Source organism: Streptomyces hyderabadensis (assembly GCF_020404845.1).
In the GTDB taxonomy this organism is placed as follows: domain Bacteria; phylum Actinomycetota; class Actinomycetes; order Streptomycetales; family Streptomycetaceae; genus Streptomyces; species Streptomyces hyderabadensis.
Genome location: NZ_JAIOJZ010000044.1, coordinates 1 through 56,018 on the forward strand (window position 1 = coordinate 1; position 56,018 = coordinate 56,018).

General features: G+C 72.2%; 50 protein-coding genes and 4 pseudogenes (1 of these 54 running past the window's edge). 26 read left to right on the forward strand and 28 right to left on the reverse strand.

Going from position 1 to position 56,018, the window contains the following annotated elements; all coding sequences use genetic code 11:
• The 3 genes from K7854_RS27685 to K7854_RS27695 all read left to right on the forward strand — a co-directional run.
• Window positions 1–519 (forward strand): LamG domain-containing protein (locus tag K7854_RS27685; protein WP_226029275.1); only part of this gene is annotated, 519 nt, incomplete at its 5' end.
• Window positions 520–596: 77 nt separating this feature from the next.
• The gene (locus K7854_RS27690) at window positions 597–3,992 is read left to right on the forward strand and encodes a glycosylhydrolase-like jelly roll fold domain-containing protein (RefSeq protein ID WP_226029276.1); all 3,396 of its coding nucleotides are present in this window, start codon (window positions 597–599) and stop codon (window positions 3,990–3,992) included.
• An 83-nt stretch (window positions 3,993–4,075) separates the two neighbouring features.
• On the forward strand, window positions 4,076–7,330 hold the full coding sequence (locus K7854_RS27695; protein ID WP_264087819.1) for a family 78 glycoside hydrolase catalytic domain: 3,255 nt from the start codon (window positions 4,076–4,078) through the stop codon (window positions 7,328–7,330).
• Between the two features lie 77 nt (window positions 7,331–7,407).
• Here the strand turns inward: K7854_RS27695 and K7854_RS37555 are convergent.
• Window positions 7,408–7,572 (reverse strand): annotated as a pseudogene (locus tag K7854_RS37555) (SDR family NAD(P)-dependent oxidoreductase); the annotation flags it as partial.
• Window positions 7,573–7,609: 37 nt separating this feature from the next.
• Window positions 7,610–8,140, reverse strand: coding sequence for an HIT family protein (locus K7854_RS27705; RefSeq protein ID WP_226029277.1), 531 nt, complete (start codon window positions 8,138–8,140; stop codon window positions 7,610–7,612).
• A 40-nt stretch (window positions 8,141–8,180) separates the two neighbouring features.
• On the opposite strand from K7854_RS27705, the gene K7854_RS27710 reads away from it, so the two are divergent.
• Window positions 8,181–8,777 carry a hypothetical protein gene (locus K7854_RS27710; RefSeq protein ID WP_226029278.1) on the forward strand — a complete coding sequence of 199 codons (597 nt, stop codon included), beginning with the start codon at window positions 8,181–8,183 and terminating at the stop codon, window positions 8,775–8,777.
• Between the two features lie 25 nt (window positions 8,778–8,802).
• Here K7854_RS27710 and K7854_RS27715 read toward each other — a convergent pair whose 3' ends face one another.
• Together K7854_RS27715 and K7854_RS27720 are read right to left on the reverse strand one after the other, a co-directional pair.
• Complete coding sequence (locus tag K7854_RS27715) at window positions 8,803–11,952, reverse strand: discoidin domain-containing protein (protein WP_226029279.1); 3,150 nt, start codon at window positions 11,950–11,952, stop codon at window positions 8,803–8,805.
• 254 nt (window positions 11,953–12,206) lie between these two features.
• Window positions 12,207–12,737: a GNAT family N-acetyltransferase gene (locus K7854_RS27720; protein ID WP_226029280.1), complete on the reverse strand. Its 531-nt coding sequence runs from the start codon at window positions 12,735–12,737 to the stop codon at window positions 12,207–12,209.
• Between the two features lie 143 nt (window positions 12,738–12,880).
• On the opposite strand from K7854_RS27720, the gene K7854_RS27725 reads away from it, so the two are divergent.
• The 4 genes from K7854_RS27725 to K7854_RS27740 all read left to right on the forward strand — a co-directional run bounded on the left by K7854_RS27725 (window position 12,881) and on the right by K7854_RS27740 (window position 15,733).
• Window positions 12,881–13,600 (forward strand): TetR/AcrR family transcriptional regulator, encoded by a 720-nt coding sequence (locus tag K7854_RS27725; RefSeq protein WP_226029281.1) that lies wholly within the window; start codon window positions 12,881–12,883, stop codon window positions 13,598–13,600.
• Between the two features lie 133 nt (window positions 13,601–13,733).
• The gene (locus K7854_RS27730) at window positions 13,734–14,879 is read left to right on the forward strand and encodes an FAD-dependent oxidoreductase (protein ID WP_226029282.1); all 1,146 of its coding nucleotides are present in this window, start codon (window positions 13,734–13,736) and stop codon (window positions 14,877–14,879) included.
• Window positions 14,880–14,984: 105 nt separating this feature from the next.
• Window positions 14,985–15,476: a DUF2975 domain-containing protein gene (locus K7854_RS27735; RefSeq protein ID WP_226029283.1), complete on the forward strand. Its 492-nt coding sequence runs from the start codon at window positions 14,985–14,987 to the stop codon at window positions 15,474–15,476.
• The gene (locus K7854_RS27740) at window positions 15,476–15,733 is read left to right on the forward strand and encodes a helix-turn-helix domain-containing protein (protein WP_226029284.1); all 258 of its coding nucleotides are present in this window, start codon (window positions 15,476–15,478) and stop codon (window positions 15,731–15,733) included. Before K7854_RS27735 ends, K7854_RS27740 begins: the two co-directional genes overlap by 1 nt.
• Before the next feature lie 115 nt (window positions 15,734–15,848).
• Here the strand turns inward: K7854_RS27740 and K7854_RS27745 are convergent, their stop codons facing one another.
• From K7854_RS27745 to K7854_RS27755, 3 genes and pseudogenes are all read right to left on the reverse strand, one after another.
• Entirely contained in the window at window positions 15,849–16,415 is a 567-nt protein-coding gene (locus K7854_RS27745; RefSeq protein ID WP_098027181.1) for a DUF4291 domain-containing protein, read from the reverse strand.
• 82 nt (window positions 16,416–16,497) lie between these two features.
• Window positions 16,498–16,677: pseudogene (locus K7854_RS27750) on the reverse strand (IS5 family transposase); the annotation flags it as partial.
• 260 nt (window positions 16,678–16,937) lie between these two features.
• Complete coding sequence (locus K7854_RS27755; protein ID WP_226029333.1) at window positions 16,938–17,786, reverse strand: helix-turn-helix transcriptional regulator; 849 nt, start codon at window positions 17,784–17,786, stop codon at window positions 16,938–16,940.
• A 140-nt stretch (window positions 17,787–17,926) separates the two neighbouring features.
• Here K7854_RS27755 and K7854_RS27760 point away from each other — a divergent pair, with 140 nt between their 5' ends.
• The 4 genes from K7854_RS27760 (at window position 17,927) to K7854_RS27775 (ending at window position 21,204) form a co-directional block, all read left to right on the forward strand.
• On the forward strand, window positions 17,927–18,205 hold the full coding sequence (locus K7854_RS27760) for an Atu4866 domain-containing protein (RefSeq protein WP_226029285.1): 279 nt from the start codon (window positions 17,927–17,929) through the stop codon (window positions 18,203–18,205).
• Complete coding sequence (locus K7854_RS27765; protein WP_226029286.1) at window positions 18,202–19,659, forward strand: MFS transporter; 1,458 nt, start codon at window positions 18,202–18,204, stop codon at window positions 19,657–19,659. Before K7854_RS27760 ends, K7854_RS27765 begins: the two co-directional genes overlap by 4 nt.
• Window positions 19,660–19,771: 112 nt before the next feature.
• The gene (locus K7854_RS27770; protein ID WP_226029287.1) at window positions 19,772–20,539 is read left to right on the forward strand and encodes an SDR family NAD(P)-dependent oxidoreductase; all 768 of its coding nucleotides are present in this window, start codon (window positions 19,772–19,774) and stop codon (window positions 20,537–20,539) included.
• Between the two features lie 233 nt (window positions 20,540–20,772).
• Entirely contained in the window at window positions 20,773–21,204 is a 432-nt protein-coding gene (locus tag K7854_RS27775; RefSeq protein ID WP_226029288.1) for a VOC family protein, read from the forward strand.
• Here K7854_RS27775 and K7854_RS27780 read toward each other — a convergent pair.
• Window positions 21,201–22,190 carry an SDR family NAD(P)-dependent oxidoreductase gene (locus K7854_RS27780; protein WP_226029289.1) on the reverse strand — a complete coding sequence of 330 codons (990 nt, stop codon included), beginning with the start codon at window positions 22,188–22,190 and terminating at the stop codon, window positions 21,201–21,203. The two genes, K7854_RS27775 and K7854_RS27780, sit on opposite strands and share 4 nt — an antisense overlap.
• Window positions 22,191–22,251: 61 nt before the next feature.
• On the opposite strand from K7854_RS27780, the gene K7854_RS27785 reads away from it, so the two are divergent.
• The gene (locus K7854_RS27785) at window positions 22,252–22,827 is read left to right on the forward strand and encodes a TetR/AcrR family transcriptional regulator (RefSeq protein ID WP_372481079.1); all 576 of its coding nucleotides are present in this window, start codon (window positions 22,252–22,254) and stop codon (window positions 22,825–22,827) included.
• Between the two features lie 60 nt (window positions 22,828–22,887).
• On the opposite strand, the gene K7854_RS27790 is transcribed toward K7854_RS27785, so the two are convergent.
• A complete protein-coding gene (locus K7854_RS27790) occupies window positions 22,888–23,481 on the reverse strand; it encodes a DUF3291 domain-containing protein (protein ID WP_226029290.1) in 594 nt (197 codons plus the stop codon).
• A 203-nt stretch (window positions 23,482–23,684) separates the two neighbouring features.
• Window positions 23,685–25,253 (reverse strand): MFS transporter, encoded by a 1,569-nt coding sequence (locus K7854_RS27795; protein ID WP_226029291.1) that lies wholly within the window; start codon window positions 25,251–25,253, stop codon window positions 23,685–23,687.
• Window positions 25,254–25,495: 242 nt separating this feature from the next.
• On the opposite strand from K7854_RS27795, the gene K7854_RS27800 reads away from it, so the two are divergent.
• The 7 genes and pseudogenes from K7854_RS27800 to K7854_RS27830 all read left to right on the forward strand — a co-directional run bounded on the left by K7854_RS27800 (window position 25,496) and on the right by K7854_RS27830 (window position 34,636).
• Entirely contained in the window at window positions 25,496–26,140 is a 645-nt protein-coding gene (locus K7854_RS27800; protein ID WP_226029292.1) for a TetR/AcrR family transcriptional regulator C-terminal domain-containing protein, read from the forward strand.
• 314 nt (window positions 26,141–26,454) lie between these two features.
• Window positions 26,455–28,155, forward strand: coding sequence for a subtype B tannase (locus K7854_RS27805; protein ID WP_226029293.1), 1,701 nt, complete (start codon window positions 26,455–26,457; stop codon window positions 28,153–28,155).
• A 201-nt stretch (window positions 28,156–28,356) separates the two neighbouring features.
• Window positions 28,357–29,195: pseudogene (locus tag K7854_RS27810) on the forward strand (helix-turn-helix domain-containing protein).
• A 165-nt stretch (window positions 29,196–29,360) separates the two neighbouring features.
• The gene (locus tag K7854_RS27815; protein WP_226029294.1) at window positions 29,361–30,224 is read left to right on the forward strand and encodes an ABC transporter ATP-binding protein; all 864 of its coding nucleotides are present in this window, start codon (window positions 29,361–29,363) and stop codon (window positions 30,222–30,224) included.
• Window positions 30,225–30,287: 63 nt separating this feature from the next.
• Window positions 30,288–31,355: an iron-siderophore ABC transporter substrate-binding protein gene (locus K7854_RS27820; RefSeq protein WP_226029295.1), complete on the forward strand. Its 1,068-nt coding sequence runs from the start codon at window positions 30,288–30,290 to the stop codon at window positions 31,353–31,355.
• A 14-nt stretch (window positions 31,356–31,369) separates the two neighbouring features.
• On the forward strand, window positions 31,370–33,472 hold the full coding sequence (locus K7854_RS27825) for an iron ABC transporter permease (protein ID WP_226029335.1): 2,103 nt from the start codon (window positions 31,370–31,372) through the stop codon (window positions 33,470–33,472).
• A gap of 69 nt (window positions 33,473–33,541) precedes the next feature.
• Entirely contained in the window at window positions 33,542–34,636 is a 1,095-nt protein-coding gene (locus K7854_RS27830; RefSeq protein ID WP_226029296.1) for a peptidase C39 family protein, read from the forward strand.
• Window positions 34,637–34,715: 79 nt separating this feature from the next.
• Here K7854_RS27830 and K7854_RS27835 read toward each other — a convergent pair whose 3' ends face one another.
• On the reverse strand, window positions 34,716–34,985 hold the full coding sequence (locus K7854_RS27835) for a TetR/AcrR family transcriptional regulator C-terminal domain-containing protein (RefSeq protein ID WP_308112573.1): 270 nt from the start codon (window positions 34,983–34,985) through the stop codon (window positions 34,716–34,718).
• A 101-nt stretch (window positions 34,986–35,086) separates the two neighbouring features.
• On the opposite strand from K7854_RS27835, the pseudogene K7854_RS37870 reads away from it, so the two are divergent.
• Window positions 35,087–35,278 (forward strand): annotated as a pseudogene (locus K7854_RS37870) (FAD-dependent monooxygenase); the annotation flags it as partial.
• A 77-nt stretch (window positions 35,279–35,355) separates the two neighbouring features.
• Here the strand turns inward: K7854_RS37870 and K7854_RS27845 are convergent.
• Window positions 35,356–36,309: an aldo/keto reductase gene (locus K7854_RS27845; RefSeq protein WP_226029297.1), complete on the reverse strand. Its 954-nt coding sequence runs from the start codon at window positions 36,307–36,309 to the stop codon at window positions 35,356–35,358.
• A 147-nt stretch (window positions 36,310–36,456) separates the two neighbouring features.
• Between K7854_RS27845 and K7854_RS27850 the strand changes: the two genes are divergently transcribed.
• Window positions 36,457–37,353 (forward strand): helix-turn-helix transcriptional regulator, encoded by an 897-nt coding sequence (locus K7854_RS27850; protein ID WP_226029298.1) that lies wholly within the window; start codon window positions 36,457–36,459, stop codon window positions 37,351–37,353.
• Here K7854_RS27850 and K7854_RS27855 read toward each other — a convergent pair.
• From K7854_RS27855 to K7854_RS27880, 6 genes are all read right to left on the reverse strand, one after another.
• Window positions 37,257–38,111 (reverse strand): alpha/beta fold hydrolase, encoded by an 855-nt coding sequence (locus K7854_RS27855; protein ID WP_226029299.1) that lies wholly within the window; start codon window positions 38,109–38,111, stop codon window positions 37,257–37,259. The two genes, K7854_RS27850 and K7854_RS27855, sit on opposite strands and share 97 nt — an antisense overlap.
• A gap of 64 nt (window positions 38,112–38,175) precedes the next feature.
• Window positions 38,176–39,738: a bifunctional 3-(3-hydroxy-phenyl)propionate/3-hydroxycinnamic acid hydroxylase MhpA gene (mhpA, locus tag K7854_RS27860; protein WP_226029300.1), complete on the reverse strand. Its 1,563-nt coding sequence runs from the start codon at window positions 39,736–39,738 to the stop codon at window positions 38,176–38,178.
• Between the two features lie 50 nt (window positions 39,739–39,788).
• Window positions 39,789–40,721, reverse strand: a complete 933-nt coding sequence (locus K7854_RS27865) for an NADP-dependent oxidoreductase (protein WP_226029301.1) — start codon at window positions 40,719–40,721, stop codon at window positions 39,789–39,791.
• Window positions 40,722–40,778: 57 nt separating this feature from the next.
• The gene (locus K7854_RS27870; protein WP_226029302.1) at window positions 40,779–41,861 is read right to left on the reverse strand and encodes an alpha/beta hydrolase family protein; all 1,083 of its coding nucleotides are present in this window, start codon (window positions 41,859–41,861) and stop codon (window positions 40,779–40,781) included.
• The gene (locus K7854_RS27875; protein ID WP_226029303.1) at window positions 41,861–42,814 is read right to left on the reverse strand and encodes a fumarylacetoacetate hydrolase family protein; all 954 of its coding nucleotides are present in this window, start codon (window positions 42,812–42,814) and stop codon (window positions 41,861–41,863) included. The genes K7854_RS27870 and K7854_RS27875 overlap by 1 nt, the downstream gene beginning before the upstream one ends.
• The gene (locus tag K7854_RS27880; protein ID WP_226029304.1) at window positions 42,811–43,389 is read right to left on the reverse strand and encodes a VOC family protein; all 579 of its coding nucleotides are present in this window, start codon (window positions 43,387–43,389) and stop codon (window positions 42,811–42,813) included. Before K7854_RS27880 ends, K7854_RS27875 begins: the two co-directional genes overlap by 4 nt.
• Window positions 43,390–43,633: 244 nt before the next feature.
• Between K7854_RS27880 and K7854_RS27885 the strand changes: the two genes are divergently transcribed.
• Window positions 43,634–44,392: an IclR family transcriptional regulator gene (locus tag K7854_RS27885; RefSeq protein ID WP_226029305.1), complete on the forward strand. Its 759-nt coding sequence runs from the start codon at window positions 43,634–43,636 to the stop codon at window positions 44,390–44,392.
• 40 nt (window positions 44,393–44,432) lie between these two features.
• On the opposite strand, the gene K7854_RS27890 is transcribed toward K7854_RS27885, so the two are convergent.
• The 7 genes from K7854_RS27890 to K7854_RS27920 all read right to left on the reverse strand — a co-directional run bounded on the left by K7854_RS27890 (window position 44,433) and on the right by K7854_RS27920 (window position 50,966).
• The gene (locus tag K7854_RS27890) at window positions 44,433–45,005 is read right to left on the reverse strand and encodes a helix-hairpin-helix domain-containing protein (RefSeq protein WP_226029306.1); all 573 of its coding nucleotides are present in this window, start codon (window positions 45,003–45,005) and stop codon (window positions 44,433–44,435) included.
• 71 nt (window positions 45,006–45,076) lie between these two features.
• Window positions 45,077–46,108: an LLM class F420-dependent oxidoreductase gene (locus tag K7854_RS27895; protein ID WP_226029307.1), complete on the reverse strand. Its 1,032-nt coding sequence runs from the start codon at window positions 46,106–46,108 to the stop codon at window positions 45,077–45,079.
• A gap of 22 nt (window positions 46,109–46,130) precedes the next feature.
• Window positions 46,131–46,931: an SDR family oxidoreductase gene (locus K7854_RS27900; RefSeq protein ID WP_226029308.1), complete on the reverse strand. Its 801-nt coding sequence runs from the start codon at window positions 46,929–46,931 to the stop codon at window positions 46,131–46,133.
• Window positions 46,931–47,815 (reverse strand): amidohydrolase family protein, encoded by an 885-nt coding sequence (locus tag K7854_RS27905; RefSeq protein WP_226029309.1) that lies wholly within the window; start codon window positions 47,813–47,815, stop codon window positions 46,931–46,933. The genes K7854_RS27900 and K7854_RS27905 overlap by 1 nt, the downstream gene beginning before the upstream one ends.
• Before the next feature lie 45 nt (window positions 47,816–47,860).
• Window positions 47,861–49,456, reverse strand: a complete 1,596-nt coding sequence (locus K7854_RS27910) for an AMP-binding protein (protein WP_226029310.1) — start codon at window positions 49,454–49,456, stop codon at window positions 47,861–47,863.
• Window positions 49,457–49,544: 88 nt separating this feature from the next.
• Entirely contained in the window at window positions 49,545–50,321 is a 777-nt protein-coding gene (locus tag K7854_RS27915; protein ID WP_226029311.1) for an AraC family transcriptional regulator, read from the reverse strand.
• A 90-nt stretch (window positions 50,322–50,411) separates the two neighbouring features.
• Window positions 50,412–50,966 carry a hypothetical protein gene (locus K7854_RS27920; RefSeq protein WP_226029312.1) on the reverse strand — a complete coding sequence of 185 codons (555 nt, stop codon included), beginning with the start codon at window positions 50,964–50,966 and terminating at the stop codon, window positions 50,412–50,414.
• Between the two features lie 301 nt (window positions 50,967–51,267).
• On the opposite strand from K7854_RS27920, the gene K7854_RS27925 reads away from it, so the two are divergent.
• Entirely contained in the window at window positions 51,268–53,112 is a 1,845-nt protein-coding gene (locus K7854_RS27925) for an APC family permease (RefSeq protein ID WP_226029313.1), read from the forward strand.
• Window positions 53,113–53,251: 139 nt separating this feature from the next.
• Complete coding sequence (locus tag K7854_RS27930; protein ID WP_226029314.1) at window positions 53,252–53,425, forward strand: hypothetical protein; 174 nt, start codon at window positions 53,252–53,254, stop codon at window positions 53,423–53,425.
• A 69-nt stretch (window positions 53,426–53,494) separates the two neighbouring features.
• On the opposite strand, the gene K7854_RS27935 is transcribed toward K7854_RS27930, so the two are convergent.
• Window positions 53,495–53,941, reverse strand: coding sequence for a MarR family winged helix-turn-helix transcriptional regulator (locus tag K7854_RS27935; protein WP_226029315.1), 447 nt, complete (start codon window positions 53,939–53,941; stop codon window positions 53,495–53,497).
• A gap of 87 nt (window positions 53,942–54,028) precedes the next feature.
• Between K7854_RS27935 and K7854_RS27940 the strand changes: the two genes are divergently transcribed.
• Window positions 54,029–54,670 (forward strand): MBL fold metallo-hydrolase, encoded by a 642-nt coding sequence (locus K7854_RS27940; protein WP_226029316.1) that lies wholly within the window; start codon window positions 54,029–54,031, stop codon window positions 54,668–54,670.
• 65 nt (window positions 54,671–54,735) lie between these two features.
• On the opposite strand, the gene K7854_RS27945 is transcribed toward K7854_RS27940, so the two are convergent.
• Window positions 54,736–55,389, reverse strand: a complete 654-nt coding sequence (locus tag K7854_RS27945) for a GNAT family N-acetyltransferase (protein ID WP_226029317.1) — start codon at window positions 55,387–55,389, stop codon at window positions 54,736–54,738.
• A 168-nt stretch (window positions 55,390–55,557) separates the two neighbouring features.
• On the reverse strand, window positions 55,558–56,018 hold the 3' portion of the coding sequence (locus K7854_RS27950; protein WP_226029318.1) for a helix-turn-helix transcriptional regulator. It continues 412 nt past the right edge of the window; only the last 461 of its 873 coding nucleotides appear in the window; its start codon lies off the right edge, out of view; the stop codon is at window positions 55,558–55,560.

Here is a 56,018-nt window from a genome sequence, read left to right on the forward strand (position 1 = left end):
GGGGGCGGCGCGACCGCGGTGACGCTCGACGGGCGCGACGGCCACGTCGTGCTGCCCGCCGGACTGCCGGCCGGACTGGCGGAGTTGACCGTGTCCGCGCGGGTCCGCGTCGACGCCCTCGCTCCCTCCGTCCGCGTCTTCGACCTGGGCTACAGCAAGGACACGTACCTCTTCCTCACCGCGACCACGGGTGCCGGACGGGCCCGCGCCGCCCTGAAGATCGCCGGAATGGAGGCCGAGGACTTCGTCGACGCCACCGGACCGCTTCCCCTCGGCCGATGGACCCACGTGGCGCTCACCCTCGGCGAGGGCACCGGTGTGCTCTACGTCGACGGCACCGAAGCCGGGCGGAACCCGGCCATGGTCGCCGGTCCGCTCCTGCTCGGCCGGACCAGCCGGAACTACCTGGGCCGGTCCCAGAACGGCACCCACCCCTACCTGCACGGCGCAGTCCGCGACTTCCGGCTGCACAACCGCGCCCTCACCGCCGACCAGGTACGGCACCTGGCCCAGGGCTGATCACCACCACCGCGGCCCGCCGCACCACACCACCACCGCGGCCCGGCCGCGCCACACCACCACCCGGGAGCCCAGCCATGCCCGAACACCCCCTGTCCAGACGCCGTTTCGTGGCCGCGGCCGGTGCCACCGGCGCCCTGGCCGCCGTCGGCCTGCCCGACGCCGCCCGTGCCGCCGGTCCGCCGGCCGGTCCGTCCCGCCACGAGCGCGACGCCTGGTCCGCCCGGCACTTCGCCGACCCGCGCCCCGACAGCCGCCCCACCGTCTACTGGTACTGGAACGGTCCCGTCACCCCCGAACTCGTGGACCGCCAGCTCGCGGACCTGAGGTCCAAGGGGATGTACGAAGTGATCCTCTTCTCCTTCGACAACGCCGAGATGACGCCGGTGTTCTTCACCGAGGAGTGGTTCGACATCGTCGGCCACGTCCTGCGCACCGCAGAACGCACCGGCATGCGCGTCTGGTTGTTCAACGACGACCACTTCCCGAGCGGCCGCGCGGGCGAGTTCATCGTCAAGGGCGGACAGGTCGGCTTCCGCACCTACGCCCCCCGGCCCGAGCTGCGCCTGAAGGCACTCGCCCGCTCCACCACCGTGGTGCGCGGGCCCGCGTCGATCGACCTCCGGCGCAGCACCGGCGTCGGCGTGGAGGCGGGGCGGCTGGTGGCGGACGCGGCGGTGCTCGACGGCGCCGCCGTCCTGAGGGACAGCACGGGGTGGGGCGAGAGCACCGTCACCGGCAGCGCGAAGGCCGAGCACGGCGCGGCCGGGCTCGTCGTACGGGCCTCGGCCGACGGGCGCACCGGGTACGCCGTCGCCTTCGACCAGACCGGCGTGGTCACCGTCGAGCGCCTGACCGACGGTGCGGAACCGGCCGAACTGCTGCGCAGCACCCGCACCGACGGCTTCAACAAGACCAAGTTCCACACCCTCCGGGTCACCCTCCGCGCGAACGGCCTCTCCGTCACCCTCGACGGCAAGGACAAGGGCACCCTGGAGGACCTGACCGAGCAGGCGGGCGGAGTCGGCGTGCGCGCCGTCGGCGACCAGCGCGCGGTGTGGGAGAGTCTCACCGTCGAGGCGGCCGACGGCACCCCCCTGTACACCGGCGCCTTCGACCGCTCCGCCGCCGCGGGCGACTTCCCCGAACGCGCGCTGCCGGCCGCGGGATTCACCGTCGCGGCCGCCGCCGCCCGGCCCGCGGCGGCCACCGCCGCCACCGACGTCGTGGACCTGACCGACCGCCTGACCGGCCGCCACACCTGGCAGGTCCCGGCGGGGGAGTGGCAGGTCGACCTCTTCGGCGGCGTGCTCCTCGTCGACGACAGCCAGGGCTACAGCCGCGCTTACGTCGACCTGCTCGACGACGAACCGGTCGAGCTGTTCCTGGACATCGTCCCCGGCGAGTACCACCGCCGGTTCGGGCGCTACTTCGGCACGGTCGTCCCCGGCTTCTGGGACGACGAGCCGTTCTTCGCCTCCGCCGAGGCCCACTTCAAGCGCCTGCCCTGGTCACCCGCCCTCGACCGGGCCCTGCGCACCGTCGGCGTCACCCCCGGCACCGCCTACGCCGCCGCCTTCGACGACCTCGGCCGCTCTGGCCGCATCGCCTGCGGCACCTACTGGCAGGCCGTCTCCGACCGCTTCGCCACCGCCTTCCGCAAGCAGTCCCAGTGGTACGAGAAGCGCGGTGTCGCCCTGATCACCAACCCGCTCTACGACGAGACCGCCCCCGCCAAACGCATCGCCTCCACCGGCGACCTGCACAAGGTCAACCAGTGGGCCCAGGTGCCCGGCGGCGACATCATCACCGCCGAGTACGTGGCCGGTGAGCCCACCATGATCCCGCGCAACCCGGTGTCCGTGGCCCACCAGATGGGCCGCGAGCGGGCTCTTCTGGAGATGTTCGGCAACATGGGCTGGCAGGTGACCCCCGGCTTCGTGCACGCCACCGTCGGCGCGCAGGCCGCCCGCGGCGTCAACCTGACGGTGCTGCACGCCCTGTGGACCGACGAGAGCCGCGTGTACTTCCCGCCGCCCTTCGGCCCGCGCGCCCCCTGGTGGTGGGCCATGCGGCCGCTCGCCGAGTGGATCGGCCGGGTGATGGAGGCCGGCCGCGGCACCTCCGCCGCCCGCACCGCGCTGCTGCAGCCGCAGCGGGCCGCCGAGCAGTGGGCCGGCACGGACCGCCAGCAGGACGTGGACGCCCCGCTCGCCGAGGCGGCCTACGCCCTGGAGCGCGCCCAGGTGGACTTCGACCTGCTGCACGAGGGCGCCCTCACCGGCGACCCCGCGCTGCTGGCGCACGCCGAGATCCGCACGGGACGCCTGGTCGTCGGGGCCGCCGCCTACGACCTCGTCGTGATCCCGCGGACACCGGTCCTGGACGCCGACGGCGTGGGCGTGCTGCGCGCGTTCGTCCGGGCCGGCGGCACCGTCGTCGCCGTGGGCCCGCTGGAGACCGAGGAGGCCGACGGCGGCGACCGCACCCTCGCCCACGCCCTCGCCGACCTGTTCGGCGACCGGGTACCCGCCCGCAGGTCGCTCGGCCGCGGACACGCCGTCCGGGTCGCGGACACCGACGCGCTCGGAGCCGCCGCCGCCGAGGCCGGCACCGCGGCCGCCGTCCTGGACCCGGCCCGGGACGCCGTCCGGGTGCTGCGGGTGCGCCGGGGCGCCGACACCGTCTTCCTGATCAACAACGAGAGCGGCGCGCGAGTGCGCACCGTCGCCGCGCTCCCGGCCACCGGCCTGCCCGAGACCTGGGACCCCGCGACCGGCACCGGCGGACCCGCCCCCGTGTACCGGGCCACCAAGGACGGCGTACGGGTGCCGCTGGACCTGGACCCCTACCGGACCGCCGTCGTCGTGGTCCGGGGCGGCCACCGCGAGCGGCCCCATCTCACCGAATCGACGGTGCCGGTCCTGTCCGTGGAACGCCACGGGCACGTCCTGCGCGCCACGGTGGAGGCCTCGGCGGCCGGAAGCCACCGGCTCGTCGGTGCCGACGGCGGCCACCGCTACCACGGCACCGTGCGCGTCGACGATCCGCTCGCGCCGCTCCCGGTGGACGGCGACTGGACCCTCACCTTCGAACGCGAGGGTGCCGAACCCGTCACCGGGCCCCTGGGGAGCTGGACGGAGCACGACGAGCTGTTCTCCGGCAGCGCCACGTACACCACCGACATCGATGTCGACGCCGCCCGGCTGCACGGCCGCCGCGTCCTGCTGGACCTCGGTGACGTCCGCGACGTCGCCGAGGTGTCCGTCAACGGCACCGCGCTGCCACCGCTGCTGTGGGCCCCGTTCGTGGCCGACGTCACCGGGCACCTCCGGGCCGGGCGCAACAGGCTGCGGGTCCGGGTCGCCAACACGCTGTCCAACGAGCGCAAGAAGCCCCTGCCGTCCGGCCTGCTCGGCCCCGTGAGCCTGCGCTTCCGGCGCCGGACCACCGTCGAGCTGCGCCGCGTCTGACACCGGATCCCGCCCCGTCCGAGACCACCCCGCCCCGTCCGCACCGCCACCGTCCGCATCAGCCCGCCCGGCAAGGAGCCGCCATGCCCAGCACGAACCCGTCCGGCAGACACCGAACCGCCGCCGCCCTCGCCGGTGTCACCGCCTTCGTCACCCTGCTGGCCGGCGCGGTCACCGCCGACGCCGCGGCCACCGGCACCATCGCCCCGACCGCCCTGCGCACCCAGCACCTGACCGAGGCCCTCGGCATCGACGACACCACCCCCGACCTCAGCTGGCAGACCACCGCCCGCGCCCGGAACACACGCCAGGCCGCCTACCGCGTCCAGGCGGCCACCTCCCTCCAGCGGCTCCGGGCCTCCCGCCCCGACCTCTGGGACTCCGGGAGGGTCGAGTCGCCGGTGCCGGGGACGACGTACGCCGGGAAGGACCCGGGCTCCCGGGCCAAGGTGTACTGGCGCGTCATGCTCTGGTCCGGCACCGGGAACCGGCACAGCGGCTGGAGCACCGCCGCCGTCTTCGAGACCGGCCTGACCCGCCAGTCGGACTGGGACGCGCAGTGGATCACCCACCCCGACTGGCGGCTGAGCGAGAGGGCCGTCGAACCGGTCGTCGTCCACCTGCCCCGCACCACCGCGCGCTACGTACGACTGGACGTCACCCGGCTCGGCCTGCCGCTCGCCGAGTCCTTCCCGGGCCGCACCTGGCGCCTCCAGCTCGGCGAGATCGACGTCCGCGACTCCGGCACCGCCACCACCGGCCTGGCCCGCGGCGCCGCGGTCACCGCGTCCGAGAGCAACACCGTGCGCAAGACCTGGGAACCCGCCCTGGCCGTCGACGGCCTGCCCAACAGCGCCCTGCAGACCGCGGCGGGCTACTCCAGCGCCGCGCACACCGGTCCGGACGTCGCCGACGCACCGATCACCCTCACCCTCGACCTGAAGACCGCGAAGACCTTCGACGAGGTGGCGCTCTACCCCCGCGCCGACGTCCTCACCGACGACGGCCGGATCCCCGGCCTCCCCGCCGACTACACCGTCTCCGCGGCAGACAGCGCCGAGGGGCCCGCCACCCGGCTCGCCGAAGTCACCGGCCAGCGGCAGCCCACCCCCTACCTGCCCGCCGGACTTCCGCTGCTCACCGACGACTTCACCCTGCCCAAGCAGGTCCGCAGCGCCCGCCTCTACATGGCCGGACTGGGCGTCTACGAGGCGACCCTCAACGGCGAACCGGTGGGCGACGCGGTCCTGGAGCCGGCCAACACGGACTTCGCCGAACGCGTCCAGTACGCCACCTACGACGTCACCGGCCAACTGCGCACCGGCGCCAACACCCTGGGTGTCGCCCTCGGCAACGGCATGTCCAACGTGATCAGCACCGCCGACCGCTACCGCAAGCTGTACGGCAACCTCAGCGACCCCAAACTGATCGCCCGGCTCGAGGTGACCCTGGCCGACGGCCGGGTCCGCACGATCACCAGCGGCGACGACTGGCGCACCACGCTCGGCCCGACCACCGCCTCGAACTGGTACGGCGGCGAGGACTACGACGCCCGCCGGGAGATCCCGCGGTGGGACGAGCCGGCCGGCGACCGGCGCGCCTGGCGGCACGCGGTCGCGGTGGCGGGCCCCGGCACCGCCGACCGGCCCGCCCGGCTCAGCGCCCGGGAGACCGAGCCGATCCGCGTCGTCGAGACCCTGGAGGGCAAGGAGGTCGACGGTGCCGAGGGCAGCCGCGTCTTCGACCTGGGCCGCAACATCGCGGGCCGGCCGGAGCTCACCGTCAGCGCGCCGAAGGGCACCGCGATCCGTGTCTACCCGGCCGAGAGCCTCAAGGACGGCCACGCCTTCCAGTCCATCAGCAACGTCGGCGCTCCCCTCTGGGACAGCTACACCACCGGCGGCCGGAGCACCGAGACCTGGCATCCCCGTTTCAGCTACCACGGCTTCCGCTACCTGGAACTGCGCGGCGTGCCCGAGAACGCGAGGGTGAGCGTCCGAGGGCAAGTCCTGCGCACCGACAACACCTCGGCCGGCGACTTCACCAGCTCCGACCCGCTGATCAACGGCATCCACTCGCTGATCCGCCGCTCCATCGAGGGCAACATGATGAGCGTGCTCACCGACTGCCCGAGCCGCGAGAAGCTCGGCTGGCTCGAACAGAACCAGCTCGTCTTCCCCGCCCTCGCGGGCAACTACGACATGCGGTCCTACCTCCGCAAGATCGTCCGGGACATGGCCGACGCGCAGACCACCGACGGGCTGGTCCCGAGCACCGTCCCGGAGTACACCAGCCTCCCGGGCGCCTACCGCAACGACGCCAACTGGGGCGGCGCCTTCGTGCTCGTCCCCTGGCAGCTCTACCTCACCTACGGAGACCGCCAGACGCTCGAGACGTACTACCCGGACATGCGGCGCTACGCCGCCTTCCTGGAGACCCAGGTCGCCGACGGCATCCTCGACTACGGCCTGGGCGACTGGTTCACCCCCGACCGGACCTTCCCGCGCGCCGTGGCGGGCACCTACGGGTACTGGCGGGTGGTCGACACCCTCGGCCGCATCGCCTCGCTGCTCGGCGACACCGCTGCGGCCGACGCGTACCGCGACAAGGCCGCCGCGAGCGTGGCGGCGCTGACGGCGAAGTACTACGACGCCGCCACCGGCACCTTCGGCGGCGGCGGACACGGCGCCGAGGCACTCGCGCTCGACATGGGGGCCTACCCGGACGGACAGCGGGACCGGCTGCTCGCCCACTTCACCGGTGCGATCGCGGACGCCGGAAACCACCTGGTCCTGGGCGAGATCTCGCTGCCCGCCGCCTTCCGGGTGCTGAGCGGGGCGGACCGCGACGACCTCGTGCACGCCATCGCCACCCGGACGACCAGCCCCAGCTACGGCTACCAGGTACTCGCCGGCAACACCACCCTGGGCGAGTCCTGGGACGGCGGACCCGGCCAGTCCCAGAACCACTTCATGCTCGGTGCCATCGACTCCTGGTTCACCACCCGCGTCGCGGGCATCGCCCAGACCGAGGACTCCGTCGGCTACGCGGAACTCCTCGTGGACCCCGCGGTGGAGGGCGACATGACCTCCGCGTCGGGCTCGTACCGGACCCCGTACGGCGTCGCGCGCACTGACTGGGAACGCTCGGACGGCCGCTTCCGCCTCACCGTGGACGTCCCCGCGGGCAGCAGCGCGGAGGTGCACGTACCGGTCGACGGCGACCGTGCCGAGGCGCCCGACGGGGCACGGCTGCTGCACCTGACGGGAGGAGAGGCCGTGTACGAGGTCGGCTCGGGCCACTGGACCTTCCGGTCGGCCGTGACCCGCGACCGCTAGGACACGGAGCCGGCGGTCACTCCAGGCCCCCCGGAACGTGGTCGTGACTCCCGCTCCTCGCCGGGGGGCCAGGAAGGCCATGGTCCCGTCCTCCCGGACCCCGGCCCCGCCCTGCACCCGCGGATGCCCTCATGGATGTCGTCGCCGGCCATGGCGAGGGTCAGGGACTGCACGGCGCCCTTGCTCGCGCTGTACAGCGCCCGCTGGGGCAGGCCCGCGGTCGCCGTCACCGAGCAGGTGTTGCCCGGTGACCGCGTAACGGCGCCCACGGCGCACCCGTCACATCGTCACCGCGGTCGTCTCATCCGGAGGAAGCGACCGCGGTGGCGTCGACGGCGTTGGCGAGCCCCGGTCCAGTTCCGTGCCGATGGCCTCGCGCAGTGCGTCGTGCTGCGGGCCGAGCCTGAACTCTTCCGCACTCCAGCGTTCACGCGGATAGAGCCACACCGGAAGACCCACCACATCCGCAGGCTCCCACTCGAAGCGGGGCCAGACATGCGCGTGCAGAAAGGGATCCGTGTTCCCCAGGATCTCCAGATTGACCCGGCGGAAGGCAGGGTCAAGCCGCCGGCAGGCGCGCTCGACGGCTTCCCCGAGCCGGTCCATGTCCGACAGGAACGACAGGCGCCTGGCCCTCGGCAGGTCCGACAACCGTTGCACGCCTGGCTCGTCCACGAGCAGGACCGAGTAGCCCGGCAGGAACTGAACATCCCCGATCACCGCGAATCCGGCCGTCAACCGTCGCAGCACGGTGGGGTTCTCGCCCCTGAGCGCGGTCCCGATCCGATCCGTCCGCCAGTCACCCGTCACAGCTTCAACCTACAGCTGGCCGGGGGGGTTGGATGGAGCAATGAGTCAGACGACAGCTGCGCTGCGCCTGCGGCGGGCGATTGACCGGATCCGGCATGCCACTCGGGAGCGTGCTCCCGTCGGACGCCGCTCGGAGGAGGCCGACGACGTGCGGGGTACCTTCGCCACGGACGGGGCGCTGGGCTTCGACCCCTTTCCCCTCCTCCGGGCGCTGGACGACGCCGGATCGCACGCGGTGGTCGTCGGACAGGTCGCCGGCATCATGCACGGCTCCACCGAACTGACCGGAGACCTGGACCTGTTGTGGGACGGCACACCCGAGGAGGCGGACGCCCTGCGGGACGCCCTCGCCGCCTGCGGCTGCACCGAACTGCCGGATCTCGACCGCGAACAGGTGGGTTACCGGACCACCGGCGCCGAAGGGGACCTGTGCACCCCGGCCCTGCGCTGGGGCGACCTGGACGTGACGCCCTGCCTGACCCGGGCCGAGACCACCCGCGACCCGGCGGGCTTCACCATCCGCTACGCCGCGCTCGACGATCTGATCCGCATGCGGCGGTCCCTCGGCCGCCCGAAGGACCACCGCCGCGCGGACGAACTCGCACACCTGCGGCGGACTCGGCCGCCCTCCGGCTGAACGGCCGTCCGTCCCGGGCGAGGCATCAGCCCACGGAGAACCTGATCAGCCCTTCGTGCGCATGCGGAGCACCCTGCACCGTCACCGCGACGTACCGAACCGACCCCGCACGGGTGAGCCGGCGCACCCGGCCGTGGCCGTCCAGGGTCCCGGCACGTCGATAGCTCACCCCATCGGTGCTGAACTCCACCCGGGCCGCCGGGGCCGCCCCGGTCCGCCACTGCGCCTCCACCCACCGCACCTCGGTGCGGGCCCCGAGGTCGACGACCATGCGGCCGTCCCGGCCGGGGCGCCACGCCGTGTCCGGGTCGCCGTCCACCGCGGCGTCCGGACGGGACATCCCGGGCGGCAGCGGACTCGTCGGGAAGGTGTTCCGGCCCAGGGCGTGGTCGTGGAGCGGGAAGGCCCGCGCGCCGCGCAGCGTCACGCGGGTCTCGCCTCCGCCCCGCACCGTGACGTCGGTGCTGCGGCCCTGCGCCTCGATCCGCAGCCGGCAGCGCGCGCCGGACAGGTGCAGGGTCGCCCCGTCGGCCACCCGGACCCGCAGCCCGGACGGCAGCGTCCGGCCGGACAGCGCGGTGAGGGTGAAGCGCGGCGCGAGCAGCGCGGCAGTCGCCGGGTCCAGCCGCGCACGGTAGTCGACGCCCTCCCGGGTCACCGTCTGCTCGCCCTCGTAGACCTCCCGGCGTCCGCCCCGCTGGGGCACCGCGACCTGCGTCTCCACCTCCTCGGCCGAGAGGTTGAACAGGGACAGGTACCCGTCCGTCCGAGCCGCGCTGACCCGGCCGTCCGCGGCGGTGGGCGCGGCGCTCCCCGCCAGCGCACGCAGTTCGTCGGCGGACGCCCCGCAGTGGCCCTCGATCACGACGGGTTCCCGTGCCCCCTCGGCCGGGACGATCGTGTCGCCGTACACGGCCAGCGCGTGTTCGTCCCCGCCGCGAACCACCAGCCCCGCACGGCCGTCCACGTCGAGCCACCCGCCGCGGCTGCGCAGCGCGGGGGCCGGGCCGGTCGCCAGGTCGGTCCACCGCTCGCCGTCGGAGGAACCCTGGATCCGGTAGGAGCGGCCGGCCGCCGCCTCCCAGCGCAGCGTGACCCGGTCCAGCGCACGCTCGGCGCCCAGGTCCACGGCCCACCAGCTGTCCGCCCGCTTCCGGTCCTCGCGGGAGACCGCCCAGCGGGTCCCCGCATCGCCGTCCGCCGCCAGCCCCGGCGCCATGCCGGCCGACTGCGAGGAGGCCGTCGCGGTGCCCCCTCGTGCGAGGTCGGGCCCCTCGGCCCCGTCCCGCACCTCGACCGCGTACAGCGAGTACCCGTACGTCGGGTCGGGCTGGACGCCCAGCATGCGTATGTGCCGCACCGTCGTCCGGGTGAAGGCCAGTTCGTCGACCCGTCCCGCGGCCGAGTCCGTGGCGTCCTGCGCGCGCACCGTGGCCGAACCCTCCGCGAACCGGTAGGTGCGGCTGCCGTCGAGACCCGCCACACCGGGCATCGTGAGGTTGTGCACGTCGAGCCGCGAACCGCCCGCCACCGGCCCCTCGCAGGCGTAGACGACCCCGCCCGTCGGGAGCGTCGCGTACCCGGCGAAGCCCTCGCCCAGACGCAGCACCGTGGCGCTGCCGTCGAACCCGTCCCGCAGCGCCGTGTGCACGCGCACCGTCCTGCCGGACACCTCAACGGCGGTCGAGGGCAGGAACATCGGCGTGTCCCCGCCGAGCCGGAACAGCCAGTCGTCGTGCGCCGGCTGCCAGGCGAACTTCACGAACCCGGGCTTCGTCACCGCACCCGCCCAGGCCGCGGGGGACTGGTGCGACACCAGACCGGGACCGGTCCCGAAGTCGGTGACACCCGACGCGTACGCGAACAACTCCGCGCGCGACAGGGGACTCACCCGCGGCCCCGCGTCCGGCCACACGTGCAGCAGATAGCTGATGGCGAGTTCGGCGCGCGCCTCGGGCTCGTACTTCGGCTCACCCGAGAACTTCGCCAGCCGGTACTGAGGCGGATACGCCTGGTAGGCCTCCAGACGCGAGGCCAGCTCCGCCTCGGCGCGGGCCGCCGCCCGGTCTCCCGCGACCCGGGACAGGAAGGCCAGCGGTATGACGTCCCTGCCGTACAGGTGCTCGCGGTCGTCCACCATCGGCATCAGCGGCTCGCCCGCGTCCGACATCACGCCCAGCAGCGTCCGCCACAGCGGCTCCGCGTTGGGCTGCCGGGTCAGCACCTCGGGCAGCGGCCGGCCCGCGGCCAGGAAGTGCGCCGCGTTGCGCCCCGAGGTGCGCCACATCTCCTCCTGGTAGTGCGGCCCGAACGAGCCGTGGTTCTCCACGATGAAGGTGTCGTAGGCGTTGTGCGCGGTGTTGTGCGAGACCGGGACCCCGTCCACCCGGGCGGGGTTGGCCAGGTCGGCCGGTGGCAGGCCGCCCTCGTTGCGCGACCAGGTGCCGTAGTCGGTCGCCCACTCGGCACGGCGCCGGTCGTCCGGTGCCCAGGCCAGCGCCGGAGCGAGGGTCTGCGCGTACAGCCCCATCTCCTCCAGCTTGGTGTCGCCGACGTATCCGCCCTTGAGCCCGTTCGGGGTCCAGTCGCCGGAGTACGGGTCGTCGCCGGTGCCGAGGGAGTGCGTGTACGCCGCCTGTTCGCGGGTGATGGTGTCCACCGCGGCGCGGGTGTCGGCGTCGAGCTCGTCCCACAACAGGTGCGCCGCGAGGATGAAGTACGACTGGAAGGTGGTGTCGAAGAACAGCGTGCGGCCCCACTGGGTGCCGCCCGTGAGCCGGTTGGAGGCGGCGAAGTGGCGCAGGGTCGCCAGGGTGCGGCGCCTGAGCGTCTCCCGGTCGACGCCGGCCGCCTCCTCGTCGAAGGTCCCGTGGGTCAGCAGCACGGCATGCCCGAGGACGACGGCGAAGCCGAAGTACTGGTCGGTGTACGCCCCCTTGGCCTCGTCCCACTGCGTCTCGGACCAGCGGGTGTGCCGCAGCAGCACGCGGTGGTACGTGGCGGCGACGTCGTCCGGCGGGTCGACGCTCCGGGCGGAGCCGGAGGCGGCGTCAGAGGCTGTGGCGGCGGCGGCCGACGGGGACACCAGGCCCGGTTGGAGGGCGGCCGCGGCGCCGGTCACGCCGAACAGTCGCAGCAGGAGCCTGCGGCCGAGAGGGACGGAAATGGGGCCCATGTTGGTCCTCTTCACCAGGCGACAACGTTGTCAACGGGGGCCATCCTCGAATGCCCCGGAGCGGCGTGTCAATGGCACGGATCGAACAGATGCACCCGTCACGGACCGCGGTTCCAGCGGCCGGTACCTTCGACGCCTGTCAACTCATGGGCACAGCACGTCAGTTCTCGACCGCGCCCCCCGCCCGCGGACGTATCGGCCGCGGGCTCCTCGGGCCGTCGTCGCGCCCGGGGGTCGTTGCCCTGGGCAAAGCGTCACACAGGGCGGTCCCGCCGGCCCAGCCATTGCTCGGCGTCCCAGGCCCGGAACCGTTCGACCTCGGTGAATCCCAGCTTCGCCGCGAGGCGCATCGAGCGGGAGTTGGCGGTCTGGGTGGCGAGCACCACCGGCTCGCCGGGGAGGACGCCGTCGAGCCAGTCGAGCGCCGCCGCGCAGGCCTCGGCGGCGTATCCGTGCCCCCATGCCCGCGGCAGGAACAGATAGCCGAGATCGACCTTCCCCGCGGCGGCCGGGCGCAGATGCTCCGTCGCCCTCCTGAGCAGGACCTGACCGATCATCGCCCCGTCGAGATCGACGACGAAACTCCCCGGCCGGCGCCCGGGTGCCAGGGGCAGCTCGCGCTCGAGTTCGGCCCGCGGCCGGGGGCCGCCGAGATAGGTGTGCACCTCCGGCGACGCCAGCAGTTCGACGAACGCCGCGCGGTCCCGGTCCTCGGCCTCACGGAGCACGAGTCTGCCGGTCTCGATCGGTGCGGGCGGCCAGGCGATGGATCCCAGGTCTGACATGCGCGGAGAGTAACAGCCCGCCGCAGTCACCGAGCGCTTCGGTCAACCGAGCTGGCCCGGCAGCACCGCTGGGGCGCCGGCGAGGGGGCGTCGGCGGACCCGGTCCCGTCCGCCGGACGAACGTGTTCGTTACGATCGGGGTCATGTCAGCGAGAAGAGATCCGACAAGCCGCCGGGAGCGCCCGGCGAAGCCCGCTCTGTCCCGGCGGTGGATCGTCGACACGGCGGTGGCGATCATGCGTGCGGAGGGCCTGCAGAAGGTCACCATGCGCCGCCTGGCGCAGGAGCTGGACACCGGTCCCGCCTCCCTCTACGTCTACGTGGCCAACACCGCCGAACTGCACGCGGCCGTACTGGACGCGCTGCTGGGCGAGGTCGACCTCGGCGGGACGGATGCCGAGGGCGGCTGGCGCGAGCAGCTCCGCGCCGTGCTGACGTCGTACACCCTCGTCCTGTTCGCGCACCCCCAGCTCGCCCGGTCGGCCCTGGTCGCCCGCCCCAGCGGTGAGAACTACCTGCGGCTGGTGGAGCGCATCCTCGCACTGCTCTCCCGCAGCGGGGCGCCGCAGGCACAGGTCGCCTGGGGGGTGGACAAGCTCCTGCAGGTCGCCACCGCCACCGCCGCCGAACAGTCGGCCCGCGAGCAGGACCCGGCGTCCGTCGACGACTGGAACGCCACCGTCCGAGCCCTGCGCACCGCGGACGCGGCCACCCATCCCGCGATCACCTCTCACATGCCCGACCTGATCGGCGGCTCCGCCCACGACCGCATGCGCTGGACCTTCGACGTGCTGGTCAACGGCATCGTCCACACGCCCGTCCCGGGCCCCGTTCCCGGCCCGGCGCGGGGTGCGGCCGACTGAGAACGGCCGGGCACCAGGGCCTCCGCGATACGCGACCTGGAACGAACTTGTTCGCTACGAACATGTTCGTTATTCTCGAAGGGCAGTCCAGTCGTGGACCGCCCCCACCCGCCAGCGCACCCTGGAGGCCACCATGAGCACCGACCACCACCCCATCGCGATCATCGGCGGCGGCCTCGGCGGCCTCACCGCCGCCCGAGTCCTGCACGTCAACGGAATCGAGTCCGCGGTCTTCGACCTGGAGGCGGGCCCGCAGGCCCGCACGCAGGGCGGCATGCTCGACATTCACGAGGAGAACGGCCAGCAGGCGATCCGCGCCGCCGGTCTCCACGACGAGTTCCGGAAGATCATCCATCCGGGCGGTCAGGCGATGCGCCTGGTCGGCCCCGACGGCACCGTCCACCTCGCCATGGAGGACGAGGGTGACGGCGGCCGCCCCGAGGTCGATCGGGGCGAGCTGCGGGACCTGCTGCTGGACTCGCTGCCCGACGGCACGGTCCGCTGGGGCCGCAAGGCCGCCGGCGCCCGCCCGCTGGGCGACGGCCGGCACGAGGTCGCCTTCTCCGACGGCTCCGTCATCACCACCGACCTCCTCGTCGGCGCCGACGGGGCCTGGTCCCGCATCCGGCCGCTGCTCTCGGACGCCGAACCCGCCTACACGGGCATCTCCTTCGTGGAGACCGACCTGCACGAGGCCGACATCCGGCACCCGCGCAGTGCGGCCGTCGTCGGCGGTGGCTTCTTCATCTGCCTGGGCGACCGGCGCGGCCTCCTCGCGCACCGCGAGACCGACGGCAGCCTCCACGTCTACACCGCGCTCCGGGCGGACGAAGGCTGGATCGACACCATCGACTTCACCGACCACGCCGCCGCCAAGGCCGCGGTCCTCGCCCACTTCGACGGCTGGGACGAGGACCTGCGCGGCCTGGTGGCCCGTGCGGAGACCATCACCCCGCGCCGCATCCACGCCCTGCCCGTCGGCCACCGCTGGCAGCGGACGCCGGGCGTCACCCTGCTCGGCGACGCCGCCCACCTGATGTCCCCCTTCGCGGGCGAGGGTGCCAACCTCGCCATGTACGACGGCGCCGAACTCGCCCTCGCCCTCGCCGCCCACCGCGGCGACACGGAGGCCGCGCTCACCGCGTACGAACAAGCGCTCTTCCCGCGCAGCGAAGCCTCCGCCGTCGAGTCCGCGGGCAGCCTGGACAGCATGTTCGGCCCGGACGGCCTGAAGCGGATGGTCGACTTCTTCACCTCCGGCCCGGAGGAGACCGCCTGAAGGGGTGACCGCCTCAAGGGGTGACCGCGTGACGGGGTGGCCACGCCTTGCCTGACCTATCGAGAAACGATAGATTCCCATCGTGGTTCGATCGAAGGAGTGGCGATGGGAAAACTGACCGTGCTCGCGCTGCGCGCCGTGCTCGTGGCACTGCTCGCCGGCTCGGTGTTCGTGCAGACGGTGATGGCGGTCCTGCTGGCCGTCGACGTCCAGGACAGCGCCCTGTCCGGCCGGCTCGTCCCGATCCTCACGATCGTGGTCCTCGGCGTGGTGGCTGTCCAGGTGGTCCTGGTCTGTGTGTGGCGGCTGGTGACGATGGTGCGGCGCGGCACCGTGTTCTCCCTGGCCGCGTTCCGCCACGTGCACCGGATGATCGGCGCCTTCCTGGCCGCCTCCCTGCTCGTGTTCGCGCTCGGGGTCGTGCTGGCACCGGGGGAGGCCGTCGCCCCGGGCGTCGTGCTCCTGCTGGGCGGAGCCGCGCTGGCCGTCTTCGGAGTGGCACTCGTCGTGCTGGTGCTGCGGATGCTGCTCGCCCAGGCCGTCGCGCGGGACGTGGAGGCGTCGCGGATGCGGGCCGAGCTGGCCGAGGTGATCTGATGCCGATCGTCGTGGACATCGACGTGATGCTGGCCAGGCGGAAGATGTCCGTGGGCGAGCTCGCGGACCGGGTCGGCATCACCCCCGCCAACCTGGCCGTGCTCAAGAACGGCCGTGCCAAGGCGGTGCGGTTCACCACGCTCGCGGCGCTGTGCGAGGTACTGGAGTGCCAGCCCGGGGACCTGCTGCGCTGGGAGGCCGGAGAGGCGACGGAGGCCGTACCCTCCGGGACGGCGTCCACCGGTCCGGGCTCGTAGCCTCCGCGCACCTCGGCGCCGACTAGGGCGTGTATCGAAAGTGGTGGCAGGAACCGTTTCATCGGCGTCAGGTGTCAATCGGCGCGGTGTAACCCGGCTCCGTGGCAGTCGGCAGTCACCCACCTGAGGAAAGGCGGTTTTCCAGTGCCCGAGGCAGCGGGTAGGCGCGCTCTGCGGGGAACAGCCGCTGGGCTTTTGCGGCATGCCCAGTCTGTGTCAGGGAAGCGGCCTTGCGGACCTGCGGGGTGAGGTCGGTGAGACTCACAATCCAGTCGTCGGTGAACGTGCGAATCAGATGGCGGCCAATGCCGACCTGGATGCTGTAGTGGTTAAGCGCCGCCCCGCGCGGCGAGCGCTCCGGGTCCCACTGGACATGGACGGCCGCCTCGGCGACGGCCGCCGGGTCCGCGGTCGTGAGCACGGCCTGGGACAGAGCCTCCTCCCAGCCCTCCCGCGTTATTCGCACCGCGAGAACGCGCTCTTGACCGGGTTTGCGGGCCCAGTTGCTGCGGTGCATCAGCCACATGAACGACGGCTTGATCCACGTCATCCTGTGGAATGAGAACGGCGCAACGAAGCGGCCCGCCCGCAGTGCCGCGTCGGCGATGGCAGGCGTGTACGCCTGGTAGACCACGATCGTGCGAGCGTCGTAGTCGGCACGAATCTGATATTGGGGTGCCATGCGCCGCACCCTGCCATCCGTCCCATGAGCCTCGCGAACCGTTTTCTCGCACTTGCCGCGCAGCCGGTTGCGAAAGTGCTGGTCACAGCCACTCGTTGATGGCCGCGACGAGGACAGTCGCTTCGTAGCGGACGGCGAGTTTCTCGTAGCGGGTGGCCACCGCGCGGTGCCTCTTGAAGCGGTTGATCCCGCACTCCACTGCGTGGCGCTCGCGATAATCGGTCTTGTCGAACTTCGGCGGACGGCCGCCGTGCGAGCCCACCAGCACGCCGCCGGAGCAAGGAAAAGGGGAATCTTCTGCCGTCGATCAGCTGCCGCCGGGTCCACACCGGCGGGCGCCCCGGCTTCTTGCCCGCTGGCAACAGCGACTCCAGGCGAACCCACTGCGCATCCGTCAGATCACCACGTGCCACAAAGCGAGATCATCTCACCTCAAGATCCACTTTCGATACACGCCCTAGGGGCGTGCGTTCCCGGGGCGTACGTCCCCGGCCGGAGCGGTGCGGGGCCGGGGGCTCACCGTCAGGCGTTGCCGGGCGCGGTCTGCCGCTCGCCGGCGTGCAGGGAGCCGAGGAGGGTCAGGGCGTGGGCCGACGGGCTGCCCGGCTCGGCGTGGTAGATGACGAGCTGCTGCCCCGGCGCGTCGCGGACGTCGAAGGACTGGTACGTCAGCGAGAGAGGGCCCACGTCCGGGTGGAGCAACTGCTTGGCGTCCCGTGTCTTGCCGCGCACGGAGTGCTCCGCCCACAGGCGCCGGAACACGGCACTGTGCCCGGTGAGCGTGTCCACCAGGTCGGCCAGACGCGGGTGTTCGGGATCGAAGCCCGCCGCCTGGCGCAGGTTGGCGACGGCGGCCTGGGCGGCCCGGTCCCAGTCCCGGTAGAACTGCCTGCCCGCCGGGTCCAGGAAGGTCATGCGGGCCAGGTTGTCCGCGGGCGTGAACGGGGCGTAGAGCGCGTCGGCCAGGGCGTTGGCGGCCAGGAGGTCCAGGGTGCGGCTCATGACGAAGGCCGGGGTGTGGGCGTAACCGTCCATCAGCTGACGCAGCTCCGGACTGACCCGTTCGGCGACGTGCAGCGAGTCCCGGCCGCCGACGGGTGAGAACCCCGCCAGGCGGTGCAGGTGCAGGCGGGCGTCCGTGTCGAGGAGCAGCGCGCGGCCGAGAGCGTCCAGCACCTGCGGTGAGGGATGGCGCTCGCGTCCCTGCTCAAGGCGGGTGTAGTAGTCGGCGTTGACCCCGGCCAGGACGGCGACCTCCTCACGGCGCAGACCGGCGACCCGGCGCACGCCATGGCTCGCCATGCCGACGTCCCGCGGCCGCAGTCCGGCGCGGCGGGCGCGCAGGAACTCCCCGAGTTGGTTGTCGTCGATGCCCATGCTCCCAAGGCTAGGCGGTGCTCCGGTGTGCTTCCTGGGTGTGCCGCACCCAGGCAGAGAGCGCCCTGGTAGCACCAGGCTGACCTGCGCAGACTCGGTCGGGCACACACCGCTCACCGAGAAGGGGAATCCCGATGACAGCGAACGCGCGGGGCGACCGAAGCCCCGGGAACGCCGACGTGGTCGGCATGTGGGTCACCGCGGACGGCCACATCCGTCAGGAACTGCTGCCGGACGGGCGCTACGACGAGGCCCGGGGGGACCGGCGCAGCGCGTACACCGGCCGGTACACGGTGACCGGCAACCACATCGACTACGTCGACGACACCGGCTTCACCGCCACCGGAGACCTGCGGGACGGCGTGCTCCACCACGAGCACCTCGTGCTGTACCGCGAGGAGGAGCCCTCGTGAGGAAGGACGGAGGCCCCGCCGCCGCAGGCGTCCGTGATACCGCAGGCGCCCCCGGCACCGAGGCGGCTCACGAGGCGTCCCCGACGCCCGGTACCTGGGCCCTGCTGGTCCTGTGCGCGGCTCATTTCATGGACACCGTCGACCTCTCGGACGTGGGCGTGGCCCTGCCGGCCATTCAGCGCGACCTCGGCATGACGTCGGGCTCCCTGCAGTGGGTCGTCTCCGCGTACGCCCTCGGCTACGGCGGCTTCCTCCTCCTCGGCGGCAGGGTCGCCGACCTGTTCGGACGGCGACGGGTCTTCCTCACCGCGGTCGCCGTCTTCGGGGCGGTGAGCGTACTCGGAGCGCTCGCTCCCACCGGGGGCCTGCTGATCGCGGCGAGGCTGGCGAAGGGGGTCGCCGCGGGATTCCTCGCCCCGGCGGCGCTCTCCCTGATCACCACCGGCTGGCCCGAGGGCCCGCGCCGCGGCCGTGCCCTCGGGTGGTACGCCACCGCGGGCGCCTGCGGCTTCGTCGGAGGACTCGTCCTCGGCGGCGTACTCACCGAACTCTCCTGGCGCCTGGTCTTCGCCCTCCCCGTGCCGCTCGCCGTGGGGGCACTGTTCGCCGGGCGCCGCCTCCTTCCGGCGGACCCCCGGGGCGGCACCCGCGACAAGATCGACGTGCCCGGCGCGCTGACGGCCACCGCGGGGCTGGTGCTGCTGGTCTACGCCCTCGCGCAGGCTCCGTCGCACGGCTGGCTCTCCGGCCGTACCCTCGTCCTGTTCGCCGCCGCGGTCGGCCTGCTCGTCCTGTTCCTGCGGGTCGAGTCCCGCGCGCGCCGGCCGTTGGTCCCGCTGTCCTTCCTCACCCGCCGGGCGACCGCCGGCACCAACCTGACGATCTTCGCCATGTGGGGCGCCTACACGTCCTTCGCGTTCCTCGCCACGCTGCACCTGCAGAACGTGCTGGGCTGGACACCGCTGCAGACCGCCGGCGCCTTCGTCCCGCTCGGCCTCGCCAACGGCGCGCTGGCGCCGTTCGCGGGACGGCTCGCCGCCCGGTTCGGCGTGCCCAGGACGATCGCCGCCGGGATGCTGCTCCTCGCGCTGTCCTACGCCCTGTTCTTCCGCCTCGGCCCCGACAGTTCCTTCCTCACCGTGGTCCTGCCGGTCATGGTCGTCAACGGGATCGGAACGGCGGCCACGTTCCCCGCGCTGAACATGAGCGCGGTGTCCGGAGTGCCCGACCGGGACCAGGGACTGGCAGGAGCCCTGCTCAACACCTTCATGCAGATCGGCGGCGCCGTCGTGCTGGCTCTCGTCACCGCGGTCGTCGAGGCCGGACAGCAGGCGGACCCGGCCGACCCGCTGGCGGGCTACGGCGCCGGTACCGCCGTCATCGTCGCCACCGTGCTCGCCGGCCTGGGCGCCACCCTGCTCGTCCGGTCCGGGCCGGACCGCCGAGATCCCTGACGACGTGGCCCCCATGGCCCCCGGCTCCACCCCCTGCCGAGCCAACCGTCACCGCGTACCCCGCCCCCGACCACCGGCCGCCCCGACCACCGACGTACTGGAGAACTCCCTCATGACATCCGCCACCCACCCCACCGAAACCGCCGAGTTCGGCGGACGGACGGCTCTCGTGACCGGCGCCGCGCGTGGCGTCGGCAAGGAGACCGTGGCCCTGCTCCACGCCCGTGGCGCCCGCGTGGTCGCCCTCGACATACGCACCGAACTCGCCTCGCTGCCCGAGGAGTTCCCCGGAGTCGTCACGGCGACCGGCGACGTCACCTCGGAAGAGACCGCCACCCGCGCGGTGGCGACCGCCGTCGACGCCTTCGGCGGGCTGGACATCCTGGTCAACAACGCCGGACGCACCCTGAACAAGCCGGTCACGCACACCACCGCCCAGGACTGGGACGACGTGATGGACGTCAACGCCCGCGGCGCCTTCCTCTTCGCCCGCGAAGCCTTCCGGGCCATGGCGGAGCGCGGCGGCGGCGCCATCGTCAGCACCGGTTCCTACGCGTCCACCGTCGGGCTGCCCGAGGGTGCCGCCTACAGCGCCTCGAAGGGCGCTCTGGCCCAGTTGACCAAGGTGCTGGCCCTGGAGGGCGGTCCGCTGGGCATCCGTGCCAACCTCGTGGCCGCGGGTGTCATCGAGACCGACTTCCTGGACACCTTCCGCCCCGACAGCCGTGCTTACCTCGCTTCCTTCGCGGACGTCCACCCCCTGGGCAGGGTGGCACAGCCCCGCGAGGTCGCGGAGGTCCTGTGCTTCCTGGCCTCGCCGCGGTCCTCCTTCGTCACCGGCGCCGTGCTCGCCGCGGACGGCGGCTTCACCGCGGCCTGAGCGGGCCACCGAGCGTGGCGCCGGCGGTTGCGGTGTTGCCCGCGCCCGTCACGGTCACTAAGGTCGGCCGGGTGACTGCCGGGTCGGCCATGGGCCACGCACGAGTGAGGTTCCCGGCCTCGGCGTGAGCGCGAGGCGGGCGAGAGCCCCGCCCCCTTTCTCCGCGTCCGAGTTCCCGCGCCCACAAGGGGCGCCTCGTTCCAGCGACTCCCGAGACCGGAGACACCTCACCGATGTCCACTGATCAGCAGTACCCGCCGTCCGCGTCCGAACTTCCGGCGACCGGCGTGCAGTTGAACCACACCGCCGTGTACGCCAGTGACCGGCACCTGTCCGCCGAGTTCCTCGCCGCGGTCCTGGGCCTGCGGGTGGGTGCGCCGTTCGGGCCGTTCCTGCCCGTCGACCTCGGCAACGGCGTGACGCTCGACTTCTACGAGATGAGGGAGGAGCCGATCCAGTCGCAGCACTACGCCTTCCTCGTCCCGGACGAGCGGTTCGACGCCGTCATCTCCCGTCTGGAGACGCTCGACGTCACCTACTACGCCGACCCCGGCCACACCGACCCCGGCCGGATCAACCGTCTGTTCGGCGGCCGCGGCGCCTACTTCGACGACCCGGACGGTCACAACATGGAGGTCATGACCCGGCCCTACGCCCGACCCTAGGGCGCGACGGAGCCGCCGGAGGCGAGCAAACCGCTGGAGACGGTCCACAGACGCTCGGCGGTGGCGGGGTCGAGCGCCCATTCCTTGACACCGTGCGGGTGCTGCGCGAGGTCGGCGTCGTCCGGCACCGTGTAGGCCTCCTGCCCGTCGTCGAGGTAGTGGCCCCCGGAGTGCGCGAACTCGGGCGAGACGGCGGCGACCACGGTGGTCGCCGCCCCCTGCTCGACCGTCTTGTAGGTGAAGACCCCGGCGGCCTCCGCCGCGTCGAGCGACGCCTTCTGTTCCGGCGTGAAGTTGCGCTGCAGCCCCGTCGCGACACCGCCGGGGTTCACCGTGTTGGCGACGATTCCGTCGCACGCCCACCGGCGGGTCGCCGCCACGGAGAAGAGGGAGTTGGCGGTCTTCGACTGCGCGTAGGCGATCTGCGGGTGGTAGGCGCGGCGCTCGAAGTGGAGATCGTCGAAGTCGATGCCGGACCGCATGTGGGCCGTCGAGCCGACCGAGACGATCCGTGCTCCGTCGCGGTCGCCCGCGCCCCGGGCCAGGGCGCGGTGCAGTCCGGTGGCCAGGGCGAAGTGACCGAGATGGTTCGTCGCGAACTGCAGCTCCCAGCCCTCGGGCGTCCGTTCCAGGCCGCCCGTGACCAGGCCTGCGTTGTTGACGAGCAGGTGCAGCGGGCCGCCCCACGCGTCGACGAACCGGCCGACGGAACGCCGGTCGGCGAGGTCGAGCCGGCCGACACGCGGCCGGGCCCGACCGGTCGACTCCGCGATCGCCCCGGCGACGGTGTCGCCCGCGCTCGTGTTCCGGACGGCGAGCGTGACGTCCGCCCCGGCGGCGGTCAGCGCCCGAGCCGTCTCGGCGCCGAGCCCGGAGGAAGCTCCCGTGACGATCGCGCGGACACCGGTGAGGTCGATGCCCTCCAGCACCTCGTCCGCCGTACTGGAGGAGGTGAAGGGCGTGGAGATGAGCTGACGAGGGTCCATGTCGCCACTATACGAACTGGACAGGATTTGTATAGTGCGGTCGGTCTCGTATGCTCGCCCCATGAGCAGTCCCGACGCCGGCCCTCCGCCCTCGACAGGTCCTGACGTCGAGCGTCGGACCGTGGTCCTGGAGTCCGCCATGGCCACCTTCGCGCGATTCGGCTACCGGAAGACATCGATGGAGGAGGTGGCGCGGGCGGCGCACATCTCCCGGCCGGGCCTCTACTTCCTCTTCGCCTCGAAGCAGACCCTGTTCCGTGCCGCGGTCACCCAGGCCCTGGACCGCGACCTCACCGCCGTCGAACAGGCCCTGGCCGACCGCGACCGCCCCCTGCCGGAGCGCCTCGTCGCAGCGTTCGACCAGTGGGCGGGCCGCTACATCGGCGGCCCGCTCGGCCAGGACGTCACGACGGTCGTCGAGGACAACCCCGACATCCTCGGGGACATCGTCTCGACCGCGCCGCGACGCTTCGAGCAACTGATCACGGAGGCGATCGCCGCCGAGACGGGACGAGAGGCGGCCCGCCCCGTCGCACAGACCCTGATCAGCACATCGATCGGCCTCAAACACCAGGTCCGGTCACGGGACATGTATCTCGAGCGGCTGGCGATCGCCATCGGCCTGCTGGCGCCCTGAGTCCGGGCTTCTCGGGGCCGACGGCGGTGATCACGCCGAGGCCCGGCCGAACCCCGTGCGTCACGCCCTCGTCCTCGGATTCGCCCTGCGACCGGGGCGGACCTGGTCGCCGCTGCGCGGTCCGACGCCCCCGGACGCGGCCGGAGTTCCGTCCGGGGCGAACGAGTGGCGGAAGGTGAAGGCGTGCGGCGCGGAGCCGTGACCGTGGAGGTGCTCCAGCCGGGAGACCCCTTCCCGCCAGGTGGGTGTCGTGCCCTCGTGGACCCACCAGAACACGTGAGTGGGGTGTCCCGCCCGCTCGAACCAGTCGTAGCGCCTGTTCAGTGCCTCACGGTGCAGACCGGTGTAGACGGCGTCGAAGGCCGACCGCAGGTCGGTCCAGAGCGAGAGGGTCGTCGCCAGGGCGGCGGTTTCCGGGGTGCGGCCCTTGCCGTACCAAGTGGGTACGGCGAACTCTCCCCAGGCGCCCCAGTCGGCCTCGAAGAGCGCGCCCCGGTCGGCGTCTGCCGGTTCGGCGCGCGCCAGGTATCCGGGGTGTCGGCCGATCCTCCGGTAGACGGCCTCGCCGAGGGCGTAGAACTCGTGGGTGAGCGGTGCCGGATCGGCGAGCGGCGCTTTGAGGACGCCGAATGTGTACAGAGCAAGATGGGGCATGTGTCTCTCCCTGGTCGGGGGTGCCTGGTGGGGACCCGGTCCGGGATCCCGGCACCGGTGCGGCCCCGAGGACCGCTGGGCGACCGCTCGCGATCGCCGAGGACCAGGTGAAGGTAGCCACCTTCGCGAGCCATGTCGAAGTTGCGCTTTCTCCGTCCAAGTGGCCTCCTCCATGGGGAATATGCGGCCCCGGATCAGAGCTGTCACGCACCGCGGTCGGCAGGTGCGGGCAGAGGATCCGGCGTGCGCCCGCCGGCGGCGACCGTCCTGCGACTGGACGTGCGCGTGCAGACCGTCACGAGCAGGGCGAGCGCGCTCACCCCCGCCGCGGCGAGTCCCGTGGTGTGCATGGCATCGAGAAACGCCGGCCCGGCGGCGTGCGCAGCCGCGGGGTCGCCCGTGTCCAGTGCGGAGGCCAGGGACTCCGACGCCGTGCGGCGCAGGGCCTCCGGCGCACCGCTGAGCCGTTCCTGGATCAGGGCCGAGTAGCGGGCCCAGAGCAGGGAGCCGAGGACCGCGACGCCGAGCGCGCTGCCCAGTTGGCGCAGCGTGTTCAGCAGTGCCGAACCCGCGCCCGCCCGTTCCGCGGGCACCGCGGCGGAGGCCAGGGTCGTGCCGGGCGCGAGGACGAGCGCGAAGCCCAGTTGCAGTGCGAAGGCGTCCACGGCGAACCAGCCGGGCCAGGTGCCCAGACCCAGCGCGCTCACCCCGGCGAACGCCACGGTCATCAGGGCGGTACCGGCGGCAATGGTCTTCCTGGCCCCGAACCGTTCCGCCGCCACCCGGGACAGGGGCGCACCGGCCACCAGTCCGGCCGACAGGGGGATGAGCAGCAGTCCGGTGCGGAACGGCGAGTATCCGCGCAGGATCTGCAGGTAGAACGTGGTGAAGTACAGGTATCCGAAGACGACGAACGAGCCCAGCGTCAGCGCCACCGCGGCGACGGTGAACGAGGCGTTCTTGAACAGGCGTACGTCCAGGAGCGCGTCGCGATGCCGGGACTCGGCGTAGGTGAGTCCGGCCAGCACCACGGCACCGGCCAGCACGGGCAGCCACGTGCCGGGGTAGGCCCAGCCGTCGTCCGTCGCGTGGACCACGCCGAACACGAGCAGTCCGATGCCCGCCAGCGAGGCGACGACGGGCAGGACGCGCAGCCCGCCACCGCCGCCGCTCGCCGGGATGCCGGGTACCCAGACCAGCGTCGCCGAGAGCCCGGCCAGCGCGACCAGGGCGACGAGTTCGAGCACGGAGCCCCACCACAGGCCCGCACTCAGCAGGGCTCCGCCCAGCAGCGGGCCGAGCGAGATGGACAGGCCCGACGCGGCCGCCCAGGTGGCGATGGCGCGGGCGCGTTTCCCGGCCGGGAAGAGCCGCAGGATCACGGCGAGGGTGGTGGGCATGATGGTGGCGGCCGCCACGCCCATGAGCGCGCGCAGGACGACGACCCACAGCGGTGAACCGAGGAATCCGGCCAGCGACGTCGTCACGGTGAAGGCCGCCGTCCCCCAGACCAGGAGCCGCTTCAGGCCGAACCGGTCGGCCGCGGCGCCTGCCACCAGGAGGAAGCCCGCGAAGGTGAGGGTGTAGGAGTTCAGGATCCACTGCTGCTCGGTGTTGCTCGCCCCCAGGGTGTTCCGCATCGTGGGGAGTGCCACGTTGAGGATGGTGCTGCCCAGGAGTACCGCGGAAACCGTCAGTGTGAGGGCGGCCAGCGCCAGGGCGGGCCGGACGGCCGTCCGGCGCGGGTGCGTGGTCGTGGAGCTGTCGGTCACCGGAGCGTCCCCTGCCCGGAGCCGGCCGGGGCGGTGCTGACGCCGGCCCAGGCTTGGCGGGTGTGTTCGGCCGGCCGATCGGCCGCCGGATCATGTTCCGGTACGGCCGTGGGCACCCCGGCCACCCGCGGTTCGCAGTCCGGCCACAACCCCGTCGGTCCGGCACCGGTGACGGCAACGTGCTCTGTCACAAACCCTCCTCTATCACTGACCAAGAAGCTGTTCTCAGATATACTCGATCAGTGAACAAGAAACAAGTTGGTGGCCGCGCGAGGGTCGGGATCACGTTCGGCCAGGTGGTCGGCACGGCGTTCGAGGTGCTCGACAGGGGTGGCATCGACAAGCTCTCCACCAGGGCGATCGCCGGCGAACTCGGCGTCAGCATGAACACCGTCATGTGGCACATCCGCACCAAGGACCGACTCCTGGACGCCATGGCCGAAGCCGTCCTCGGCGAGGTCGACCTGGACGGCCTGCCCGAGCCGTGGGATGAGCAGGCGGCCGAACTCCTCGCCCGCCTGCGCCGGGTCATGCTCGGGCACCGGGACGGCGGCCGGCTGGTCGCGGGCACGTTCCCGGCCGAACCGCGCACCCTCGCCTACACGGACCGGCTGATCGGCGCCCTTCTGCGGGGCTGCCCCACGGCCAGGACGGCCGCCTGGACGGCGTGGAACCTCTTCTACTTCACCATCGGTCTCGTCCAGGAGGAGCAGGCCGAGCCCGCGGACGCCCGTGACCGACTGCGCGCCCATGCGGACCCCCGGCGCTTCCCGGGCCTCGGCGCCGCCCTCGTGGACTTCACGTCCGTCGACTACGACGAGCGCTTCCGGTACGGGATCGGGCAGATGCTGCACTCCTGCGCGACCGTCGCGGCTCCCGAGGGCTGAAGCCGCGCGGCGCCGCGACCGGCCCACCGTGGTGCGGGCGTTGATGCTTCCGACGGCGGATGCGTGACCGTTGAGCGCCAGGTACGCGGCTTGCTGAGCGCCCGGGAAAAATGTCTGCGAGATTGCTGGGCACATTGTCAACAATCTTGTAGCGTGCCTCACGCCCAGGTCCCGGGACCCGGGCGAAGCACTCGGTGCTCGATGAGGGGAGACCCATGCAGAGGCTCGCTGCGTCCGACGGACCTGACGCCTTCACTCACCCGGCAGGCAGGGGCGCGGGGCGGCCCTCGGCCCGCGGCCGCCTCCTGACAAGCGTGGCGCTCGCCGGTTCCCTGGTGCTCGCGACGCCGGCGGTGCCGGCCTTCGGCGCGCCGGCCTCGCCCTCCGCCGGCCGCGGCCACCCGGTCGACCCGGAGGACACCGCGCTGCGCTTCGACCCCGCCGCCTACACGACGATCACCGTCACGGTGGACGGCAGCCCGGTGCACGTGCGCTGGTACAAGGAGATCTGCTACGTCGCGAACCCGGTCGCGGCGGCGGCCCAGCAGCCCGGCGGGCCCGGCGGCGGCACCACCACGATCCCCGACCCCGCCTGCGGCTACCAGAGCATGAACGTCTTCGTCCCCGAGAGCGCCTTCGGCGACCGGCGCACGCCCGTCTACTTCGCGGTGAACAACGGCGGCTGGATGGCCAGTCACCTCAGGGCGAGCGTGACCGCCGGCGCCTCCTACGACAGCTCGACCAGCAACGTCGGCGCCGCCCTGAAGGCCGGCTACGTCTTCGTCGACGTCGCCAACCGCAGCCGCGGGCTGGCCGGCGCCGACGGATCGTCCCCCGGCAAGGCCCCCGCGGCCGTGGTCGACGCGAAGGCAGCCGTGCGCTACCTGCGCCTCAACGACGCCGCGATGCCCGGCAGCGCCGAGCGGATCGTCGTCAACGGCACCAGCGGCGGCGGGGCGCTGGCCTCGATCCTGGGCGCGTCCGGCAACAGCGCCGAGTACGACCCCTACCTCGCCGCGATCGGCGCCGCCGGCATCGACGCCAAGGGCCGCAGCACCCTGCGCGACGACGTCTTCGCCGTCAACGCGTACTGCCCCATCACCGACCTCGGCAACGCGGACATCGCCTACGAGTGGCTCTACAACGTCCTCGGCACGCGCGACGCCACCGGCTCCAACCCCTCGCCCGCCGACGCCGCGGCGATCGCGGAGCGCTTCGCGGGATACGAGAGGAGCCTCGGGCTGCGCAACCCCGACGGCACCCGGCTCACCGCCGCCACCATGCTCGACACCATCGAGCAGGAGGTCGTCCGCTCCGCCGAGACCTACCTGAAGGCCGACCCCGCGCACACGATCCCCCCGCTGGGCGGCGCCTTCGAGATCACCTCCGGCGGCCCCGGGGGTCCGCCGGTCACGAAGTCGTACGTCAACGACTGGATCGACGTCGACCCCGCCACCGGCGAGGTGCGCTCCGTCGACATGGCGAAGTACCTCGCCTTCGTCGCCACCCAGGCCACCCTCAAGACCACCCCCGCCTTCGACGCCGTGGGTGTCGACGGGAACACCACCAGCCGTACCGAGACCGACCTCTTCGGCCCGCCGTCCCAGAAGTACTCCAACTACACCGAGTACAGCTGGAACCACAACGACGTCGCGGGCGACGGCAGCGGCCTCGACGACACCGGGCTGACCTGGAAGCAGTACACCGCGAAGCGGAGCACCGTCGTCGACGACCAGGTCCACCTGATCAACCCGATGGACTTCGTCGGCACCGCCGCCGACACCGCGCCGAACTGGTACGTCCGCCACGGCACCCGCGACCGGGACACCGCGTTCAACGTCTCGGTCAACCTCGACCGGGCGCTCGCCGCCGACAAGCAGGTCGAGGACCTGAACTACCAGCTCGCCTGGAACCAGCCGCACGCCGGCAACTACGACGTGCCCGAGGCCATGGCCTGGATCGCCGAGGTCGTCCGCAAGGCCGGCGACCCGCTTGCCCCCGGGCACCGGGGGTAGGACGGCACCCGGGACCGCGCAGCAGGACGGCACGCCCGGGGAGCGGCTGGACGGACCGGTCGCCGCGGCCAGGTGACCGGGCTTGCCGGTGTGGTGGGCGGCGATGCCCACCACACCATGCGTTCGCCCGAGGACCACGGCGGCGCTCCGGATAGACTCGCCGGCATGGTCGGATCGTCCCGTGGTGAGGCGAGCCCCGGGATGTGGCGGCGGGAGACCGGCACCGTGGTGCGCCGGAGCGTGGCGCCGCCGGAACAGGCGGCGGCCCCGTTCGTCATCACCGCCGGGTTCAGGATTCCCCGCGTCCCGACCGAGTGGACGCCGCACGCGCACCCCTTGCACGAACTCGTCTGGGTACGTGGTGGGACCCTGACCTCACGCGTGGCGAACCAGGTCTTCACCGTGTCCAAGGGGCACGGGCTGTGGATGCCCGCCGGAGTGGTGCACGGGGGCCGGGCGACGGCGGGGGCCCTCTTCCACGACGCCTTCTTCGCCCCCGACCGCACGCCGTTCGCGTTCGGGGAGCCGAAGGCCATCGCGATGACACCGCTGCTCGAATCCCTGTTGACCCATCTGTCCCGTACGGATCTCGACGCGGCGGCCCGCGCCCGGGCCGAGGCGGTCGTGTTCGACGTACTGCGTCCCGCCGAGCGCCAGTTCGCGCTGCAGCTGCCCAACGACGCCCGGATCGACGCGATCGCCGAAGCCCTGCTGGACGACCCCGCCGACTCCCGGTCGCTGGAGGAGTGGGCCCTGCGACTGGGCGTCAGCGACCGCACGATCACCCGGGCGTTCCGGCAGGCCACGGGTCTCTCCTTCGCGCAGTGGCGACAGATGCTCCGGGTGCATCGGGCGCTGACGCTCCTCTCCGAGGGCTTCGACGTGGCGACGGCCTCCGAGACGCTCGGCTACGCACAGCCCAGCTCCTTCATCGCCGCCTTCCGACGGTCATGGGCACGACGCCCGGCGCCTTCTTCGACGTGGCCCAGGAGGGCCGGGGCGGTGTCCGGAATCCCGTATCGGGTGTCGGGAACTCCTGATTGTGGACACGACGAGCGGAATATAGCCTGCTCGGAGTTAGGTAACCCTTAGTTGTTCCCCTCCGTGCACGGTGCTGCCCATGCACGGGGGAGTGCGCTGCCCGCCCGATGACGGCGGACGGAGGGTGCCGCACTCGTCGCCCCTGCGAACACCCGGACTCAACGATGCTCACACGCCCTCAGCCGCAAGCGGGACGCCCGGCCGCCGACCCCGCCGCACCGCCCGCCGCCCTCAACGGGTACGACCTGGTGCTGCGGTACGACGGGAAACCGGTCGTCCACGGCGTCTCGATCGAGCTCACGGCCGGACACGTGACCGCCCTGGTGGGGCCGAACGGCAGCGGGAAGTCCACGCTCCTGCGCGCCCTGTCCCGACTGCACCGGGTGGACGGCGGCCGGGTGACGCTCGGCGCTCGCGACGGCCGGCCCGAACGCGACGCGGCTCTGCTCAGCGCCCGCCGGTTCGCCCGCGAGGTCACCCTGTTCTCCCAGTCGCGGCCTGCGCCCCAAGGGCTGACGGTCGCGGAGGTCGTGGCGTTCGGCCGCCACCCCTACCGCCGGGGCTTCGCGGGACCGACCGCGCAGGACCGCGCCGCCGTGGACCACGCCATGGGCATCACCGGCGTACGGGACATGGCCGGCCGTCTCGTCGGGGAACTCTCCGGCGGCGAACTGCAGCGCGTCTGGCTCGCCGCCTGCCTGGCCCAGGACACCGGCGTCGTACTGCTCGACGAACCGACCAACCACCTGGACCTGCGCTACCAGATCGAAACGCTCGACCTGGTGCGCGACCTCGCCGAGGAGCACGGCATCGCGGTCGGCCTCGTGCTGCACGACCTCGACCAGGCCTCCCGGGTCGCGGACACGCTGGTACTGATGCGCTCCGGCCGCGTGCACGCGACGGGTGCGCCCGCCGACGTCCTCACCGCCGAGAACATCCGCGAGGTGTACGACATCCGGGTCGAGGTCGGCGCGGACCCCCGTACCGGCCGTCTCCGTATCGACCCCATCGGCCGGCATCCCGCCTGAAGGCGATCCGCCCCGGCGCACCCCCGCATCCGCCCCGTCACACCACAAGAAAGAGGAAGCTTCATGAACCGTGTCCGTCGTCTGGCGGCGTCAGCCTCCACGGGGCTCGTCCTCCTCGCCGCAACGGCCTGCGGCACGACCGACGTCGACAAGGCCGAGGCCGGCAGCAGTGCCGATGCGTCGTCGCCCGCGTCGAAGGACTGCGCCTCGGACACCACGGCCACCTCGACCGGTCCGGTCTCCTTCAAGGACGGCGTGGGCCGGCAGGTGAAGCTCGACAAGCCCGCCCAGCGGATCGCGGTCCTGGAATGGCAGCAGGTCGAGGACGCGCTCACCCTGTGCGTCACGCCTACCGCGGTCTCCGACGCGAAGGGGTACAGCACCTGGGTCAGCGCCGAGAAGCTGCCCAGCGGGGTGACCGACATCGGCACCCGTGAGGAGCCCGACCTCGACACCCTGTACGCGGCCAAGCCGGACCTCGTCGTCGTGGAGGCGTTCGACGCCGACGACGAGACCGTCGCGAAGCTGGAGAAGCGGGGCGTTCCCGTGATGGCCACGCGGGGCGCGGACCCGGACGACCCGATCGGGAACATGCGGGAGGTGTTCAGCATGATCGGCAAGGCGACGGGCCGCACCGAGCGGGCCGACCAGGTGCTCAAGGAGTTCGACGAGCACCTCGCGAGCGCGAAGCAGCGGGTCGTCGACGCCGATCTCCCCACGAAGGACTTCCTGTTCTTCGACGGGTGGCTGCAGGGCGGCAACCTCACCGTCCGCCCCTACAGCGACGGCGCCCTGTTCACCGAGATAGGCAAGGAACTCGGCATGAACCCCGCGTGGACCGACGCCGTCAACAAGGACCACGGGGACGGGGGCGTCGACCCCTCCTACGGTCTCGCCCAGACCGACGTCGAAGGACTCACCGCGGTGGGCGACGCCAACCTCTTCTACGCCAACGATGAGGGGGCCGGCGGCTACGTCGAGGCGTTGCAGAAGAACCCGATCTGGAAGACCCTGCCCGCGGTGCGGGAGGGCCGTGCGCACTCGTTCCCGGCACGGGTGTGGGGCGCGGGCGGACCGCGCTCCTGCGAGCAGGCGATCGACGCGTACGTCGACGTGCTCGACAAGAAGTGAGCACGTCCCGAGAGCTGAACACGTCCCGGACACCGGCACCCGGCACGAGCGCACCGCCGCACGTCGAGTGCGGCGGCGGGCCCGGTGGCACCGCCGTCCTCGCCGGCCTCCTCGCCGCCATCGCGATCGTCGGCATGTGGCATCTGACGCAGGGGACTTCGGAAGTCGGCGTCGACGACCTGGCGCGCTACCTCGCCGGGGAACGGGAGCACGGCGACGGGGCCCCGGTCGGTGAGATCCTCATCGGGTCGCGGCTGCCGCGGCTGCTCGCCGGGGTGGCGGTCGGGTTCGCCCTCGGCGCGGCCGGTGCGCTGCTCCAGTCCGTCACGCGCAACGCACTCGCCTCGCCCGACACCCTCGCTGTCACGGCCGGGGCCTACTTCACCCTGACCCTCGTCGCGGCCTTCGGACTCGCCGTGCCCCTGTGGGCCTCGGGCGCCGTCGCCTTCGCCGGCGGCCTGGTCGCCGCGGCGCTCGTACTGCTGCTGGCGGGCCGGGCCGCGGGCACCACGGGCACCCGGCTGATCCTGGCCGGATCGGCGACGGCGATGGCCCTGGACGCGGCGACCGGGGCGCTCCTCATCCTGTTCGACCAGAACACGACCGGCCTCTTCGCCTGGGGGAGCGGCTCGCTCGCGCAGTTGAACATCGACGCCTCGGTCCGCGCCTGGCCCGTCCTCGCCGTGGTGCTGTGCCTCGCCCTGGCCCTGTCCCGGCGGCTGGACGTGATGCACCTCGGGGACGACACCGCGGCCGGTCTCGGCGTACCGATCCGGACCACCCGCGTCACCGCGGTGTTGTGCGCGGTACTGCTGACCAGCGCGGCGGTGACGCTGGCCGGTCCGATCTCGTTCGTCGGCCTGGGCGCCCCGGTCCTGGTCCGCCTGCTCGCGGGGCGGGTCCGGGCGTTGCGCCGGCACCTCTGCTCGGTCCCGGCGGCCGGGCTGCTCGGCGCGCTGCTCATCCTGCTCGCGGACACGGTCCTGCGCGCGGTGCAGGGCGCGGACGGGGCCGCCTCCATTCCGACCGGTGTGCCGACCGCCCTGCTCGGCTCCGTGGTGATCGTGGTCCTCGCGCTGCGTCTGCGTGACACGGGTCAGGCCCGGCGGCCACCGCACGCGCGGGTCGCCGTACGGTCGCGCGGTGCGTTCCTCCTCGTGGTGCTCGGCGCGGCGGCCCTCCTCGCCGTGGCCGCTGTCACGGCCGTGCTGGCGGGCAGCCTCTGGCTGCGAACGGGCGACGTCGTGCTGTGGGTACAGGGCACGGCGCCCGACCTGATCGGCCAGGCGCTCGACGACCGGGTCCCGCGGGTGACCGCGGCGGTGCTCGCCGGTGCGGCGCTCGGCCTGGCGGGATGCGTGGTGCAGGGCGCGGTGCGCAACCCGCTCGCGGAGCCCGGCGTCCTCGGCATCACGGCGGGCGCCGGCCTCGGTGCGGCGGGGGTGGTCACGGCGGGCATGCCGGGCGGACGCCCGGTCCTGGTCGCGGTGGCCGTCGCGGCGGGGCTCGCCACGTTCGCGGTGATCACTCTGCTGTCCTGGCGCGGCGGCTTCCTGCCGGACCGATTCGTCCTGATCGGCATCGGCTGCGGATACGGACTCAGCTCCGTCACCACCTTCCTCCTGCTGCGCGCCGACCCGTACAACACGCCCCGCATCTTCACCTGGCTGTCCGGCACGACCTACGGCCGCACCCTGCCCGACGTCGTACCGGTCGCGGTGGCCCTGGTACTCGCGCTGCCCGTGCTGCTCGCCCTGCGCGACCGGCTGGACCTGCTCGCCGTCGACGAGGACACCCCGCGCATCGTCGGCGTCAAGGTCGCCCGCACCCGGTTCCTCGCGCTCGGGATCGCCGCGGTGCTCGCGGCGCTCAGCGTGGTCGCCGTCGGTGTCGTCGGCTTCGTGGGACTCGTCGCCCCGCACCTTGCGCGGTCACTGGTGGGCGCCCGGCACGGCCGCGCCGTCCCGGTGGCGATGCTGCTCGGCGCGGTGCTGGTCTGCGTGGCCGACGCCCTGGGCCGCACCCTCGTCGCGCCCGCTCAGATTCCGGCCGGCCTCATGATCGCGCTGGTCGGCGCCCCCTACTTCGTCTGGGTGCTCCGGCGCTCCCGCGCATGACGGCGGGCCGCCGCCCGTCCGCACCGACCACCAGAGAAACGCTCGACCGCACCGCTGAGGAGTACCCGCATGGCGCGCCAGGAGGAATCGCCCGCGCAGGGCATCGTCGTCCCGTTCACCCCCGATGCGGCACCGGCCCCGCTGAAGCGGCTCGTCGGCCGCGGGGTGCCGGAGCGCTGGCAGGCGGTCGACCGCTCCGCCCACGCCCCCCGGATCGTGGCCGTGCCGGGTGGCGACGCCGGGCACTGGACCGCTGCCGCGCTCGTGTCGGCACGCCCGCACACGGCCTATCTGAAGATCGTCGACGCCGTCGGCGACGTGCCCGCGGCCGTCGCGGCCGTGGTCGCCCACGCCCGCAGCCTGGGGCTGGCCCAGGTCAAGTGGGAGGGCTGGACGGCGAGTCCCGAAGCCGCCGCCGCCCTCGGCTTCGCCCCGCTCACCCCGCCGCTCACGCCGGTGGGGGAGGAGGCCGGGCCCGCCGCCGGGTACGTGCGCTGGTTGCACGGCGACCGGGTGGCCGAACCCCCGTACTACGGGCAGAGCACGCACTTCACCTGCGGTGCCGTCACCGCCCTGATGGCGGCGGCGCACGCCGGGACGCTGCCGCGGCAGGCGCTCGACCGCCAGGCCGAGCTGACGCTGTGGCGCGACGCCACCAACTTCCCCGCGTGCGAGCCCGTCGGACTGGGCGTCGCCGCGCGCCGTGCCTGGCCCTCGTCCCCCGTCACGGTCCACCTCGACGTGGACCGGCCCGTCCTGCTCGACCACTACTCCGAGGACGAGCGGGAGTGGCGTGCCCTGCTCCAACGCGCGTCACGCACGCAGGCCGGACAGGTCGGTGTCCCGGTCGACCCGCGCCACCTCTCCATCACCGCGATCAGGAGCGCGATCGGCCGACGGGAGAACGTGCTGCTGCTGGTGTCGCTCGCCGGGATGCAGGGGTTCGACGTCCCGCACTGGGTGCTCTGCCACGGCACCGTGCCCGGCGCCGTCGTGATCGAGGACCCGTGGGCCAACGGGGCGACGGGTGACACCTGGGTCGACGCCCACCTGCTGCCCGTGCCCGACGCGTCGCTCGACACGATGGCCACGCTCTCGCCGGACCGCTTCCGAGGCGCCGTGACCATGGGCGGGCAGCCGGCCCGGGACGCCGTGCCCCACTGACGCCGAACTGCCGCAGCCGGCCGCACCGCTCCGTCCACGCTCAGGTGGTGAGCACCGGCAGGGTGGCGGCGAGGTGCGGCTACGCCCCTGCCGCCACCGCCTCGTCGTCACGGAAGCCCGCCGCGCGCAGTACACCGACGAGGCTGTCGGTGAGGCCCAGGGTGTGGGGACCGGTCGCGTGCGTGCCGGCGTAGACGCGTGCGCCGTCGCAATGGGCGAGCAGGGCCGCGCGCGGCGCGCGGGCGAGACGCGCCGTCCGCAGGCTCCATTCGCCGTCCCCGGTCGGCCCGGCGGCGTCGGCGACGCCCTCTCCACCCGGCTGGACTTCGATGCCCTCGACTCCCGGCACGGCTACACCCTCTTCCTGGCCCAGGCGCGCACCGGGGCGATCCTGGAGGCGCGGGCGCGCGAACTGGAAGTGGAGATCAGCCGGGGACACGAGGTACCCGGGTCGCCGAGCCCCGCTGGCTGTCGCGCTTCGGCAATGCCACCCGGCTCGCGGAGACGTACCGCTCGGGACGCGCGCTGCTGGCGGGCGACGCCGCCCACATCCACTTCCCCGCGGCGGGCCAGGGGCTCAACACCGGGCTCCAGGACGCCGTGAACCTGGGGTGGAAGCCGGCGGTCGTGGTGGCCGGCCGCACCACCGACACCGGCGCGCGCTGCGACGAACGGGCCCAGGCACTGACCGCCTGGGCGGGTCCGCCCTCCTGAAGGAGTTACATTTCGCGCTCCCACCAGCCGCGCGTGTCGACGTCCGCGGCGTCCCCCAGCGCCTCCAGTTCCGCGATCTCCTCCTCGGTGAGTTCCATGCCGCGAGCGCGGACCAGCCCGTCGAGGTAGCCCGCCTTCGTGACCCCGACGATCGGGGTGGCCCCCTTGGCGATGGCCCAGGCGGTGGCCACATCGGCGGCGGACGCGCCCCGGTCCGCGCCGATCGCTGCCATCCGGTCCGTCAGCGCCCGCAGCCGGGGCAGGATGCCGTTGTACACGGCCGCCCGGCTGCTTCCCTCCGGCAACGGATGCGCCGGTCCGTAGCGGCCGGTCAGCGCTCCCTGCTCGAGGACCATGTAGGCGAAGAACCGCACGTCGTTCTTGCGGCAGTGGTCGAGGATGCCGGCGCGCTCGGAGCCCCGGTACAGGAGGCTGTAGTGGTTCTGGACCGCCTCCACACGGAAACCGGCCTCGCCGAGGATCCGGTCGGCAAGAGCGATCTCCTCCAGGTTGTGGTTGGAGACGCCGACATGCTTGATCCTGCCGCTCTCGAGCAGCGGGATCAGGGACGGTGTCCACCGCGCCACGTCAGCGGGGTTGTGGATCCAGTAGAGATCCACATAGTCCGTACCCATGCGGTCGAGGCTCTGCCGCAGCATGTCCGCGACCGGATCGGGGCCGTCGCCCGCGAGCTGCGGGGTGAACTTCGTCGACAGCTGGTACTCGCTGCGGTCACGGCCGGACAGCGCCTGGGCGAGGACGGTCTCCGACCGGCCCATGCCGTACGCCACGGCGGTGTCCCACAAGGTGAACCCGTTCGGCTGCGCCTTCTCGACGACCTCCCGCAGGCCGGGCTCGCTCAGCCGGCTGCCGAAGTAGCCGTCTCCCGCCTCGCCGCTGTCTCCCCAGGCCCATGTGCCCAATGCCACCGCCGGCACGGTGAGTGCCTTGCTCGTCATGTCCTGCCTCCGTTGTCCGTGCTCGGGACGATGTCGGAACGATCGACACCTACGAGACCGCGCTCGGCGCCACCGGAGAAGGTCGCGTTCATGGGGGGTACAGGCTCGACCCCCCTCGCGCCGCGGCCGGCGGCTACGATCGACGACATGGACCAGCAGCCCGGAAACCGCGCCGAGATCCGGGACTTCCTCGTCGGCCGACGCGCCAGGATCACCCCGGCGCAGGCCGGACTGCCGACCAGCGCCCGGCGCCGAGTCGCCGGGCTGCGGCGCGAGGAGGTCGCCGTCCTCGCCGGTGTCAGCACGGAGTGGTACACGCGGCTGGAGAAGGGCCACATCGGCGGTGTGTCCGACGACGTCCTCGACGCGGTCGCCCGCGCCCTGCGACTGGACGAGGACGAACGCACCCACCTGTTCGACCTGGCCCGGGCGGCGCGGCCCGCGAGACGCACGCCGTCGCGTCGCCGGGACGTCGAGGTCCCGCCCAGGATCCAGTGGCTGCTCGACTCCATGACGATGTCCTCGGCGTTCGTACGCAACGGCCGGACGGACATCGTCGCCGGCAATCCCCTGGCCCGGGCCCTGCTCGCGCCGATGTTCGACAGCGCCACCACCGACCGGCGCGGCCGTCCGAATCTCGCCCGCTACATCTTCCTCGACCCCGGCGCACCCGACTTCTTCGTCGACTGGGAGGCCGCCGGCGTCGCCACCGCCGCCCTGCTGCGCGCCGAGGTCGGACGCGAGCCCCGGGACCGGGCACTGCGCGAACTCGTCGGCGAGCTGTCCACCCTGAGCCCGGAGTTCCGCGGTCAGTGGGCCGCGCACGACGTCCTGATGCGCCACGACGGCGTCAAACGGCTCCGGCACCCCGAGGCCGGCCACCTGGAACTGACCTTCCAGTCCCTCGACCTCCCCCTGCCGGGCCGAGCCGTGCACGACCTGGTCGTCTACACGGCCGAACCCGGCACCGCGTCCGAGGACCGGCTCCGACTCCTCGCCGTCTCGGCGGCCACGGACTCCCGGACCGACGGCGCGTTCGCGTAGCGGCCGACGAACTCGCGGATCTCCCGGGCGACGAGTTGGGGAGACTCGTACGGGGCGAGATGCCCCGCGTCGGACAGGAAGACCAGCCGGCCCCCGGGCATCGCACGGACGTCGGCGATCAACTTGTCCTGCGGCGCGATGGTGTCCCTGCCGCCGACGACGTAGCACGCCGGCACGGCCATCCCGGACAGCTCCCCGGACATGCTCGTATAGGCACCCCCGCCGCTTCCGAGCCAGCTGTGCCAGAACTGCTCGGTGACAGCAGTCGTCATCGTGCGCACGACGTCGGTGGTCCTGCTCGGGTCGAGCGACATGGCCCCGACCGCCTCCGTGATGGCCTCGACGTCACGGAACGACGCGGCGAACCGCTCGATGACTGGATCGCCCGCCTCGGTTCCGCCCGCGTTCCAGGGCATGAACGCCATGACGGCGAACACCTGGCCGGGCCGGTCGAGAGCGATCCGCACGCCGAGCGCACCACCGAAGGAGAGACCGACGAGGGCGAAGCGTTCCAGACCCAGCTCGTCGCAGGCGTCGGTCACGGTGCCGGCGATCCGTCCGAGGCTCGAACCGTCGGCAGGCGCACGGAGCGAGCCCGCGTGGCCAGGCAGGTCCATCAGAACGAGGCGGTAGCCGTCGAGCAGCGGTGCCGTCCCGGACCAGCAGGTGAGCGAGCACCCGAGTCCGGGCAGCAGAACGATCGAGTCCGGCCCGCTGCCCCGCACCTCGTAGTGGATACCGTTGGTCGTCCTGGGCATGAGATCCCTCCCGTGTGTCACGTGATCCGTTGTGTCGTCGGCCGCCGCCGAGCGGGTCATGCCGCTACACCAGCGACAGGCTCGTACGCAGTGAGGCGAGCAGACCCACCACCTCGGAGGGTTCGGCAGCGGTGCCGAAGACGTAGAAGTCCGGGCGCACCAGCACGGCCACGACGCCGGACTTCCTGAGCCAGTCGCTCAGCGCCGTGCCCTCTTCCCGCACCCCCTGGGCGCCGACCACCACGGACCGCAGCCCGATCAGGCGCTCGAGGTGCGAGACGGCCGCGGTCGTCGCCGCGTCCGGTTCGACCACGGTGAACAGCGTGAATCCGCGGCCGAGTACGTCGTCGGACCGCTCGGCCCGCCCACCGCTGGTACGCAGAAGGGGTTGTACGGCCAGGCGACCGGCCAGCGGTTGCCCGTCCCGGAAGCCCGCGCCGACAGGCGGCTCGAACGGGGGCGGAAGCTCGGTCGCCGACCGCATCTCCTCGCGACGTCGCGCGGCCCGGACGGGGTCCGTCTCGCAGACGACGGCCCCTACCCGCATCGACTCCTCGATGTACTCGACGACCTGCGGCCTCCTCGAGAGCGTGTACAGGTCCAGCAGCTCCGGGTCCGCGGCGCCGGCCAGCACGAGATCGAGCATCCAGCCGAGGGTCGCGGCGTCCCGGACACCGGAACTCATGCCCTGTCCGAGGAAGGGCGGCATGACATGGGCGGAGTCCCCGGCAAGCAGCACGGACCGGTGGCGGAACGTGTCGGCCACGACGGAGCGGAACCGGTAGACGGTCTGCCGGATCACCTCCCCCTCGTGCGGGCCGATCCAGGGCCCGAGCAACTCCCGGACGCGTTCCGGTTTCACCATCTCGGCGGGATCGTCGCCCTCGACGAGCATGAACTCCCAGCGGAAGTACCGCTGCGCCACCCGGCCCATGTGGTTCGGCCTCGCGGGGTCGAGGACCTGCCCCGTGTCCGGGATGTCCAGGGCCCGGGCGCCGGGCCGGGGACGGACGTCGACGACCAGCCAGTCGCCCCGGAAACCGAGATCCTTCGCCGGAATGCCGCAGAGCGTGCGTACCCTGCTGTTGGCGCCGTCCGCCCCGACCACATAGCGAGCGGTGACGACGCCGCCGTCCGCCAACGTGACCACCACGTGGTCGGCCTCCTGGCGCAGGTCGACCAGCTCCGCACCGAACCGGACGTCCACGGTGGCCGCCTTGCGGACTGCCGCGTCCAGGGCGTCCTCGAGTTCGGGCTGGTAGAAGTGGTACGACGCGTCCCAGCCGGAGGGGGCCGTCCCTCCCCTGGGCAGACGGGAGATCACGCTCCCGTCGGGATCGAGGAATTCATACACACGCGCCGGTTCGGCGATGCGGCGCACGTCGTCGGCAATGCCCAAGGACTGGAAGACGCGCATGATCTCGTGGTCGAAGTGTCCCGCCCGCGGCGTCTCGTAGCGCCCGACCCGCCGTTCGCACACCACGACGCGGTGTCCTGATGCCCCCAGCAGCGCGGCCAGGGTCTGACCGACCGGGCCGTACCCGACGATGACGACATCCGCATCCACGGCGTGCGGCGTGGTCGTGGTCGTGGACGTGGACCTGCGGGATTCATCGGGAAGCTTCATGTGTCCCAACCCTTCGCTTGCGCCGATGCGTGTGCATGCCGGAGATCACCTCAGGTGGCGTCGATGTCCAGTACGATCCGGCCGCGACCGCGGCCCTGCGCGTGGAGCAGCCGCCAGGCGTCGGCGGCCTGCTCCAGCGGGAAGGCCCGGTGCACCGGGACGGACAGCCTCCCGGACTCGGCGAGCCCGGCCACCTCCGTCAGCTCGTCGGCATTCGCGCGTGCCCACACCAATTGGCCGCCCTGTTCGGGCGCGGTGACGTCGGCCACGGAGGCGACCCGTGCGGGATCCTTCAGGACCTTCCGCGAGACGGCCACCGCCTCGCCGCCGAAGAAGTCGAGCGCCGCGTCGACGCCCTCGGGCGCCAGCTCGCGCACCCGGTCGGCCAGCCCGGGTCCGTAGGTGATCGGTGTGGCGCCGAGTCCCCGCAGGTAGTCGTGGTTGCGCTGGCTTGCGGTGCCGATGACGCGGGCACCCCGGTCGGCCGCGATCTGCACGCCGAGCGTGCCGACCCCACCGGCGGCACCGTGGATCAGGACGGTGTCGCCCGCGCCGACGCCGATGCGTTCGACGGCCTGGTAGGCCGTCAGCCCGTTCAGCGGCAGACACGCGGCATGCAGCCAGTCCCAGGACTTCGGTTTGCGTGCCAGCGCGCGGACCGGGGCCGAGACCAGCTCGGCGTAGGTGCCGTTCTGCGCCCAGTCCTTGAGGACGAAGCCGATCACCTCGTCGCCGATCTCGAACTCGGTGGCGCCGAATCCACGAGCCTCGATGACGCCGGCCACCTCGAACCCCGGGATCAGCGGAAAATGGGTCACCATGATGCCGTCGAGGTTGCCCGCGGCGATCTTTTCGTCGGCCGGGTTCACCCCGGCCGCCTTGACCCGGACCAGGAATTCCCCGGGTCCGACCGCCGGCGTCGGCAGCTCGGTGAGTTCCAGGGCGTCCGCGTCGCCGTAGTGCTGGAGTGCAATCGCTTTCATGGTCTCCTCGATGATTCCGAGAGCTGTGGGGAGGGAAAGGACGTGGGATCTTCTGGATCATTCAGGGCGGAGCCGGGCACGGAACCAGTCACAGACGAACTCCGTCCGCTCGGCCGCGTGGTTGTACAGGGTGTGCTCGCCGTCGTCCCAGACCCGCAGGGCGGAACGCGCCGACAGGCCGAGGAACACCTTCTGCTGGTCGAGGCTGACCAGGGGGTCGTTGCCGCCGTGCAGCACGAGCATCGCGGCACGCGTGCGGTCGACCGCCGGGTCGAGCCACAGGGTGCGGAAGACGGCCGCGGCTTCGTCGTCGGTGCCGACGCCCAGCAGCGCCCGCGACTGTTCGCGTGCGGTCCGGAACGGCAGCGGTTCCGGCCGCGCGTCGGCCCCGTTGACGCAGCATGCGCCGAAACGGCTGTCGTGCACGGCGGCACGGGCGGCGAGTAGCCCACCGAAGCTGTTCCCCCAGACCCCGTACCGGCCGTCGTGGCCGGTACGGGCACGCACGGCGTCGAGGGCGGCGCTGAAGGCCCGGTCGACGTCTGCGTCGAGGTGCAGTCCGCCGGTCATGCGCGTCTCACCCTGGCCCGGTGCCTCGAACAGGACGGCGGACAGTCCCCGCCGGGCCAGGGCTTCGGCCTGCCGGTGGAAGGCCGGACCCCAGCCGCTCTGCCCGCCGACGACGACCACGGTGGGACCGGGGGGAGCGCCGGACCGGCTCACGAACCAGGCGGTGCACCGGCTCTGCCGGAACGGGATCGAGAGCCGCTCCACGAGCAACTGGGTGTCCAGCTCGGCCGCCGCCTGGTAGGCCCGGGTGAGCCGGGCGTAGAGCGCGCGTTTCGTCGGGTGGTCGGTGTTGAAGGCCATCTGAGCGAAGATCAGGCAGGCCGTTGCCCGGCGGTGACAGGCGACCGCGGTTTCGGCGTCACCGCGGTCGGCGGCCGCCTCCGCGCGGGTCGACTGCGCTTCGGCCAGGCGGGTCGCGACGTCGTGCCACGGTTGCGAGACGGCCGCGCCGGCCAGCTGGACGGCGTCTCCGTGGTCCATGCCGTAATCGAGCATTCGGGACATCGGCATGGCACGCAGCAACGCGGCCCGGAGCTTGGCCGGGTCCTTGGCCGACACGGGAGCGTCCATCAGCGCGTGACTCCGTCGGTGGACCGACGCCGGGTTCGCAGCGGAATGACCGGCGCCGCCTCGGTGACGGTGTTGCGCAGCTCGCCGAGACCTTCGATCGCCGCGACGACCTCGTCGCCCGGCCGCAACCACGGGTAGGTCGCCGGATCGTGCGTGCGGGACAGCTCCAGGATGCAGCCGGTGCCGCAGGTGCCGGAACCGATCACATCGCCCGGCCGGACTTCGGCGCCCCGGGAGGCGTAGGCGATCATCTCGCCGAACGACCAGTGGATGTCCGACCACAGGGCGCGGGAGTAGGGGACACCGTTGACCGTGCAGGTCATGTCGAGCCGGTGTCCGTTGCCCTCGCGGAAGTCGGCGATCTCGTCCGGGGTCACGAAGTACGGGCCGAGGCTCGTCGCGGTGTCCTTGCCCTTCACCGGTCCCAACGACAGCTTCATCTCGCGCTGCTGTACGTCCCGGCCGCTCCAGTCGTTGAGCACGCAATAGCCGGCGACGGCGCGTTCCGCGTCCCGGACGGTCAGGTCGCGGCCGCCGTGCCCCACCACCGCGGCTACCTCCAGCTCGAAGTCGAATCGCTCCGCACCCGGAGTCATCGGCACCGGTCCGCAGCCCATCACGGCGTAGGGGTTGGAGAAGTAGAAGACCGGCAGCTCGTACCAGTCCGGTTCCATCTCCAGGCCCCGCCAGGCGCGCCCTGCCCGCACATGCTGTTCGAAGGCGTAGAAGTCGCGGACGGTCGGAGGCGTCGCGATCGGCGACAGGGGAACGATGTCCGGCAGGGGCACGGCCGCACCGCGCCGCAGCGCGGTCCGTCCGGCAGCGAGCAGCTCGGCCCGGCCGGCCTCGATGAGAGGCAGCAGGTCCTGCGGACCGTCGACGACCCGGACCAGGTCACCGTCCACCACACCGACGCGTGCGGACGGACCGTCCGCGTAGCGAACGAACTTCACCGCCCGGCCTCCTCTGCCGTGTCGGCATCGGCGGCCACCGCTTGTTCGCGCGTCCAGGCGCGGTAGCTCGCCTCGGTGAAGCCCGTGGCGCCGTGGCGCTCGACCGAGGCCCGGATGGCGTCCAGCAGTTCCTCGGGATCGGTCTCGATGTCGATGTGCTCGACGAAGGGCTGCCGGGCCACCAGCCCGGTCCGCCAGTAGACCTCGCACCGGTTGCCCTCCGGATCGAAGAAGTAGACGCCGACGGCGTTGCCGTGCGAGACGATCATGTCGAGCCGGACGTTGTGCTCCCGGAAGCGCCGGTGGAAGCCGAGGACGTCCTCGAAGCGGGCACACCGGAACGACACCTGCTGGATGAGCCTGCTTCCGGGTGGCGCGTCCCGGCCCTCGGCCAGGAGCAGTTCGTGGTGTTCGGTGTCCGGCCGGGCGGACAGGAACCAGATGCCGAGCCGTTCGTCGTGGTCGGTGACCGTCAGTCCGAGTACGTCGCTGTAGAACGCCAGCTGACGACTCACGTCGTGACAGCGCAGGCCCACGTGGCCGAGTTCCGCGACGGCCGGCGGGGGAGTCGTCATGCCGCTCGCCTCCGAGTGTGTTCCGCAGAGCAGATCATGTTCTGCAAAGTAGCTCGGCCCAAGCGCCCCGTCAATGGCAATGTGTTCTGTAGGAGGGCGTGCTATCTGCTCAGCAGAACACCTTGGCCGGGGCGGTGAACCCATGGCGAGGGTGGTGACGCTCGCCGGGGCGGACTATTCTGGGTGGCGAAATGTGGTTCACTCACCAGAACAACCGTGGTGACGACGGCGAGAAGGAGGGGTCGTGGCAGTGTCGGCCGCCTACCCGGTGGAATCGATCGACAACGCGGCGCGGATCCTGCTGATGCTGGTGGACAATCCGTCGCTGCGAGTCACCGACGTGTCCGCCGAGCTGGGGGTGGCCCGATCGACCGCTCACCGGATGCTGACCACCCTGCAGGCCCGCGACCTGCTCCGCCAGGACGCCCGGACCAAGGGCTACGGACCCGGGCCCGCCCTGGCCAGGCTCGGCATCGCCGTGATGGGGGCGGTCTCCCTCCGCGACGAAGCCCGGCTCCTGCTGGAACGGCTCGTCGAGGACACCTCCGAGACAGCGCATCTGCTCGTCCTGGAAGGCACGGAGACCGTCTTCATCGAAGGCGTGGAGAGCCAACAGGTGATCCGTGCCGGGCTGCGTACCGGGCAGCGGGGCCCGGCGCACGCCTCTGCCGCGGGCAAGGCCCTGCTCGCCGAGCTGTCCCGCGAGGAGCTGCGGCGCCGCTATCCGGGCGCGCGACTGCGCGGCGGAACCGAGCGGGCGGTCGGCACCCGCCGTGCGCTCGAGGCCGAGCTGGAGAAGGTGCGGGAAGCCGGCTACGCCACCAACGTGGAGGAAAGCGAATGGGACCTCTGCGCGGTGGCCGCCCCGGTGCGGAACCGGCAGGGCGTGGCCTGCGGCGCGCTGTCCGTGTCCGGCCCGGCGAGGCGGACCGACGCCAAGCTCGCCCTCCTCGGTGACGCCGTCGTCGCCGCCGCCGCCGAACTGGGCGCGCGGCTCGGTTAGGGCCCGGACCGAGCCAGCCGCCCCGGCGCGTCACTGATCGTCAGCCGTGGTCCCACCGGGCGTCCCGGGGTTCGGCGGGGGCGATGTCCAACCCCTTCTCCGCCAGGGTGGCGGCGAGGACGCGTACCGCCTTGGGCCCGACTCCGTGCAGTGCGAGCAGGTCCGCCGCGGTACGAGTCGCGACCTGGTCGAGTGTGGTCAGTCCCGCATTGACCAGCGCACGAGTCGCGGCCCTGCCGATCCCGGTCGGCAGGTCGCTTCCCGGTGGGACGGGTGACTCCACGACGGCGGTCAAGGACGCCGCCAGACGCCGCGGCGCGCGGTGTTTCCACGCGGTCATCACCAGGGACCACAGGTGCTGGCCGTCGATGTCCGCCAAGGGCGCTTGGAACCCCACCCGTCTGCCCGCACGGACCAGCGGTTCGGCGGTCGGGCAGGCGGCCAGGGCCCGCTCGGCCTCCGCGTCGGGCAGCCGCAACCGCACCGTGCCGTCCTTGGTGACCGAGGCGAACTCCTTGCCCCGTACGGAATAGGTCGTCCTCCCGCCCGCGGTGGCCTCTTCGACCTCCTGGAAGGTCAACGCGGTCCTGCGCAACTGAGCCCGTGTCGTCATTCCACGATGTTAGGCGGCTGTCGTGCGGGCGCTCGCGGACACGGTCCGGGAAACGGCGGGCGGCAGGGCGGTCAGGCCACCCACTCCTTGAGCCGGCGCACGAGCCCGGCCGGGTCGGCGCCGATCGGGGTCACCTGGAGGTTGGTGACCCCCGACTCGCGGAAGGCTTCGATCCGCTCCCGGACGTAGGAGGCGGGGCCGACGAGGTTGACCTGTTCGAGGAGTTGGGAGGGGACCTTGGCCTCGGCCTCCTTCGTCCTGCCGTCGAGGTAGAGGTCCTGGATCTCCTCGGCCTCGGCTTCGTAGCCGTAGCCTCGGACGAGGTCGTTGAAGAAGTTGTGGCCGCGGGCACCCATGCCTCCGATGTAGAGCGCGAGGATCGGCCGCGCGACGTCGAGGGCCGCCTTCACGTCCTCGCCCACGGCGACGATGCCGCCGGCGACGACCTCCAGGGGCGCGAGGTTCCCGGGGCGCTTCGCGGTTCCCGCGGCGAGCGCGTCGCCCCACACCTCGGCGGCGCCCTCGGGGGAGTACAGGAAAGGCAGCCACCCGTCGGCGTACTCCGCCGCGCCTTCGACCGACTTCGGTCCCAGCGCGGCGACGTAGAGCGGAACCGAGGGGCGCAGCGGCTTGGTCATGATCTTCAGCGGCTCGCCGAGTCCGGTGCCCCGACCGGCCGGAAGAGGGATCTGGAAGGAGCGGCCGTTGTGGTCGACCGCCTCCCGCCGCAGGGCGGCGCGGACGATCTCGACGGTCTCCTTGGTGCGGGTGGCTGCCCGGACGAAGGGCATGCCGTGCCACCCCTCGATGATCTTCGGGTTGGAGGCGCCGAGTCCGATGACGGCGCGACCGCCGGACACGCTGTCGAGGCCGGCCGCCGTCGACGCGAGCATGGTCGGGGTGCGGGAGTAGACGTTGAGGATGGCGGCACCGATCTCCACGGTCGAGGTACGGGCCGCCAGGTACCCCATCAGGGTCGGTGAGTCGAAGCCGTACCCCTCGGCGACCCAGACGGTGTCGAGCCCGGCCGCTTCCAGTCGGACGACGTGGTCGGCGGCCTCGCGCGGGTCGGTGCCGTAGGTGAGCATGGTTGAGATCTTCATGGTCCGTTTCACGAGAAGTGCCTCACTTCGAGGTCGGGGAGTCGAAGCGCGCGCCCATGCCGATGCCGGCGCCGCCGTCGACCGGGATCACCGCGCCGGTGACGAACCGCAGGTTGGGTGACACCAGCGCGGCGACCAGGTCGGCGAACTCACGGGGCTGCCCGATGCGGCCCATGGGCACCGCGTTCCCGAGGCCGGCTCTGGACAGCTCCGGCTGCCGTGCCAGCATTCCGTCCAGCAGGGCGGTGTCGAAGAATCCGGACAGCAGCGTGTTGACGCTGATGTCCTGCCCGGCGACCTCCAGGGCGAGGGTCCTGGCGTAACCGATCACCGCCGACCACACGCCGACCGGCGCGGCCATGCCGACGGCCGGGCGCTCGACGACGCCGGAGACCACGTTGAGGATGCTGCCGCCTTCGGCGGTCATGTGCGGCAGGGTGGCGCGCACGGATCTGACGACGTAGAAGAAGTGGCGCTCGAATGCCTTGAGCCACACCTCGTCGGTGAGTTCGGCGATGCGCCGGATCGGCGGCCCCCCGTCGTTGGTGACCAGAACGTGAACGGCCGGCCCGAACCGGTCGAGGGTCGAGGCGGTGACGCGCTCGATGTCGGCGTCGGCCGAGCAGTCCGCGGCCAGCCCGAGGACCTTCTCAGCCCCGTACGCCTGGGCCAGCCGTTGCGCGGCGGCCGTGACCTTCTCCGCGCGTCGCGCGAAGATCGTGACCCGGGCGCCCTCCCGCAGAAGACGATCGGCGACCGCGTAGCCCAAGCCGTCGCTGCCGCCGCCGACGATGGCGACCTTGCCGTTCAGTCCGACGTCCATCACCGCACTCCGATCGAGGTGAGGAAGGCCTCGGCGTTGCCGGAGAACACGTCGTCGAGGACGTCGGAGGGAAAGCCCTGACCGCGCCACTCCTCGACCAGCCGCTCGTGGGTGAGCATCGGGTAGTCCGCTCCGAAGAAGACCTTCTTGCGCAGCCGCCTGGTGATCTCGCGCTTGAGTTCGTCGGGGAAGTGGCGCGGCGACCAACCGTGCAACTCCATCCACACGTTCGCCTTGTGCAGCGCGACCGCGATCATCTCCGACTGCCAGGGCCAGGCCACCCGGGCCGCGATCACGTTCAGGTCGGGGTGCCTGGCCGCGACGCGGTCGACGTACCGGGGGTGGCAGCCCTCCAGGGTGATGCCCATGCCTCCGCGGGTCCCGGCGCCGGTGGCCGACATGCCGACGTGGACCAGGACGGGGCGGCTGGCCTCGGCGCACATGTTCAGACAGGTCTCCCAAGCCGGCTGGTCCGGTGTCCCGGCCGGGGTGAACGAGTGGACCGTCAGACCGACGAGTCCCGGGCCCTCGCTCAGGCAGCGTTCGAGTTCCCTGACATGAGCCGGTTGCGTGGGGTCGATGCCGAGCCAGTTGCCCAGGACGACATCGGGGTGCCTGCGCGCGTAGTCGAAGGCGTAGTCGTGCTGGTCGCGCAGGGCACCGGCGTCCATGGTGTGGGTGAACGCGAAGTCGAGCATCACCTTGACGTTCGCACGGCGGAACTGGTCGGCCTGCTCCTCGTCGTCGACGAAGTTCATGTCCCACTTGAAGTAGCCCCGCAGGGCCTCGCGGTCCTCGGCGGTCTGGTACGGACTTCCCCTCCATCCTCGCTCCGTGCCCCAGTGGGAGTGGAAGTCGATCAGTCGGGCCGGTGGTGCGTTCATGCGGGGCGCCTTTCGTGCGTGGCTGCGCGATGGACAGCGCGGGGGTCAGTGGATGTTGCGGGCGGAGTCGGCCCAGAACGGCGCGCGCAGGCGCTTCTTGTCGACCTTCCCCACCGGGGTGGCGGGAAGTGAGTCGACGATCAGGACCTTCTTGGGCGCGTACATCGAGCCCTTGACCTGCTTCACGTGGGACTGGAGCGCGGGGACGTCGATGTCTCGCCCGGGCCGCGGGACCACGAAGGCGGTGACGATCTCCCCCCAGCGGTCGTCGGGCACGCCGATGACGGCGGCCGAACCCACCGAGGGGTGCGCCGTCAGAACGGCCTCGACCTCGCCGGCGTAGATGTTGAAACCGCCCGAGACGATCATGTCCTTCTTGCGGTCCACGATGTAGATCAGACCCTCGGCGTCCTGACGGGCGAGGTCTCCGGTGTGGAGCCATCCCCCCTTGAGAGCCGTCGCCGTCTCGTCGGGGAGGTTCTTGTAGCCCTGCATCACCCCGCGGCTGCGCATGACGATCTCGCCCACCTCGCCCAGGCGGACGTCGCGGCCGTCCTCGTCCACGAGCCTGATGCGGTTGCCGACCACCGGGCGGCCGCAGGAGGCCAGTTGCTCCAGGTTCGCGGTCTCGTGTGCCGCCTTGGGCAGGACGGTCCCGATGCCGGCCGACTCCGTCTGCCCGTATATCTGGGAGAACACCGGGCCGATTCGCTCGCGGGCCTCCGCCAGACGCACCGGCGACATCGGTCCCGTGGCGTACCAGATGACCTCCAGGCCGGAGAGGTCCCTGGTCTCCGGACGCTCGTGGTCCAACAAGGTGTAGATCATCGTCGGAACGCCGTTCACGCAGTTGATGTGCTCGGCCTCGATGACGTCGAGGAACCTGCCGGGTTCGAAACCCTGCTCGATCACGACGGTGCCGCCACGCAGCAGCGCCGGGAGCACGGCCAGCCCGGCCGCGTGCGTGAGCGGGGCCGCCGCCAGGTACCGCGGGAGGTGCGGCTGCTCGAAGTCGGCCAGGTGCGCATAGACCATCTGCACCATCGACCGATGAGGCTGCATCACGCCCTTGGGCCGGCCGGTCGTCCCCCCGGTGTACTGCAGCCAGGCGACATCCGTCTCCGTCGCCGGACCGCGGTCGAGCGACCCCGCCGCCGGGGGCTCGCCCTCGGGCGGGCCGCCCGCGGCGGGGATCACCATCAGGTGCCGCAGGGAGTCGACCTCGGCGAGGACCTGGTGGCCGTGCTCCTCCAGGGGCGCGGTCACCACCAGCACCGCGGCCTCCGCGTCCGCGCAGACGGTGATGTGGTCCGACACCGAGGCCAGGGTCTGCAGCCCCGTGAAGCGGCCGCCCAGGAGATACGTCGCGGCCTGGACGATCCACGATTCGGGCATGTTCGGACTGAGCATCGTGACCCCCACGCCGAGTCCCACGCCCCGACGGGCCAGCGCGGCCACGTACTGCGAGAGCAGGCCCCTGACGTGCGCGTAGGTGAGTCGTCGGCGGCCGGCCACGAAGGCCTCCGACGAGCTGTGCCGACTGAGCGCCTGCACGATCAGGTCACCCAGCGTGACACCGGAGGATGCCGTCGTGACCGCTGCCGGAGCCGCGGCGCCGTGAACCGGAAGGTGGTGAGACATGCCTCAAAGCCTTGCCGCCGGGCAGGCGGGCGTGCCACCGAAGTTCCGCCCGGAATTTCGGATAACCCGCCAGGCCGCCCAGGTCTGCTCAGCCGCGCGCCGCAACCGCTGTGGAGCGGTAGCGACCGGGCGTCTGGCCGACGAGATCGGTGAAGGCGCTGATGAAGCTGCCCGGGTTGGCCCAGCCGAGTCGCATCGCCGTATCGGTGACCGAGGTGCCTTGAGCGAGTTCGAGCAGCGCTCGCTGAATCCGCAGCAGCGTGCGCCACTGGTGGAAGCTCATCGACAGGTCGCCGGCGAACAGCCGGCTGAGAGTCCGCTCGCTCGAACCGGTTCGACGCCCCAGCTCCGCAAGCGTCGCCGAAAGGGCCGGATCGGCGTGCAACAGGTCGGTGACGGCCTTGAGACGGGGATCGCTCGGCTCCGGCAGCCGCAGCGGCTCCTGCGGTGCGCGGAACAGCTCCGCGCCGATCACGGCCAGCAGCAGGCGGCCACGCTCACTGGCGGCGGACTCCTGCTCGCCGCTCATCGCCAGATACGCCTCGCGCAGCAGCGCACTGGCCACGAAGACCGACGGTTCGGGCGGCAGTTGCGCGGACAGCGCGGCCGGAACCGGGAGCACGCGGACATCGGTCTCCCCGTAGGAGCGACTGCTGTGGACGTGGAAGGGCGGCACCCACGTGATGCGGTTCGCCGGCGTCACCCAGGTGCCGGACTCGGTCGTCGTGACCAGCGCCCCGGAGGCGGCGTACCGCAGCTGGCCGTAGTCGTGGAAGTGCGCGGCGATGTCCGCACCGTGCGCCAAGGGCTCGCAGACCGGCGAATCGTCGGTCCAGAACACCGCCTGCTGCGTACCCTCGGCCATCAGCAGACACCATAGCCCGGGAGCACCGACGCGGCGATGGGCGGACGGCGCAGGCGCCGATGGTGACCAAGGCGGGACCGGCCGGGCGTTTCACGCCAGCCCCGACACCTCGAACACGGCCTGCGCGGTCTCGCGGTCGATGCGTTCCGCCACGCGGCGCAACGCCCTCTCGCCGGACGCCAGTGATCCCCTCGTCGCGGAACCGCGGGCGTCCTCGGCCAGCCGGTACCAGAGCTGGGGATTCGCGGTGAGCACCTGGGTGTCGAGTTCCACGCGGCCGCCGAACACGTCCCGCAGGACCAGGCGTCGGCCGACATCCTCGAGACAGCACACGGACACCAGGAGGTCGGTGCGCACCCGCTGCTCGCGCAGCAGTCCGCGGGAGGCCAGCCAGCCCCGGCCCGCCGAGACCCGTGTCGGGTAGAGCACCGTGAACAGCAGGAGGGCCAGCGCGACCCACAGCACGGACCGGGCGGGCGTGAGGCTGCCCGCGCACGCGTCGACCAGCAGGAGCAGGGCGAGAAGCGCGGCGGAACAGCGGACCGTGCCGGCCACGTCCTTCGCCCAACGACGGTCGTGTGCCACCTCGGTGGACGGATGCGGGCCGGTGTGGACCGCGCTGCTCGAATACCTGCGGCGTCCCATGCGGCCGATGCTAGGCACGGCCACGGTGACCCCGGTGCCTTCATGACACCTCCCTGACGGACTCCCTGCTCTTTCCTGACGCCGAACCCGGCCCGCGGCGGGACGTCAGCGGCGGCGGCTGTCCGACGCAGCGCGGCGGTGCACGTCACGGGCGGGTCAGCGAGGCGTCAAAGCCGGCCGGTCCGGCGTGAAGAACGCGCAAGTGACGGGCCGCAGCGATCGGAATCGGACAGACCCTGGTCGTTCCCGCGCAGCGCGGCTCCGCTCGTGCGCGCGCCGATCCGCGAAGGAGTACTGGCCCATGTCCGTCCCGACCGTCGAGCAGGGTGCGAAGACCGCTGCAGAGGAACCGCCGGACACCGGTGACCGGCACCGGCTGACCGCCGTCACCGGGCTGGCGGCCCTGTCGTTGGACGCGATGGCGTCGGTGGCCTACGGCCCCGAGGCGATCGTGCTCGTCCTGGCCGCCGCCGGCGCCCACGGGCTCGGCTTCACCCTTCCGGTCACGCTGGCCATCGCGGCCCTGCTGGCGGTGCTGGTCGCCTCCTACCGGCAGGTCATCGCCGCTTTCCCGGACGGCGGGGGCTCCTACGCCGTGGCCAAGGCCCACCTGGGCCCCCGTACGAGCCTGGTGGCGGCCGGTTCGCTGGTGCTGGACTACGTGCTGAACGTCGCGGTGGCCGTCACCGCCGGTGTCGCCGCGCTGACCTCGGCCGTCCCGGCACTGTACGGGGACCGGTTGTGGCTGTGCCTGGCCGTGCTGGTGCTGATCACGGCCGTGAACCTGCGCGGCATCGTGGAGTCCGCCCGCGTCTTCATCGTGCCGACCGCCGTCTTCGTCGTGTCGATCCTCGCGCTGATCGCCGTCGGTCTGTTCCGGTCCGCGCCGGTGAGTACGGCCGCTTCGGACGGGCACGCCTCCGTGCTCGCGGACAACGCCACCACGGTCGGCGCCCTGTTGTTGCTCAAGGCCTTCGCGTCCGGGTGCAGCGCCCTGACCGGCGTCGAGGCAATCGCCAACGCCGTACCCTCCTTCCGCGCCCCGCGCGCCCGGCGTGCGCAGCGCGCGGAGGTCGCCCTCGGCGCGGTACTGGGCGTGATGCTCATCGGTCTGTCGGTGCTGATCTCCCGCTTCCACCTCCAGCCGGTGGCGGGCGTCACCGTCCTCGCGCAGCTCGCGGACGCCTCCCTCGGCCACAACGCCGCCTTCTACGTCATCCAGTTCGCGACGATGATCCTTCTCGCGCTCTCCGCGAACACGTCCTTCGGCGGCCTTCCGGTGCTGCTGAAGCTGCTGGCCCGCGACAACTTCCTGCCGCACGTCTTCGCCCTGAAGGCCGATCGCCAGGTCCACCGGCACGGCGTGCTCGCGCTGGCCGCCGTCTCCGCCGCACTGCTGCTCTTCTCGGGCGGCGACACCAACACACTGGTGCCGCTGTTCGCCATCGGTGTCTTCGTCGGCTTCACCATCGCCCAGGTCGGCATGGTCAGGCACTGGAGGCGTGAGCGGAACCGCGGATGGCGGGGCAAGGCCGTCCTCAACGGGCTGGGCGCCCTGCTCACCGGCGTCTCGGCCGTCGTCGTCACGGTGACCAAGTTCCAGGAGGGGGCCTGGCTGATCGTGATCGCCCTGCCGCTGCTGGTCGTCGCTTTCGAGGCCGTCCAACGGGCCTACACCCGCATCGGCGAAAGCCTCGGCATCGGCCGTGTGCCCGAGCCGCCGCAGCGTGACCGCTCCGTCGTCGTCGTGCCGGTGGCGGGTCTGTCCCGGCTGACCCGCGAGGCCCTGAACGCCGCGGCGTCCCTCGGCGACGAGGTGCGCGCGGTGACCGTCTGCTACCCGGACCCCGAGGACCGCGCCCAGACCCACGCGCTGGAACGGGCCTGGGCGGACTGGGACCCCGGCGTCGGGCTCGTCCTCCTGTCCTCAAAACGCCGTTCCCTGGGGCACCCCATCGCCGCGTACGTCCGGGACATGGCTGCCGCCGCGGCGCCGGGCACGCGCATCACCGTGCTCATCCCCGAGGTCGAGCCGGGGCGGTGGTGGCAGCGGCCGCTGCAGAACCAGCGCGGCGCCGTCGTCGCCCACGCCGTGCGGCGCGAGACCGACGCCGTGATCTGCCGACTGCGGTTCCGCCCGTCCTGACGGGGACGGTGACGGTGGCTCCGGCGGTCATGAGAAGCGCGGTGGTCAGGCGGCGGGCCATGCCCGGCCCGAGCCCTCACCCCGGCGGCGTGCGACGGCCGGGCGGCCGTGCTTCGGTGCGGACTCCGGTGCCGGCGCCGTGACCATCCTTCCACCGAGCGAGCGAGGAATGCGGCGGCTGTTCCGCACCCTGCTGCTCGCCGCGATGGTCCTGGTCGCCGCCGGTTTCGTCGCCGAGACACGGTGGCTGCTCCTGACCGGTGCCTGGGTGCTGATCGCCGCGCTGCTCATCGAGCTGGTCTACCGGCCCTGACGACCTTCGACAGCTGCCCGCCGGGCCCGGCCACGGTCCGGGGAGGGGCGCCCGGCGTTTCCCGCCGCATCAGCGGGGCGGCTCGTCCCGCGGCCTTCCGGTGAGGCGGGCCGTCAGGCGTGACAGCAGGATGACTGACTGACCGAGCTGCCGTCTCTCGTCGGCGTCGAAGGTCTCGCGGATGGCGGTGCCCAGGGCGCCCGCGCGCAGGGTGCGCTCCCGTTGGAGGCGGGAACGGCCGGCATCGGTGAGGTACAGCAACTGCTTGCGACCGTCCCCGGGATGCTGTTCGCCCCGGACCAGGCCCTCGGCGGAGAGGTCCTTGACCGACTTGGCGGCCGACTGGTGTGTGACGCCGCGCAGCCGGGCGAGGTCGGCCGTGGTCAGGGGCCCGTTCCGGTCGAGGAATCCGAGGATGGCGGCCTCGCCGGGCGGCATGGTGTCCACGGTTCGTACCGCCCGGACCAGTTCCCCCAGCGACCGCCGCAGCTCCTCGGCCAGCACGTCTTCGTTCATGGGGCCATTCTATCCGTGACTCCCACACTCAGTTGTACAGTATGGTTGTACAAATTCATTCCGTAAAAGCGAGAGGGTGTGGCGACGATGGAACTGACCAAATTCGGTCACGCATGCGTGCGGCTGGAGAAGGACGGGCGCCGCCTGGTCATCGACCCGGGTGGTCTGACCGAGCCGGAGGCGTTGGACGGTGCCGAGGCCGTGCTCGTCACGCACGAGCACTTCGACCACTTCTCGGAGGAGATGCTGCGCCGGGCGGCCGCGGCGCGGCCGGAGCTGCGGATCTGGACCACCTCGTCCGTGGCGGAGAAGCTGGACGGCCTCGGCACTCAGGTCGTCGCCACCGGTGACGGGGACGCTTTCGACGTCGCCGGCTTTGACGTCCGCGTGCACGGGACCTGGCACGCGGTCATCCATCCGGACATCCCGCGCATCCCGAACATCGGCTTCATGGTGGACGAGACCCTCTTCCACCCCGGCGATGCCTTGACCGTCCCCAGTACTCCGGTGGGCACACTGCTGCTGCCCGTGCACGCCCCCTGGTCCACTGTCGGGGATCTGATCGACTACGTGCGAGAGGTGTCCCCCCGCGATGCCTACGCCGTGCATGACGGAGCACTCAACGGCGTCGGCACCGCGATGGTCGCGGGCTTCCTCGACGCGCGGGGCCCCGGGCTTCCGGCTCGCTACCGTCGGCTCGCCCCGGGCGCGAGCGTTCTGGTCGACTGAGGTCCGGCGCCGTCGGCCACCGGACGCGGAATCCGGCGAGGTGGGCCAGTGGTGTCACCCTCAGGTCAGTGGGCGGCATCCGATGGCTCGTACCAGAGGCTCGTCATCGGGGAGCGCACGGCCCAGCCCAGCGAGGAGTAGAGCGCCCGGCCCTCGGGCGTGCCCACCAGAAGGCCAGTCCTTGCGCCGGCCTCGTACGCGGCGCTCTGCAGCGTGCGCATCACCAGGCTGCCGAGGCCCTTGCGCCGGTGCTCGGCGGCGGTCTCGACCTGGTCGACCACGACAGTGGCGCCCACCTGGGCGATCTGTCCCCGGGCGGCGAAGTGCCCGGCCCGCGTGCGCACCAGCACTCGCGTGACGCCGCCCCGGGTCCAACTGGTGAGCGTGTAACCGGCCGGCACCTCAGGCAAGTCCGGCGCCAGGGGACAGGTCATCAGGAAGCCGGGACTGTCGCGCCGCCAGCCCGGCCCGACCCAGGGCAGGACCGCCCGGTCCTCGGCGAACAGCTTCAGCCACGTCCCGGGAGCGGTCGTCCCGGCGACGATCTTGCGCACGGCGGCCTCGGAAGGCTCCGGCAGCACGTGCCGGGCGACGTGTCTGGGCTGCCCGACGTCGATCGTCCACCCCCATGGCTCGTCGACGGGATCCGAGCTTCCTCTGGAGACGACCCATCCGTCGATCCACATCCGCACGAGTTCACTGACTCCGGTGTCCGGCATCGCCGCCCGCCCCCTGAAAGGTAATAGGTGATAGTGCGAACTGAACCTTACATAAGGATCGCAGGATTCACCACCGGGAGCAGGTCGCTCGACGTTGTCCTGCGGCTGATACGCGGCTTCCCGTGCCCTGGAAGGCCCACGCGGAGAGGCGCGGTGGCCAGGGTCGGGTCAGGGTGTCTTGGGTCGCCGAGAGTCCGCCGTTCCGTCGGGCGACGTACCGGCGGACTCGGTGGGTGCGAGTGCGGAGAGGAGCCGCAGCTTCTCGTCGCTGTCGCTGCCCTTGTCGGGGTAGTAGACGACGAGGATGACGTCGCCGATGGCGAGTTTGTCGCGGTGGAGGCGTAGTTCACCGACGACGGGGTGGTGGACGGTGATCGTGCCGCCGTCGAGATTACGGACGTCGTGCCGGGCCCACAGGGTACGAAACCGCTGACTGGACAGTGCGAGTTCACCGACGAGTTCGACGAACCGGGGGTTGTCGGTGTCGTCGCCGATGGTGGTGCGAAGGGCGGCGACGAAGTCGGCGGTGGCTGCCGTCCAGTCCCGGTGGAAGGCTTGTTCCTCAGGATCGAGAAGGAGAGAACGAAGCCGGTTCTCGCCGGGCCGCAGGCGGGGGGAGAGCGCGACCG

What these genes read in the sequence shown, in the direction of transcription:
- K7854_RS27710 (WP_226029278.1), top strand. Translation starts at nt 8,181, where the DNA reads ATGAGTCAGACGACAGCTGCGCTGCGCCTGCGGCGGGCGATTGACCGG.
- K7854_RS27760 (WP_226029285.1), top strand. Translation starts at nt 17,927, where the DNA reads ATGACAGCGAACGCGCGGGGCGACCGAAGCCCCGGGAACGCCGACGTG.
- K7854_RS27880 (WP_226029304.1), bottom strand. Translation starts at nt 43,389, where the DNA reads ATGACGACTCCCCCGCCGGCCGTCGCGGAACTCGGCCACGTGGGCCTG.
- K7854_RS27945 (WP_226029317.1), bottom strand. Translation starts at nt 55,389, where the DNA reads ATGCCGGACACCGGAGTCAGTGAACTCGTGCGGATGTGGATCGACGGA.
- K7854_RS27925 (WP_226029313.1), top strand. Translation starts at nt 51,268, where the DNA reads ATGTCCGTCCCGACCGTCGAGCAGGGTGCGAAGACCGCTGCAGAGGAA.
- K7854_RS27870 (WP_226029302.1), bottom strand. Translation starts at nt 41,861, where the DNA reads ATGGACGCTCCCGTGTCGGCCAAGGACCCGGCCAAGCTCCGGGCCGCG.
- K7854_RS27780 (WP_226029289.1), bottom strand. Translation starts at nt 22,190, where the DNA reads ATGGACCCTCGTCAGCTCATCTCCACGCCCTTCACCTCCTCCAGTACG.
- K7854_RS27775 (WP_226029288.1), top strand. Translation starts at nt 20,773, where the DNA reads ATGTCCACTGATCAGCAGTACCCGCCGTCCGCGTCCGAACTTCCGGCG.
- K7854_RS27730 (WP_226029282.1), top strand. Translation starts at nt 13,734, where the DNA reads ATGAGCACCGACCACCACCCCATCGCGATCATCGGCGGCGGCCTCGGC.
- K7854_RS27770 (WP_226029287.1), top strand. Translation starts at nt 19,772, where the DNA reads ATGACATCCGCCACCCACCCCACCGAAACCGCCGAGTTCGGCGGACGG.
- K7854_RS27890 (WP_226029306.1), bottom strand. Translation starts at nt 45,005, where the DNA reads ATGACGACACGGGCTCAGTTGCGCAGGACCGCGTTGACCTTCCAGGAG.
- K7854_RS27785 (WP_372481079.1), top strand. Translation starts at nt 22,252, where the DNA reads ATGAGCAGTCCCGACGCCGGCCCTCCGCCCTCGACAGGTCCTGACGTC.
- K7854_RS27725 (WP_226029281.1), top strand. Translation starts at nt 12,881, where the DNA reads ATGTCAGCGAGAAGAGATCCGACAAGCCGCCGGGAGCGCCCGGCGAAG.
- K7854_RS27715 (WP_226029279.1), bottom strand. Translation starts at nt 11,952, where the DNA reads ATGGGCCCCATTTCCGTCCCTCTCGGCCGCAGGCTCCTGCTGCGACTG.
- K7854_RS27745 (WP_098027181.1), bottom strand. Translation starts at nt 16,415, where the DNA reads ATGGCACCCCAATATCAGATTCGTGCCGACTACGACGCTCGCACGATC.
- K7854_RS27935 (WP_226029315.1), bottom strand. Translation starts at nt 53,941, where the DNA reads ATGAACGAAGACGTGCTGGCCGAGGAGCTGCGGCGGTCGCTGGGGGAA.
- K7854_RS27915 (WP_226029311.1), bottom strand. Translation starts at nt 50,321, where the DNA reads ATGGCCGAGGGTACGCAGCAGGCGGTGTTCTGGACCGACGATTCGCCG.
- K7854_RS27690 (WP_226029276.1), top strand. Translation starts at nt 597, where the DNA reads ATGCCCGAACACCCCCTGTCCAGACGCCGTTTCGTGGCCGCGGCCGGT.
- K7854_RS27830 (WP_226029296.1), top strand. Translation starts at nt 33,542, where the DNA reads ATGGCGCGCCAGGAGGAATCGCCCGCGCAGGGCATCGTCGTCCCGTTC.
- K7854_RS27910 (WP_226029310.1), bottom strand. Translation starts at nt 49,456, where the DNA reads ATGTCTCACCACCTTCCGGTTCACGGCGCCGCGGCTCCGGCAGCGGTC.
- K7854_RS27720 (WP_226029280.1), bottom strand. Translation starts at nt 12,737, where the DNA reads ATGTCAGACCTGGGATCCATCGCCTGGCCGCCCGCACCGATCGAGACC.
- K7854_RS27940 (WP_226029316.1), top strand. Translation starts at nt 54,029, where the DNA reads ATGGAACTGACCAAATTCGGTCACGCATGCGTGCGGCTGGAGAAGGAC.
- K7854_RS27740 (WP_226029284.1), top strand. Translation starts at nt 15,476, where the DNA reads ATGCCGATCGTCGTGGACATCGACGTGATGCTGGCCAGGCGGAAGATG.
- K7854_RS27790 (WP_226029290.1), bottom strand. Translation starts at nt 23,481, where the DNA reads ATGCCCCATCTTGCTCTGTACACATTCGGCGTCCTCAAAGCGCCGCTC.
- K7854_RS27695 (WP_264087819.1), top strand. Translation starts at nt 4,076, where the DNA reads ATGCCCAGCACGAACCCGTCCGGCAGACACCGAACCGCCGCCGCCCTC.
- K7854_RS27895 (WP_226029307.1), bottom strand. Translation starts at nt 46,108, where the DNA reads ATGAAGATCTCAACCATGCTCACCTACGGCACCGACCCGCGCGAGGCC.
- K7854_RS27905 (WP_226029309.1), bottom strand. Translation starts at nt 47,815, where the DNA reads ATGAACGCACCACCGGCCCGACTGATCGACTTCCACTCCCACTGGGGC.
- K7854_RS27850 (WP_226029298.1), top strand. Translation starts at nt 36,457, where the DNA reads ATGGACCAGCAGCCCGGAAACCGCGCCGAGATCCGGGACTTCCTCGTC.
- K7854_RS27855 (WP_226029299.1), bottom strand. Translation starts at nt 38,111, where the DNA reads ATGCCCAGGACGACCAACGGTATCCACTACGAGGTGCGGGGCAGCGGG.
- K7854_RS27900 (WP_226029308.1), bottom strand. Translation starts at nt 46,931, where the DNA reads ATGGACGTCGGACTGAACGGCAAGGTCGCCATCGTCGGCGGCGGCAGC.
- K7854_RS27815 (WP_226029294.1), top strand. Translation starts at nt 29,361, where the DNA reads ATGCTCACACGCCCTCAGCCGCAAGCGGGACGCCCGGCCGCCGACCCC.
- K7854_RS27865 (WP_226029301.1), bottom strand. Translation starts at nt 40,721, where the DNA reads ATGAAAGCGATTGCACTCCAGCACTACGGCGACGCGGACGCCCTGGAA.
- K7854_RS27920 (WP_226029312.1), bottom strand. Translation starts at nt 50,966, where the DNA reads ATGGGACGCCGCAGGTATTCGAGCAGCGCGGTCCACACCGGCCCGCAT.
- K7854_RS27735 (WP_226029283.1), top strand. Translation starts at nt 14,985, where the DNA reads ATGGGAAAACTGACCGTGCTCGCGCTGCGCGCCGTGCTCGTGGCACTG.
- K7854_RS27820 (WP_226029295.1), top strand. Translation starts at nt 30,288, where the DNA reads ATGAACCGTGTCCGTCGTCTGGCGGCGTCAGCCTCCACGGGGCTCGTC.
- K7854_RS27845 (WP_226029297.1), bottom strand. Translation starts at nt 36,309, where the DNA reads ATGACGAGCAAGGCACTCACCGTGCCGGCGGTGGCATTGGGCACATGG.
- mhpA (WP_226029300.1), bottom strand. Translation starts at nt 39,738, where the DNA reads ATGAAGCTTCCCGATGAATCCCGCAGGTCCACGTCCACGACCACGACC.